The sequence below is a fragment of the Streptomyces poonensis genome (genome assembly GCF_014650915.1).
In the GTDB taxonomy this organism is placed as follows: Bacteria; Actinomycetota; Actinomycetes; order Streptomycetales; family Streptomycetaceae; genus Streptomyces; species Streptomyces poonensis.
This window is the reverse complement of record NZ_BMVW01000009.1, coordinates 114,936-172,606: the sequence shown is the minus strand read 5'-3', so window position 1 is coordinate 172,606 and position 57,671 is coordinate 114,936. Positions and strand designations below refer to the sequence as shown.

Sequence of the window (57,671 nt, the reverse complement as noted above, 5' to 3'; positions counted from 1 at the left end):
GGTGCGGTGTCAGTGTCGTGTTCAGCGGGTTCGCGGGGCAGGGGCCGCTGGTCCCCGGCCGGGGCCGACCGGCCCCGTCGGCGGGCCGGTGCGGTGGGTCCGTCGGCGGGCCCACCGCACCGGTGCTGTTCAGCGGAGCCATCCGTTGCCGCGGACGAACGGGAGCCGGGCCCACAGCCGTCCGAGGCCGAGGGTGTCGCCGGCGGAGGCGACGGCGAGGGCGATGAGCACCATGGCGTAGACGAGGTGGTAGTCGGCGAACGGGTTCGTCGACATGCTCGGGGAGCCGTCCGACAGGTGCTGCGCCGGTGGCCACTCGGCCACCCACATAAGCGCCATCATCACGGTGCCCGCGACGGCCGCGAGGCGCAGGGCCACCCCGGCGGTCAGTGCCAGTCCGACGCCGAGCAGGCCCAGCATGAACAGCCAGTCCGCCCAGGCGGCGCCGGCCCACGCGTGGAAGGTGGACTCCATCGGCCCGACTGCGACGTGGCCGAGGAAGCCCTCGGTGGGCGAGCCGCCGTCGATCCAGCCCTTGCCGGACTGGGTGCTGTAGCCGAGGCCGAAGGTCTTGTCGAGGAAGGCCCACAGGAAGACGAAGCCCATCAGCAGGCGTGCCGAGGCGAAGACGTAGGCCCGTGCGGTGTGGGTGTCGCTGTGTGCCGACACGGCGGCGGACTCGGGGGCGGCGGCGGTCCGGTTCCTGCGGAAGAACGGCAGGTGGAGGTCCGCACTGCGGTGGGAGTGCTGGTGCACGGCCATGATGGTGATCCTTCGGGGTTGGTCCGGTCGGTCCGGTTGGTTTCTGACACCTTCACTGTGGCTGCTGGGGCCGGTCCCACGCCGGGTGCCGATGGGCGCAGACGCGAAGCCGAACAGCCCCTTCGCTGAGGGACCTTCGTCCTCACCCGGGGACCGACGCCGTCCGGAGTCCCGCAGGACCGCACGGTCACTCCCCCACCCGTCCGCCCAGGAAGGGTGAGGAGGGCATCCACCAGCCGTACCGGCCCCGAGCGTGGGGCGGGAAGGCGGTCTCCCCGAGCAGTGCCACGCTCGCCGCCCGGCGCTGGAGCACGCGGTCACCGCAGCCGTGACCGCGCCGTCCGCGCACCACACCCGGCCCTGGCGCTTCCGGTCCGATCCGCCGGCCCGCACCGTGCAGGCCCGGGTCACTGTGCACCGCGGGGCCGCGATCCGATGGGAAGCGCCGTCCACCTGTCCGTGGGCTGCGCGGTCCTCGGTCCGCGGGTGGCCGTGGCCGACTTCGACCGTCAACCGGTGAAGCCGCTGCTCGTCGGTCCGGCCCTGCAGCAGGACGTACCTGATCCGCATGCGCTTGCCCAGCCGGTCGAGACGGGTGGCGAGGTTCAAGGTGAGGCGAGTTGGCGGCCGGTCAGTCTCCGGTGGATCGTGACACCGAAGGGCTTGATGTCCAGCAGCACCATGTCGGTGTCGGCAAGAAGTCCGTCCGTGGCGCGGGCGCCGAGAATGCTCGGCTGGGTGGTGACCGGGCCTCGGCCCAGCCGACCGCAGCCGATTCGGCAGCAGGGAACTGCGTCCGAGCAGGGTGGGCTCAGTCGTGCGGGACCACGGCGACAGGGCAGCCGGCGTGGTGCAGGACGGCGTGGGCGACCGGACCCGTGTGAGCACCGATCCGGTGGCCGTTCGTGCGGCGGCCCACCACGAGGAGCCCGGCGTCCTGCGCCGCGTGCACCAGGGCGACGGAGGCACGGTCCTCGGTGACCGTCTCGGTCACGGGGACGGTCGGGTACCTCTCCCGCCAGGGGCGCAGCACCGCGCCCACCACGCCTTCCGCGTGCGCCTGCGCCTGTGCCCGTGCCTGCGGGTACAGGGCCGGGCCCTCGGAGGGGACGACCGGCGGGACGGTCACCGACGGTTCGGGCGCGGACCGGGACGGCGTCCGGAAGGCATGGACCACCCGCAGACCGGTACCGCGCCGCCGGGCGGCGTCGAAGGCGAACTCGATCAGCTCGTCGCAGGGATGGCCGACGTGCAGTCCCAGAACGACCTCGCGGTAGGGCGTCCCGGGGATCTCCTCCGGGGCGACGCCGTCCGCCGCCGGCAGGTGCTCGTCGGCGGCGCTCCGCCCCGCCCGCACCAGCACCACGGGGCGGGTCGACCGGGCGACGACGCGCTGGGACACGGATCCCGTGACGAAGCCGCTCACGAAACCCAGGCCGAGGGATCCCAGGACCAGCATGTCGGCGTCGGCGGCGGTGGCGACCAGGGCGTCGGCCGTCGCGTCGCACATGAGGCGCTCGGTGATCCGCAGACCGGGATGAGCCGTGCGGACGCTGCGTACGGCCTCTCGAAGGGTCTGCGCGGCCCAATCGTGCTCGGTGCGGTCGGAGGGAACGGACGACGCGGGGTGGACGTGACGGTGCCAGGCGTGCACCACGGTCAGTCCGGTTCCCCGCCGCTGGGCCTCCTGGGCCGCCCAGTGCGCGGCGGCGAGGCTCGCGGGTGAGCCGTCGACCCCCACGGCGATGTCGTGAAGCATGACGTGTCCCTTCCGGATCCGTGTTTCCTGCGGATGTCTCCGAGCCTCCTCCCGGCGGGAACGTGGGCCCAGGGGCCGTACAGCCCGGGTGGGGTCCCTTTGGGCCCTGCGGGGCCGAGCGGGTGCAGCCCCGGCAGGGATCCGCGCTCGGCCCTCTCGGCCCTGCGGGGCCGAGCGCGGGCACCGGGGCCGACCGGCCCCCGGGGGCAGGACCGCCGGCACCTCGCGGGAAGCGGTGCCACCGTCCGACGCTGGCATCACCACCCCCATAGCTGAGGAGCGCGGCGTCATGGTGCGTTATGTGTACGACTTCACGCAGGGCGGCCGTGACCTGGCCGGCCTGCTCGGCGGCAAGGGAGCGAACCTGGCCGAGATGACCCGGCTGGGGCTGCCCGTCCCGCCGGGGTTCGTCCTCACCACCGAGGCCTGCCGGGCCTTCCTCGCCACCGGTGGCGAGCCCGCGGGCTTGTGGCGGGAGGTCTCCGACCACCTGGCGGCCCTGGAGGCCGCCGCGGGCCGGCGACTGGGGCAGCCGGACGACCCGCTGCTGGTGTCGGTGCGCTCCGGCGCCCGGTTCTCCATGCCCGGCATGATGGAGACGATCCTCGACATCGGCCTGAACGACGACTCCGTCCTGGGCCTGGCCAAGGTCTCCGGCAGCGAACGCTTCGCCTGGGACTCCTACCGGCGCCTGCTCCAGATGTTCGGCAGCACGGTCATGGGCGTCGATGCCGCTCTGTTCGAGGGGGAACTCGCGCTGCTGAAGGACGTGCGCGGCATCCCGGACGACGTGCACCTGGGCGCCGCTGACCTCGCCCGGCTGGTGGAGATCTACAAGAACCTGATCCACGACGAGACCGGCGACTGGTTCCCGCAGTGCCCCGCCGAGCAGCTGCGCCGGGCGGTCCTCGCCGTCTTCGCGTCCTGGAACGGGCAGCGGGCCCGCCTGTACCGGCGGCGCGAGCACATCCCCGACGACCTGGGCACCGCCGTCACCGTACAGCGCATGGTCTTCGGCAACCTCGGCCCCGACTCCGGCAGCGGCGTCGCCTTCACCCGCGACCCGGCCACCGGACGCCCCGGCCCGTACGGCGACTACCTGGCCGACGCCCAGGGCGAGGACGTCGTCGCCGGCGTCCGCAACACCGTGCCCCTGACCGAGCTGGAACGTCTGGACCCCGGCTCGTACGCCCTCCTGCGCGAGCACCTGCGGACCTTGGAGCGGCACTACCGGGATCTGTGCGACATCGAGTTCACCATCGAACGCGGCACGCTGTGGATCCTGCAGACCCGGGTCGGCAAGCGCACCGCCGAGGCCGCCTTCGCCATCGCCGCGCAACTGGCCGACGAGCGAGTCATCACCCCGGACGAGGGCCTCGCCCGGGTGAGCGGCGAGGAGCTGGCCCGGCTGATGTTCCCACGCTTCGACGCCTCGGCGACCGGCGCTCCGCTCGCCCATGGAGTCCCGGCCTCCCCCGGTGCCGCGGTGGGTGCGGCGGTCTTCGACTCCGCCGAGGCCGTACGGCGCGCCGCGGCCGGCGAGCGGGTCGTCCTCGTCCGCCAGGAGACCACCCCCGACGACCTGCCCGGCATGATCGCCGCCCAGGCCGTGCTCACCAGCCGCGGCGGCAAGACCAGCCACGCCGCCGTGGTGGCCCGCGGCATGGGCAAGGTGTGCGTGTGCGGTGCCGAGGAGCTCTCCGTGGACGTCCGGGCGCGGCGCTTCACCACTCCGGACGGCACCGTCGTCGAGGAAGGCACGGTCCTGTCCGTGGACGGCAGCGCGGGAGCCGTGTATCCGGGCTCCGTGCCGCTGGTGGACTCGGCGGTCATGCGCTTCCTGGAGAGCGGTGACACCGACCGCTTCCTGGAGAACGGCGACACCGACGAGAGGGCGGTGGGGGTCGTCGACGCGGTGGCCCGCGCGCTGGCCCGGGCCGACGCCGTGCGACGGCTCGAGGTGCGGGCCAACGCCGACACTCCCGAGGACGCCGCCCGCGCCCGCCGGTTCGGCGCGCAGGGCATCGGCCTGTGCCGTACCGAGCACATGTTCCTCGGCGAGCGCCGCCAGCTGGTCGAGGACATGATCCTGGCCTCTTCGGACACCGAGCGCGAACGGGCCCTGGCGGCCCTCCTGCCGCTCCAGCGGCAGGATTTCACCGCCATCCTCAAGGCGATGGACGGCCTGCCCGTCACCATCCGGCTCCTCGACCCACCGCTGCACGAGTTCCTGCCCGACCGCACCGACCTCGCGGTACGCACCGCCGCCGCCGAGGCCCGCGGCGACCTGCCGGACCCGCACGACGCCGAACTGCTGGCCGCGGTGAACCGGATGCACGAGGAGAACCCGATGCTCGGGCTGCGGGGCGTGCGCCTCGGCCTGCTGGTGCCCGGTCTGGTCGCCATGCAGGTCCGGGCGATCGGCGAGGCCGTGGTGGAGCGGACACGGGCCGGCGGCACGCCCCGGGCAGAGATCATGGTCCCGCTCGTCGGGGACGTCCGCGAACTGCTCATCGTGCGCGAGGAGGTGGAACGCGTGCTGGCCGACGTCTCCGCCGCGGCCGGCGTCCCCGTCACCTGCCCGGTGGGGACCATGATCGAGCTGCCGCGGGCGGCGCTGACGGCGGGCCGGATCGCCGAGGAGGCGCAGTTCTTCTCCTTCGGCACCAACGACCTCACCCAGACGACCTGGGGCTTCTCCCGCGACGACGTCGAGGCGGAGTTCTTCTCCGCCTACCTCGACCGGGGCGTCTTCCCCGTATCCCCGTTCGAGACGCTCGACATCGACGGCGTGGGCCGCCTGGTCCGGATCGCCGTCGCCGAGGGCCGCGCGACCCGGCCGGACCTGACGATCGGCGTATGCGGCGAACACGGCGGCGACCCCGACTCGGTGCACTTCTTCCACACCGCCGGCCTGGACTACGTCTCCTGCTCGCCGTTCCGGGTTCCGGTGGCGCGGCTGGAGGCCGGTCGGGCCGCCCTGGAGGGCACCGAGATGAGCGACAGCAGGTGAGGCGGGACCGTCGGCCCCGGGCCCGGGGGTCTGCCGGCCCTGGGGCCGGGGCGCGGTGCGCAGCAGTCTTGAGGCTGCCGGAACGATCAAAAGGAGTGGACCACATGGCTGTCGAGGACATCGCCCTCGCCGACCGGCTGCAGGACCGGCTGCGCGGCCGCACGGAACGCGCCGCGCACCGCCGGGACGTGGCCCGCAGGACGGCCACGCCGCCTCCGTGGTGCGGCGGCCCGCGGCAGTGAAGGCGCCCGGCGTCCGCACCGGACGGCGGAGGAGCGGAGCCGGTCCGATGCCCGCTCCTCGCCGTTCTTGCGAAGGAGAACCGACGAACGCAAGCCGACCCGGCCGGGCCGGGCACCAGTCCCCCGGAGCCGGTCGGCCTCCACGTACCCCGGCCCGGCAAGTTCCGCTCGCTCCAGCGGCCGCGGCCGGTGCCTCTCGACCTACTGCGCCGTCTCGACTCCTCTCTGACGATGGCCATGGCGGCGGCCCGTGCTCCGCGGCAGCGCCTCGGCGAGTCGGCCCGGGCCGGTTCCGTTCCGGGTGGCTTCGCCGCCGGGCCGTGGTCAGCCCGCCGGCGGGGCCTGCGTCCCGCACACCGGGGCGTGCCATACGAGCCGGGTGCCTCCGCCCTCACGGTCGGCGAGTTGCATGTCCCCGTTGAGCTTCCTCGCCCGTTCCGCCATGTTGGCCAGGCCACTGCGGCGGCCCTCCGCCGGAATGCCCACGCCGTTGTCCGTGACCGTGAGGCGCACCTCGTTGCCGTCGGTCTCCAGCACCACCTCGGCGTGATCGGCATGAGCATGCCGGGCGATGTTGGTCAAGGACTCGGAGAGGACGGCCACGACGTGGTCGGCGATCTCCTTGGGGACATGTGTGTCGAGCAGCCCTTCCATGCGGACGCTGGGCGAGAAGCCCAGGACCGGTACGACCTCACCGACCACGCGTACCGCCCGGGACCGCAGACCGGGGGCCGCCTCGTCGTGCCGGGCGCGGAGGCCGAAGATCGTCGACCTGATGATTTTGATGGTCTCGTCGAGGTCGTCCACCGCCCTCAGCACACGCTGTGAAGCCTCCGTGTGCTCGATGAACCGGCCCGCGCTCTGCAGCGTCATGCCGGTGGCGAACAGCCGCTGGATGGCCAGGTCGTGCAGATCCCGGGCGATCCGGTCACGGTCCTCCAGCAGGGCGATGTGCTCGGCGTCCCGGCGTCGCTCGGCCAGTTCCATGGCGACGGCGGCCTGCGCGGCGAAGACCTGCAGCGGTTGCATCTCCTTCTCGGCGAACTCGCGCCCGCCCGCTTCCCGTACCAGAAGCACCACACCGCGCGCGCCCTCGCCCGAGCCGATGGGTACGGCCACCGCCGGGCCGAGACCGGCGAAGCGCGGCGCACCGGCCGCGATCCGCTCGTCGCGTCCGATGTCCGCGCTGGTCGCCGGGGCTCCCTCGGCGAAAGCCCGGCCGATGAGACTGCCCTCCGTCGGCAGCACCAGCCCCCGGTGCGCCTCCGCTTCATCGCCGATGGCCAGCTCCACCGCGAGGGAGTCGGTGCCCGTCATCGGTATCGCCACCACGGCAAGGGCCGCTCCGGTGATCTCCCGTGCTTGTTCGGCGACCAGTCCGAGGACATCGCCCTGGGCGTCACCGGACATCAGACGGTGGGTGATCGCAGCGCTGGCCTGCAGCCAGCGCTCGCGCAGCCGGGACTCCTCGTACAGCCGGGCGTTGTCGATGGCGACGCCGGCGGCCACCGCCAGCGTGGCGAGCACCGCTTCGTCCTCCTCGTCGAACTGCAGCCCGCCACGTTTCTCGGTCAGGTACAGATTGCCGAAGACCTGGTCGCGCACCCGAATGGGGACGCCGAGGAAGGAGTTCATCGGCGGGTGGTTCGCCGGGAAGCCGTAGGAGGCGGGATGTTCCGAGAGCCTCGCGAGGCGCAGCGGTTCGGGACGGCGGATCAGCTCACCGAGGATGCCGTGTCCCTCCGGGAACGGGCCGATGCGGGCGATCTGCTCGTCACTGACACCGACCGTGTGGAAGGCCGACAGCCGCCGCCCGTCCGGGCCGATCACGCCGAGCGCGGCGTACTCGGCGTCCACGAGAGCCGCCGCGGCCTCCACGATGCTGTGCAGCGCCTGTTCCAGATCGAGCTCCCGGCCGACCGACAGCACCGCCTCCAGCAGGCTGTGCACCCGGTCCCGGGTACCGCGGGCCGCGTCCAGGCGGGCCTGCAGCTCCTCCAGCAGTTCGTCCAGCCTCAGCTGGGGCAGCCGAATGCGGGCCTGATCACCCTCAGGGCTTCCCACCGCTGATCCTCCCGATCGTCATCTGCAGCCGACTGCCGAGCCGCTCCACTCTTCCTGCCGCTGTAGCGGCCAGCACCAGAGGAGGATACGGGAACGCTGCGCCGCCATGAGAAGCTCGCGAGGCGCTGATCAGCAGGGGGCCGTCCGAGCGGCGGCGTAGTCGGTGAGGTCGAGCAGCCGGCGGGTGCACCCCCACTCGTTGTCGTATCCGGCCGAAGGCCTTCACCCGCTCGCCGTGCGCGTGCGTCAGCGGCGCGTCCGGGAGGCACGAGGCCGGGTCGCCCACGGCGTCGCGGGAGACGATCGGGGCGTCGGGAACCCGGAGGACGCCCTTGAAGACGAATCCGGTGAGCAGGCGAAGACAGGCGAGGACGTAGGCCGACACGGACGCCGTCCCGGCCCCCGCTGACGCCGTGAACCGGGCGGCAGTCGTGGACCGATGCCCACGGAAGGACGGGCGTGGAACCGCGGAGAACGGACACCGGTACCCGCGAACCGGGCGGCACTGCCCGGCAATCGGGCTCGGTGACGCTCGTCGGTGACCGTGCCTCGTGGCTGAAGGACGGTGCACGGGCCCGGGCGGCGGCCGCGTGTGCTCGTGCCCCGGGTGACGCGGGTACGTCCGAGCGGGTCGTCATCCCCGGGGCGGCCGTCAGCCGACGGCCAGGTCCGGGCGGACGAGCGTTCCGGACCGGCCGTGGACCATCTCGTACGCCGCGTCCAGCGCGCCGATCGCGGCCAGGCCGCCCGTACGCTCCACGAACCGGGCGGCCGCCTCCGCCTTGGGGCCCATCGAGCCGTCGGGATAACCGCCGCGCCGCAGGTCGGCGGGGGTGGCGTCGAGGACGGGATGCTGACCGGGGGTGCCGTAGCCGTCGTAGACGCACGGCACGTCGGTGAGGATGAGCAGGAAGTCGGCCTTGAGGTCCTCGGCGAGCAGGGCGGCGGTCAGGTCCTTGTCGACGACCGCCTCCACTCCGGTCAGCGCGCCGGTGTCCTTGTCGGCGGTGACCGGGACGCCTCCGCCGCCGGCGCAGACGACCAGGGTGCCGCTGAGGAGGAGCTCGTGGACGGTCTCCGTCTCCACGATCCTCTCGGGCGCCGGTGAGGGGACGACACGGCGCCAGCCCGTGCCGTCCTTGGCGATGTGCCAGCCGTACCGGCGGGCGAGCGCTTCGGCCGGCTTCCGGAGGTACACCTGGCCCACGAACTTGGTGGGCCGCCCGAAGGCCGGATCGTCGGCCCGGACGAGGGTGTGGGTGACCAGCGCGGCGATCCGGCGTCCGGGCAGCGCGTTGCGCAGGGTGCGGGCGAGCAGGGAGCCGATCATGCCTTCGGTCTGTGCGCCGAGCAGGTCCAGCGGATACGGGGCGGTGAGGGCGGGGTCGGCGGCGCTCTCCATGGCGAGCAGGCCGATCTGGGGGCCGTTGCCGTGGGTGACGACGACCTCGTGCTCCTGGGCGAGGGCGGCGATCGCGGTGGCGACACGGTCGATGTTGGTCTGCTGGACGTCCGCGTCGGGGCGTTCCCCGCGGTGCAGCAGGGCGTTGCCGCCGAGGGCGACGACGATGCGCATGGCTCAGTCCTCCAGGGTGGCGACGAGTACGGCCTTGATGGTGTGCAGCCGGTTCTCCGCCTGGTCGAAGACGATCGAGGCGGGCGAGGCGAAGACGTCGTCGGAGTTCGCTCAGGTAGGAGCGGCCTCGCAGGTCGATGGTCATGACGGGTCCTTCCGGCGGTGCGCTCAGGCGACCGGGTCGCGTTCGATCGGGCAGCTCATGCATCGGGGGCCGCCCCGGCCGCGGCCGAGTTCGGCGCCGGCGACGGTGACGATCTCGATGCCCTGCTTGCGCAGGTACGTGTTGGTGGTGACGTTGCGCTCGTAGCCGACGACGACGCCCGGGGAGAGCGCGAGGAAGTTGCTGCCGTCGTCCCACTGCTCGCGCTCGGCGTTGCGGATGTCCTGCGGTGCGGACAGCATCCGCACCTTGTCCAGGTCGAGCGCCTCGGCGAGGGCGGTCGCCAGGTCGGAGCCTCGACATACCCGACCCAGGCCACCACGATCGCCGCGTTCCCGGCCCAGGCGGTGATCCGGTACGACCAGGCGTTGAGGAACCCGGCGAACTCGCCGAAGGCCTCCCGCGCGTAGACGTACGGCCCGCCGCTGGCCGGTACCCGCTTCGACAGGGAACCGAAGGTCACCGCCAGCGCCAGCGCGCCCAGCGTCACGAGGACGAACGCCACGAGCGAGATCGGCCCGTACGGCGCGAGGGCGGTCGGCAGGGCGAAGACTCCGGTACCGATGATGCTGCCGATCACCAGGGCGGACGCGGCAGGCAGGCCGAGTGCCGCCGTGGGAGCCGGAGCCGGTCTTGAACCGCTCCGTGGGGTGGTGGACATGAGCGCGCTCCTTGCTGGGCTCACTGCGGATCGGTCGATCCGGGAACGATCCTTCCGCGCCACCACGACCATGGTCATCGGCCACAAGGCCCGCACCTGGCCCATTGGTCCCGACAGCAGGTGTCCAGCAGGTCGCTGCCGCCCGAGCTGGAACGGCTGGGACATCCGGCCGAGCCCGGCGAGCCGGCTACGGCCCTGGACCGGTGCCCCGGGCGTATCGCGGACCGAGGCAGGAAGGTCGGTGAAGCAGCGTGCGGAACACGTCAGGAACTTGGTGCTGGTGACCGTGTCGATCTGTATCGCGGTCGCGCTGAGGGAGGCACTGGGCTTGTGGCGGCTGTCATCGCCGGGGTGCGAGCCGGCGTCCGTGCTGGGCGAGCGGCTGACCGAGTGGACGACGCCGCCGGAGCGAGCGGTGTTGCTGCGTGGCGCCCCCCGGGCAGCTCGGGCACCCGTTCGCATAGTGATCGGTCCGGCCGCATCCGGCTTCGCCTGCGGGGTGGGCCATGGGTCCCTACCGGCGGACGGACGTTCTCCGGGTGCGGACCCGGCCGTCCCTCCGCACAACCAGGTGCACCGGCTCACCGGCCCGGTCTCCGCGAAACAACGGCGGAACAACGGCCGCGATCGGCTGTCGCCGCGACCGCGAAGGGGCTAGGGCCGATCGGCCCTAGCCTTGTGCCCCAACCTGCGGAGACGATGGGCTGATGTCCAAGAACGACGCTTTTCGCGCACTCGATCGGCAGGAGTGCCTGCGCTTGCTCGCCAAGGTGCCGGTCGGCCGCGTGGTCTACACCCGGCAGGCACTGCCCGCGGTCCTTCCTGTCAACTTCTCCCTGGACACGGATTCCGCCGTCCTGCTGCGCACCTCGCCGGACTCGGACCTCGTCCGCGCCATCGACGGTGTCGTCGTCGCCTTCGAGGCGGACGAGTTCGACGCCGCGACCCGGTCCGGCTGGAGCGTCGTCGTCACCGGCCGGGCCACCGTGGTGACCGATCCCGCCGAGCACGAGCGGCTGTCGCAGGCCGGCCCCACGTCCTGGATGCCCCTGGAGGACCCGGTGATCGTACGGATCGAGTCGGAGATGGTCACCGGACGCGAACTCAGGGGACTGCGCGGCACCCCGTGAAGTGCGGCCCGCAGCAAGCCGCCGCTATCCGGAAGCGGGTGCGGGATCCGCGGACGCGCGGGGCATGCGGCCGCCTTCCGGGCCGTACCCAAAGCGGATCAGCAGCTGCGGGCAGCACCGCCGCCTCGATCCGGCCGTCGCCGCCCGCAGGTCCGGCCACTCCATCGCCTGGTGCAGCATCGACGTGCGCACGCCGCTCCGGGTCGCCGTGAGCAGCACGCGCTCCAGTGCCTGCCCCGCCCGCAGCCAGTCCTCCCGCCGGTCGTGGGACGTCCACAGCAAGGCCAGCTGAGCGTGACGTTCGAAACGCAGGGCGGGCAGGTGGGGGGCGGGCAGCCGGCCCGTGAAGTCCCGCACCGGCATCCGCCCGGACGCATCCCGCGGGCCCAGGGCTGTGAAGGGGATGCCGTAGGAGGCGTCCGTTCCCGGAGCGGTGATCCAGGTACGCGCCTCGGCCGCACGGGCCGGGTGGACGGCGTTGCGCGCTTCTGCCGCCTGGGTCAGGCGCAGCAGGCGCCGGGTCCCGATGATGTCGGGCACGTCCAAGTGGGCGCCCTCGGCCCGGGCCGAGCCGATCATCTCGGTCACGACCGGATCCGGAACGGGGCGCCCGGTGAACGGCATCCGGCTCGTGTGGCGACGCTCGACCGCCTCGTACAAGTGACTCAGGGGCAACCGCGCGTCCGCGGCGGGCCCGGCCAGTCGCACGGTGGCCAGCAGGTCCGGATCGTCTGCGGCGGGAAGCAGCCGGACGACGGGATCCCAGCCCAGATGCTCCGCGGCGACCCGGAGGTTGAAGACGGCCGCGCCCACCGACAGGTATTGGGCGCGCAGATCGGGGTCGGCCAACGGCAGTCGCCGCCGCCGGTCGGCACGGACCTCGATCGACCGGCTGTCCGGGTCCAGGCCGAACCGCCAGGGCTGCGTGTTGTGGATCGACGGTGCCGCCACCGCCGCGGCCAGCAGGGCCTGCAGGGCTGTGGCGTCGACTTCCCTGGTCTGCATCACGGCTCCTTCGGCCGAGCTGTCTCCCGTCCCTGTCAACCCTGCGCCGCGACTCCTACCTGGAGGAGGGTTGACCGGCCCCGAGCCGAGGGCCGTACGGCCTCATTCGCGGCCTGTACGACACCGAGAAGGCAGGCCACACGCACAACCTGCGCGCGTTGTCCGCGAGGCGCCCTCCTTCTCCTGGTGGCGATACCGAATGAGCGATGACCAGCCGTGGCCATGTGGCTTCGGACCCGCTCCAGACACTCCACCCAGCTGCCCAGGGGCTACGGCCTCGCCCCGGGCGGGTCACGGCCATCACGGCTGACGGCCGGTGCCCGGACCGGGAGCACGTCGCGCCTGAGTGAAGCGATGGATCCGGAGAGCACGACCCGGTTCGAGACGTCGAGCGTTCAGCCCGTTCGGCAGTCCGGCCCCGGCCGCCCTTCGCCACGGGGCCGACCGGCCCTCACAAGACGACCCCGTTGGTCTCTGCCGCCATGGATCGCCGATCCGTCACCGTAACGGTGTGGTGATCAGATCCGTCGCGCCCGGAGGGATGCGCACATGCTGAAACAGAGTGGCCGGGTGTGGTGCTGGCGCTGGCGGCGCAACCCGCTCAAGCGGCGTTCCGACGTCGCCGAAGCCTGGATCGGCGTCGCAACAGCGGTGCTCCTGCTGCTCACGGTGCCCGCGGTGGGCGTGGCGATGGCCGGCGTCGGCGAGCGCTCCGCTCTCGACCAGGCGCAGGGCCTGCACCGCGCCGCCGCACGCCTCGTCGAGGACGCTCCCGCGCCGCCGTCCCGGTTCGCCGGGTCGGCAGACGACCATGTGCGGGCGATCGTGCGGTGGACCACGCCCGAAGGCTCACCGAGAACCGGCGAGGCCCTGGTGGCATCGGGCAGCAAGGCGGGCGCGTCCACCACGGTGTGGCTCGACGACGCGGGCCGCCTTCATCCGGCCCCGCCCACCCCCGCCCAGGCCAGGTCCCAGGGAGCCGCCCTCGGCGCGGCGGCCGGGGCGGGTGTGTGCGTGCTGGTCGTGGGTGGCTGGTGGAGCGGCCGGGTACGGCTGGAAGTGCGTCGCGGGACGCAGTGGGACCGGGCCTGGGCGGAGTTCGACGCCCACCGGGGTCACCGGCACGCGTAGGTCTCCTTCGACAGCGGGCCCGCACACGTGTCAGTCCTGGGGCCCGCCCCGATTCCGCGAATACCGCGGACTGCGTTGCGTGTGCAGATCGAGAACCATGTCGCGCTCCGGGAAGGCAGCCTGCGGCTCGTGCGTGGCGCACCACCGGCGTAGCGCGCAGTGCGGATCACGCGCCTGGACCACGTGTTCACCGTGGTGGACGACCTGCCCGGTGCCGCGGCAGACCGTTCATCGGGACGGGCCCCGCCGACGTGAGCAGCCCCGCATGGCTTCTTGTCCCTTGCCCGGGAGAGGTGTCGGGGAACTGCCGGAGAACCGGCAGGCACCGTGGGCACCGGTGTGCCGGCGCCCACGGTGCGCGAGGTTCCCGAGCGGGTCGTGTGCCCGGGCCGACGGGCAGATGCCGCTCTCGGCCCCGCCCGGTTGATCAGGCCGGTCGGAGCGGGCGGGCGACGTACTCGGTGAGGTCGAGCAGCCGGTTGGTGTAGCCCCACTCGTTGTCGTACCAGCCGAAGACCTTCACCAGTTCGCCGTGCGCCTGCGTCAGCGGTGCGTCGAGCACGCACGAGGCGGGGTCGCCGACGACGTCGCGGGAGACGATCGGCGCGTCGGACACGCGCAGGATGCCCTTCAGGGGTCCGTCGGCGGCTTCCCGGAAGGCCGCGTTGACCTGGTCCGCGGTCACCGGCCGGTCCAGGACCACACTGAGGTCGGTCAGGGAACCGTCCTCGACGGGCACGCGCACAGCGATGCCGTCCAGGGTGCCGGACAGTTCCGGCAGGACCAGGCCGACCGCGCGGGCCGCGCCGGTACTGGTGGGGATGATGTTGACGGCGGCGCTGCGGCCGCGGCGCAGGTCCTTGTGCGGGCCGTCGAGGACGACCTGGTCGTTGGTGTAGCCGTGGATAGTGGTCATCAGGCCCTTGACGATGCCGAAGTGCTCGTCGAGCACCTTCACCATGGGCGCCACGCAGTTGGTGGTGCACGAGGCGTTGGAGAGGACATGGTCGCGCTCCGGGTCGTACGTGCCTTCGTTGACGCCCATCACGATCGTGGCATCGACGCCCTTGCCCGGCACGGACAGCAGCACCTTGCGCGCGCCCGCCTCCAGGTGCAGGCCGGCCTGCTCGCGGGTGCGGAAGCGGCCGGTCGACTCGATGACCAGGTCCACGCCGAGGTCACTCCAGTCCAGCTCGGCCGGGTCACGCTCGGCGGTCACCACGATGCGGTGGCCGTCGACGGTGATCGAGGTGTCGTCGTGTTCGACTGTGCGGCCGAGGCGGCCGTAGGTCGAGTCGTACGCCAGCAGATGCGCAAGTGCCTCCGGCGAGGTGAGGTCGTTGACCGCCACGACCTCGACCGGTGTGCCGGTACCGGCCTCCGCGCGCTCCAGCACGCAGCGCAGGTAATTGCGTCCGATGCGGCCGAAGCCGTTGATGGCCACGCGTACGGTCATGTCCGTCGTCCTCCCGATCAGCGCTGCCCGGCGGTGTCCGGGTGCGCCGCCAGCCTGCTGACCGGGGAGGGGTTCCGGCTTGGGTCGCACGGGGGTGGACTGAGGGACGTTCGGCCCCCCTGCGGGCTCGGGCTGCCTGTGGAGGCTCACTGTGCTTCGTGCCGCGGCCGGTCCTGGGTCTGCGTGGCGATGACCGCGGCCTGGATGCGCCGCTCGACGCCGAGCTCGGCGAGCAGGCGGGAGATGTGGTTCTTGACGGTCTTCCCGGCGAGGTGGCGCCGCCGGCCGATCTGACGGTTGGTCATGTCCTCGCCGATCAGGGCCAGGATCTCCTGCTTCCGGGCGGTGAGCCCCGGCAGGGCGTCCGGCTCGGGCTCCGGCTCCTGGTTCTGGCGCAGGCGGGCCATCAGCACCCGCAGGTCCCGGTCGCCCACACGGTCGAACTCGCCCGTCCGTCCGGAGTCGTACCGCGCGGCGCCGCCCACGCCGGACTCGTGGTGGTCGGTCGCCGCGTGCACCGCCCGGCGCTCGGTATGCGCATCGGGCCGGTGGCCCACCACGCCGTGCTGCACCGCACCGCCGCCCAGGTCGCCGTCGTGCCTCAGGGCTGAGGGGCCGGATGCCGCTCGGGGCGAGGCCGGGTGGCCCCACCGATGGGGACGTCCAGTACCTGCCGTCGCAGGGCGGTCGGTTCGACCCTGGAATCGCACCGACCAAGAGGAGCATCAAATGAAGGCAGCAGTCGTCCGGTCCTTCGGCGAGCCGCTGGTGATCGAGGACCGCCCGGACCCGGAGCCCGGCCCCGGCCAGGTCCGCATCCGCCTGGAGGCGTCCGGGCTGTGCCACACCGACATCCACGCCGCGCACGGCGACTGGCCCGTCAAGCCCACCCCGCCCTTCGTCCCCGGCCACGAGGGCGTCGGCATCGTCGAGGCGCTCGGCGAGGGGGTCACCCACCTGGAGGTCGGACAGCGGGTGGCCGTGCCCTGGCTGGGCTGGGCCTGCGGGCGGTGCGAGCACTGCCTGTCCGGCTGGGAGACCCTGTGCGAGCAGCAGCACAACACCGGCTACAGCGTGGACGGCGGCTACGCCGAGAAGATGCTCGCCCCCGCCGACTTCGCCGCTCCGGTCCCCGACGGCATCGACCCGCGCGACGCCGCCCCGCTGACCTGCGCAGGCGTGACCACGTACAAGGCCCTGAAGGTCGCCGGAGTCCGCCCGACCCAGCTGGTGGCGATCTCCGGTGTCGGCGGCCTCGGCCACCTCGCCGTGCAGTACGCCAAGATCGCCGGCGCCACCGTCGCCGCCATCGACGTCACCGACGACAAGCTGGAACTCGCCCGCGAGCTCGGCGCGGACATCCTCATCGACGCCCGCAAGGAGAACCCGGCCGAAGTGCTCAAGCAGCACGGCGGCGCCCACGCCGCGATCGCGCTGGCCGTCGACGAGCAGGCGTTCGCCGCCGCCTACGGCGGTCTGCGGCGCGGCGGCAAGCTGGTCATGGTCGCCCTGCCCGCCGGCGGCACCATCCAAGTTCCGATCTTCGACACCGTCCTCAACGGCACCTCTGTCATCGGCTCCATCGTCGGCACCCGCCAGGACCTGGACGAGGTGTTCCAGCTGCACGCCGCCGGACGCACCCGGGTCATCTACGAGACCCGGCCGCTGGACACCGTCAACGACTCCATCGCCGACGTCCTCGACGGGCGGATCAAGGCACGCATCGTCTTCGAGATGTGACCCGCCCCGAACCTGTCCGCCGTGCGTCGTCCGCCGACCGGCCACGACGCGCGGCGGACGCAACCCAGCCCCGTGACCTTCCCTGGCGAAGCAGGACGAAAGGGCACACCATCATGGTCCGTCACGTGTACGGCTTTTCCGCGGGCGGCCGTGACATGGCCGACCTGCTCGGCGGCGAGGGCGCCGACCTGGCCGAGATGTCCCGGAGGGCCTGCCGGTGCCGCCAGGCTTCACCGTCACCGCCGAAGCCTGGCGCGCCTTTCTCGCCACCGGCGCCGAACCGGCGCCGAGCCGAACGGCCTGGCCGCGAGATCTCCGGTCATCCGACGTGCTGGGCAAAGCCGCCGGACGGCGGGTGGGCAGCCGGATGATCCGCTTCTGCTGTCCGTCCGTTCCGGGGCCCGTTTCACCTGCCCGGCATGTCTGAATACGCCTTCGCGGGCTTCGAGGCTGCCCGGGGCGCGGCGGACGACTTGAACCTGGACACGGCCGACCTGGCTGGGCCCGGCGATATCTACAGGAAGCTGATCCGCCAGGAGACCCGGGAGTACTTCCCGCAGTCCCCGGCCGAGCAGCTGCGGCGAGCGGTCCTGGCCGTCTTCGCGTCCCGGAGCGGCGAGCGCGGCCGTCTCCACCGGTGGCGCGAGCACATCCCCGACGACCTGCCCGAGGTCTCCGTGGAAGTGCGGGGGCGTCGCTTCGTCGTGGGCGGCACCGTCGTCGAGGAGGACACGGTCATCTCGGTGAACGGCGCCGAAGGGCGGGCCATTCCGGAGCGGCTCCGCTGGTCGATCCCGCTGTGATGCGGCACTTCGAGAGCGGTAAGCAGGATGAGCGCTCGGGCGGGCTGGTCGACGCCGTGGCCGCGCGTCATGCGACGCCGCGTCCGGTGCAGCCGGCCCGATACGCCCGGGGCCCTCGGGCCACCCCAGGGGGCCACTCGGCCCTGTCGGGTTCCCCCTGGTACTCAGGACACTGATCACCAGCGCGCGGACCCGATATCTGCGGTACGAGGGCTCGAGCACACCGCGACGCCTGCCGAAGGCCTGTGCACGGCGGGCCTGGACCACGGCCCCGCGCGGGACATCCGGATGCGTGACGACGGGAAGTTCACATGGACATCAACGAGGTGCTGTTGCCCGGAGTGGGGCTGCGGTACGAGTTCGTCAACCACGAGGGCGACCGGATCGGGGTCGTCGCCCAGCGCTCGGGCGACTTCGAAGTGGTGGTGTATCCCGGTGACGACCCCGACGAGGCCCACCCGGTCGTCCGGCTCACCCGCGAGGAGGCCGACACCCTCGCCGAGATCCTCGGCGCCCCGCGCATCGCGGAACGGTTCGCCGACCTGACCCGCGAGGTGCCCGGCCTGAACGCGGGTCAGGTCGAGATACGTCCCGGCAGCCCGTTCGCCGACCGCCCCCTGGGAGACACCCGGGCCCGGACCCGCACCGGCGCCTCGATCGTGGCCGTCGTCCGCGGCGAGGACGTGATCGCCTCCCCGGGACCGGGCCGGACACTGCGGGCCGGAGACATCCTGGTGGTGATCGGCACCCGCGAGGGCATCGCCGGCGTCGAGCGCATCGTCCAGGGCTGAACCGTGCACACGCCCATCGCCCTGCTGCTGGAGCTGGGCGTCATCCTGGCCGCGCTGAGCCTGCTCGGCACGGTCGCACGGCGCTTCTCCCTCTCGCCCGTGCCGCTGTACCTGGTGGCCGGACTGGCCCTGGGCGACGGCGGGCTCGCCCCGGTTCCGGCCGCCCGGGACTTCGTCGACACGGGCGCCGCCATCGGTGTGGTCCTGCTGCTCCTGGTCCTCGGCCTGGACTTCACCGTCCAGGAGTTCACCGTCAGCCTCCGCCGCCACCGTTCCTCCGCCGCCGTCGACCTCGTCCTCAACGCCACTCCCGGCGCCGTGGCCGGCTGGCTGCTCGGCCTGGACTCCGGCGGCATTCTGGCGCTCGCGGGCGCCACGTACGTCTCCTCCTCCGGCATCGTCGCCCGCCTGCTCGGCGACCTGCGCCGACTGGGCAATCGGGAGACCCCCGCGGTGCTGTCCGTCCTGGTGGTGGAGGACTTCGTGATGGCCGCCTACCTGCCGCTGCTCGCCGTCGTCGCCTCCGGAGGCACCTGGTGGCAGGCGCTGCTCGCCGTCGCGGCCGCCATGACGGCCGTCGCCGCGGCCATAGCCGTGTCCTGGCGCTGGGGCCATCATGTCGGCCGGGTCCTGTCCCACCCCGACCCCGAGCAGGTACTGCTCCGCGTTCTCGGCATCACCCTGATCGTGGCCGCCCTGGCCGAGATGATCCACGTCTCGGCCGCCGTCGGTGCCTTCCTGATCGGCCTCGCCCTGACCGGGGCCTCCGCCGACCGGGCCCGGACCGTGCTGAGCCCGTTGCGCGACCTGTTCGCCGCGGTGTTCTTCCTGGCGCTCGGCCTGTCCGTCGATCCGGCTGACCTGCTGCCGATGCTGCCCGCCGCGACGGCGCTGGCCGTGGTCACGGCCGCCACCAAGGTGGCCTCCGGATGGTATGCCGCCGGGCGCGAGGGCGCGGGCAGCCGCGGCCGGCTGCGAGCCGGAACCGCGCTCATCGCCCGCGGCGAATTCTCCGTCGTCATCATCGGGCTGGCCGCCCCCGCGCAGGGCCACCTGGCAGCCCTGGTCACCACCTACGTGATGCTGCTCGCCGTCTGCGGTCCCGTCCTCGCCCGCTTCGCGCCCACCCGGCCGGCGGCCCCCCGCCCGCCCGCACGGCGGAACAGGGCCGCGGATCTCGTACCGGACCCCGTCAGTGATGCGCTTCCGCTCCCCGCGCCGGCGCGACCGGGCGGTGGGCGCGGTCCGGCAGGACCTGACTGACCTGACCGAGCCGAGCGGCAGCCCGGCGAAGCCACCTCCGCCCCGGGCACCGGCCACCACGAGTTGAGTGGACCGGCTCGCCTCGATCGGCGCCTCCCGCGTCCCGCCATGCACCACCCTGTGCTCCAGCACCACACCCGACTACCACCCCTGGCGGTCGGCGAGCGCCTCGGTCAGCAGGCGGTCCTCCCCGGCGGGTTCGCGTACGGCGTCGACGCGTCCCGCAGTCCGGGCATCGGCGCGTTGCATGTGATCCAGGCGCACAGCGCCGCCAACGGCGCATTCCGCAGCTCGGCCTTGATGATGGCGGGGTCCGACGCCTGCTCGCCCGCGGCCGATCCACCCCCTCGTCCTTGTGGCGGCGGCGCAGGAGAGCGGCTCGCCCTGACAGTACCGAGGCCGTCGGTCCCGCACCGATCACGGTGACCGTGCCGGTGCCGCACGGTGGGCGTGGCACAGCGCTCGGAGACTCGGCCGACAGGGCGAGGGCGGGAGCCGGCGTCCTCCGCGGGAGACGGCCGACCGGAGCTCCGAGCACCGCGGCGGTGAGGCGGCCCGCCTCCCTACGGGGCAGGCCGGTGATTCCACGGTCACTGGCTGGTGCTCTGGAATGCCGATCACCGCCGTCCCCACTGCTGCCTTCCGGGGACCAACCGTGCCCCGTACCTGAAGAGGGTCAACGCCCCGGTACTGCCCGTCGCTCGCACGAAAAGCGATGTCCTATGGGCCCTCCCGTACGCCGGGGCACTGCACTGTCACTGTCGCTCTTCGGCCTTGTGCACTTCGCTCTCGCCGTAAGGGGGTCCTCGTTCAGAGGGCCCGCAGGCCGTGTGCCCGGAACTGCTCACGTACCCGCTCGGTCAGGTCCGGGCCCGGGGTGGGTGTGTCACGCAGGGGGAAGGGAATCCTCAGCGCGTCGTACTTGTGGGCGCCGAGCTTGTGGAAGGGCAGGACGTCCACTCGGTCGACGTTGCCGAGCCCGGAGAGGAAGGTGCCGAGCCCGTCGACGGCCGCGGGGTCGTCGGTCCAGCCGGGCACGAGGACGTACCGGATCCATACCGGGACGCCGAGCCGGTCCAGGCGGGTGGCGAAGTTCAGGGTCGGGGAGAGGTCGCCTCCGGTCAGTTTCCGGTAGGTGGTGACGTCGAAGGACTTGATGTCCAGCAGCACCAGGTCGGTGTCGGCGAGGAGTCCGTCGGTGGCGCGGGCGCCGAGGAAGCCGGAGGTGTCGAGGGCCGTGTGCAGACCGAGTTCCTTGCAACGGCGGAAGATGCCGGCCGTGAAGGCGGGCTGCAGCAGGGCCTCACCACCGGTGAGCGTCACTCCCCCGCCGGCGGTGGTGAGGAAGGCCCGGTACTTCTCGATCTCGGCCATCACCTCGTCGACGGTGGCCCGCTTGCCGTCGCGCATGTGCCAGGTGTCCGGATTGGCGCAGTACAGGCAGCGCAGCGGGCAGCCGCTGACGAAGAGCACGAACCGGGTCCCGGGACCGTCCACTCCCGTGGACAGGTCCCAGGAGTGGATCCGGCCCGTCACCGGCTCGAGGACGGTGCTCACAGCGATCCGTGGAAGGTGCGGCTGATCACGTCGAGCTGCTGCTCACGGGTCAGGCGGACGAAGTTGACGGCGTACCCGGAGACCCGGACGGTCAGCTCCGGATACTTCTCCGGGTGTTCCATCGCGTCCTCGAGCGTCGCCCGGTCCAGGACATTCACGTTCATGTGGAAGCCGCCGGAGGCCATGTACGCGTCGAGGATGCCGGCCAGATGGCCCGCCCGCTCGGCCGGGTCGTGCCCCAGTCCTTCGGGCGTGATCGTGGTGGTCAGGGAGATGCCGTCACGGGCCTGCTCGTACGGCAGCTTGGCCACCGAGAGCGCCGAGGCGGCGACCCCGTGCCGGTCCCGGCCGTTCATCGGGTTGGCGCCCGGTGCGAAGGGCTGTCCGGCCCGTCGGCCGTCCGGGGTGTTGCCGGTGTGCTTGCCGTAGACGACGTTGGAGGTGATGGTCAGCACCGACTGGGTGTGTTCGGCGTCCCGGTAGGTGGGGTGCTTGCGCACCTTGGCCATGAACGACTCCACCAGGCCGGCGGCGAGGGCGTCGGCGCGGTCGTCGTTGTTGCCGTACGCCGGGAACTCGCCCTCGACCTCGTAGTCCACGGCCAGCCCGGTGTCGTCGCGCAGCACCTTCACCCGCGCGTGCTTGACGGCCGAGAGACTGTCGGCCGCCACCGAGAGGCCGGCGATGCCGCACGCCATGAAGCGGTGCACGGGGTAGTCGTGCAGGGCCATCTCGATGCGCTCGTAGGCGTACTTGTCGTGCATGTAGTGGATCACGTTGAGCGCGTCGACGTACGTCTCCGCCAGCCACTCCAGCATGCGGTCGTACGCCGCCGACAGCTCCTCGTAGTCCAGGTACTCCCCGGTCAGCGCAGGCACCGCGGGTGCGATCTGCTCGCCGGTCATCTCGTCCCGGCCGCCGTTGACCGCGTACAGCAGCGCCTTGGCCAGGTTGACCCGGGCACCGAAGAACTGCATCTGCTTGCCCACCGCCATGGCGGAGACGCAGCAGGCGATCGCGGTGTCGTCGCCGGTACGCGGGCGCATGAGGTCGTCGGACTCGTACTGGATGGCGCTGGTGTCGATGGAGACCTGCGCGCAGAACCGCTTGAAGCCCTCGGGCAGCCGGGGCGACCACAGCACGGTCAGGTTCGGCTCGGGGGCCGGTCCGAGGTTGTACAGGGTCTGCAGGAAGCGGAAGGAGGTGCGGGTGACCAGCGGGCGTCCGTCCCTGCCGATACCGCCGATGGACTCCGTCACCCAGGTCGGGTCGCCGGAGAAGAGGGCGTCGTACTCGGGTGTGCGCAGGAACCGTACGATCCGCAGCTTGATGACGAAGTCGTCGACCAGCTCCTGCGCGCGGGGCTCGTCGATGCGGCCTTCGTCCAGGTCGCGCTGGAGGTAGACGTCCAGGAAGGTGGAGGTGCGGCCGAGGGACATCGCGGCGCCGTTCTGCTCCTTCACCGCCGCCAGGAAGCCGAGGTACAGCCACTGCACGGCCTCGTGCGCGGTGGTGGCGGGGCGGGTGACGTCGCAGCCGTAGGAGGCGGCCATCTGCGCCAGTTCGCCCAGTGCCCTGATCTGCTCGGCCAGTTCCTCACGATCGCGGATGACGTCCGGGGTGGAGGGCCGTGCGTCCAGCAGGGCCCGCTCGGCGCGCTTGGCCGCGATCAGCCGGTCGGTGCCGTACAGGGCGACACGCCGGTAGTCGCCGATGATCCGGCCACGGCCGTAGGCGTCCGGCAGCCCGGTGATGATTCCGGCCTTGCGGGCGGCACGCATCTGGGGGGTGTAGGCGTCGAAGACGCCGTCGTTGTGGGTCTTGCGGTAGGTGCCGAAGACGCGCGTGACGAAGGGGTCGGCCTTGTAGCCGTACGCCTTCAGCCCGTTCTCCACCATCCGCAGCCCGCCGTTGGGCATGATCGCGCGCCTGAGCGGGGCGTCGGTCTGCAGGCCGACGATCAGCTCGCGGTCGCGGTCGATGAAGCCCGGCCGGTGCGAGGTGATGGTGGAGGGGGTGCCCGGGTCGACGTCCAGGATTCCCTTACGCCGTTCCTCGGGGAACAGACGAGCGACCTTGCCCCAGACTGCCAGCGTGCGCTCGGTCGGCCCGGCCAGGAACGAGGAGTCGCCCTCGTACGGCGTGTAGTTGGCCTGGATGAAGTCGCGTACGTCGACCCGGTCCCGCCAGTGCGAACCGGCGAAGCCTCGCCATGCCTCGGTCGTCGCCCGGGGTTCAACTGCCATCGTTGCCGTCATTGCCGGTCTCTCCCTCACTCCGCGCGCAGAATCTCTGCCCTTTCGATGCTCGTGGCCCGCGATGCCCTCGGGGAGGGCCTGCCGGCGTACCCGCGGCGCGCCATCCGTCCCCGCTGTGTCGGGCCGTTGGTCCCCGTCGCGCCGAGCCTGCCGCCAGTGGCCCCGGTCTGACGAGCGCGCGACCCTCGATTGAGCCAGTGGCTACGTCCGACGAAGGACAGCCATGTCCAAGCCCTGCCAGGCCCTGCCGGGCCCCGGGTGGCGCCGGCGTTCGCGGCCGCGCCGGCGATGAGGACGACGGCGTAGATGACGTGGTAGTCGGCGAACGGGCCGGGCGACGTGCTCGGCGAGCCGTCGGACAGGTGCCGGGCCGGCGGCCACTCGGCGATCCGCCCCGGTGGCGAGCAGCCGCGGCTTGACGTGCTCCGGGTACAGCGCAGCGGCTCAGCCGCCAGGGGTTTGGCCAGGAGGTGGATCCGACCGGCGGGCAGGTGACTCGCGGCGCGCCAGTGGCGTCCGGCGTCCTCGGTCCGTCGTCCGTGAGCGGGGCCGACGCCTGCTGCGTGACGACGGACATCATGGATCCCTCCCGGATCGGGCTTCGGCCGGAGGTGCATGCGGGTCCATGCCTCCCCCGCACTCCCCCGGCAGCCGGACACCTGCCAGGGGCCGGCCGGGCCGTCCCTGGCCTCGGTGCTCGTCATCAGGTCGTCGGCACCAGAACCACAGGGCAGTGGGAGTGATGGAACAGGACCTGCGCGACCGGGCCGAGTGGTGGTCCGAGCCGGCCCGCGCGCCGACGCGCGCCGATGACCACGACGCCGGCCTCGCGGGTACCCGCCAGCAGGGCGTGGGCCGGCCCGGTGCGGACCGTGCGGACGTCGACCTCGACCGCGGGGTACTCCTCCCGCAGCCGGGCGATGCCGAACCGCGGCACGGCTTCTTCCGCCCGGTCGTCCCGGGCCTGGCGCACCTGACCGGGGCTCGTCGCGGCTACCAGCGAGGGCAGCTCGGGCCTGGTGTGCCGGTGCGTCGCGGAGTGCAGGACACGCAGCGGGGCTCCGCGCCGTGCCGCCTCCCGGAAGGCGTAGGCGGCCGCGGTCTCGTCGGCGTCGCTCTCCAGACCGAGCAGCACCTCGCGCCCCTCGTCGCAGGGGTGGTCCCCGCGGGCGACCAGCAGCGGACCGTGCACCTGCGCGGCCAGGCGCCAGCTCACCGAGCCGGCCAGCAGGCCGGAGACACCGCCGAACCCCCGAGTGCCCACGACGGTGAGGACGGCGCTCTCGCTCTCCCGCGCCAACGCCTGCACCGCGCCGCTCTCCACGGCCGCGGTCTCCACAGGCAGGCCCGGATGACGCTGGTGGATCCGTGCGGCGGCCGAGGCCAGAACCGGCCCCGCCTCGTCGCGATCAGCCACGGCACAGACGATGCGCAACGCCGTGCCGCGGCGGACCGCCTCGACCGCGGCCCGGTCCAACGCGCGTACGGCGGCCACTGAACCGTCCACTCCGACGACCACATGACGGATGGTCATTGTCGTGTTCCCTTCTCTTCGAGCGCGAGGTGTACAGCCCTCGTGCAACCGAGGGTTGTGAGGGAGCTCGCCGCCGGCCGACCGGGCCTCTGTCCCACGGCGGCTCCACAGCGGATGTTCGTCGTCCATGGCCACTCCCGGGCAGAGCCCCCACAGAGCCCGTCGAAACGCCGTACGGCCCCCGTGCTGCCGGGCCGACCGGCCCCGGTCCCGGTCCCGGTCCCGGACGGACGAGAAGAACGGGAGGGAGGGAAAGAGGAAGCTCAGGCGGTGAGGTCCACCCCGTACAGGGTGCGTCCGCCGACGAGCTCACGCCCGGTGACCAGTTCCGGCTCGATACGGACGAAGACCTCCTGCGGTGAGGGCACCCAGGAGGGCGGAACGGTGCGGGCCAGGCCTGCGTGCTCGGCGGGGTCGGTCACCACCACGGCGGCGCCGGTGACGACGACGCTCCAGCCGGAATGCCGGACCGCGTCGACGTCGTCGGCCTCGAAGGCGACCACCGCGCCGTCGATCGCGCGGACCAGTTCCGAGGCCGCGGAAGTGCGCAGCACAACCGCGCCCTCGCCGTTCACATGGAAGTTCACCGGCAGCACGGCGGGCAGGGCCTGGCGCGTGTAGACGATGCGCCCGACGGGCACCTTGGTCAGCCGCCGCAGGCACTCCTGCCGCCCGAGTTCGTGGAAACCGTCGTTGGGATACATCAGCAAGCCCGTCTTTCACCCGATTACAGCGGATCTGCGTCTTCTCCATCCTGAGCCGGACGGGGTCCGGGAGTGAGGGGCCATCGGTCCCGGCCATGCCGGAGAACGACCCGTGTCGCACCGTGCTCGACGGGCCCGCCGGTCCGGGGGCGCGGGTGCCTCCGCGGGCGCGGGTGCCCGCTGGCCCGTCGGGAGCTTCGCGCCGCCGGACAGGACCGGCATACCAAGCGGAACCGAGCAGTAGGGTTCATCGGCCCCACCCGGCCTGGCCCTTCCTGTTGTCTCAGCCCTGTCCGCCCGGAGGTGAGCGGGCCGACCACCGTGGCCGCGCACGTCGATCCGACGTTCCATGACCCGGTGATCTCCGCCTCGCTCGTGCGCTACCCACGCGCTCGGCATGTCGGGGACACCGTCCGGCGCTTCGGGCATCCAGCGCGTCGTCCGTTGACGCCATGGGCCGTCCGAGACGTCTTCGGGCGGGTCAGGCCAGGGGCTGGGGCCACGGCACGGTACCGCTCCCCGGGCCGGGGAACCGTCCGGTCCAATGCGTTCCGGCGGCATCTCAGCCCACAGCCAGATCGGGGCGGACCAGGGTCCCCGACCTCCCGTGGACGATCTCGTACGCCGCGTCCAGCGCGCCGATCGCGGCCAGTCCGCCGGTGCGTTCGACGAACCGGGCGGCGGCCTCCGCCTTGGGGCCCATGGAGTCGGCGGGGAAGCCTGCGCGGCGCAGGTCGTCGGGAGCGGCGTCGAGGACGGGATGCCGGTCGGGAGTGCCGTAGCCGGTGTAGACGCACGGGACGTCGGTGAGGATGAGCAGGAAGTCGGCCTTGAGTTCCTCGGCGAGCAGGGCGGCGGTGAGGTCCTTGTCGACGACCGCGTCCACTCCGCGCAGCGCTCCGGTGTCGCTGTCGGCCGTGACGGGCACACCTCCGCCGCCGGCACAGATGACCAGCGTTCCGCAGGTGAGCAGGTCGTGAATGGTCTCGGTCTCGACGATTCCCACGGGCGTGGGTGAGGCGACGACCTGGCGCCACCCGGTGGCGTCCTTGGCGATGTGCCATCCGTGCCTTCGCGCGAGGGTGCGGGCGACGTCCCCGGGGTACACCGGGCCGACGCGCTTCGCGGGTCGTGCGAAGGCCGGGTCGTCGGCCCGGACGAGGGTGTGGGTGACGAGTGCGGCGATCTTGTGGCCGGGCAGCGTGTCGTGCAGGGCCCGGACCAGCAGCGAGCCGATCAGGCCCTCGGTCTGGGCGCCCAGCAGGTCCAGCGGATAGGGGGCGGTGAGGACGGGGTCGGCCGCGCTCTCCCTGGCGAGCAGGCCGATCTGCGGCTCGTTGCCGTGGGTGACGACGATCTCGTGTTCGAGAGCGAGAGCGGCGACGGCGGTGGTCACCCGGTCGATGTTCGCCTGCTGCACGGCGGCCTCGGGGCGCTCGCCCCGGTGCAGCAGGGCGTTGCCGCCGAGAGCGATGACGATACGCATGGTTCGGGTCCTCCAGGGGTCACGTGTACGGCCTCGATGGTGTGCAGCTGGTTCGTGCTCCACCCGGTCGGAGCCGGAGGAGGCTGGTGAGGGAGCACGTACCGCCGCTCCTCGGTCCGTTGCAGGCAGTGCGTGTCCGACGTCCGGGCTGCCGGTGGCGGCCGGTGCCCTGCCGTCGGCCTGGCCTGGCCTGGCATGTCGGCCAAAGGCTTCCCCGGCTCACTGATGTGCAGGGATCCGATCAGGACGGCGGGGCGTCGCCGTCGCCCTCACGACGGTCGGCTGGCGACGGATGCGGCGCCGCCGCGCCCGCAGCACCAGCGCGTCGAGCGTGGCGCTGAGCACAAAGCCGGCCGTGGTCGACATCCCCAAAAGGACGGCGGTCGGCCTCCGGAACTCCGGAGTCAGTGACGTACCCACCCTGCACACTCCGTTCCGCTTCCGTCCGGTCGGCTCTCGTCCCCATCGAACCTCCGGGCCCGTCCGGGCACAGGGTGCCGAAGGCCCCGGACGCGGTGCCGGGCGGACCGGTCATGGGGCCGGACGGCCCATCGCCCGCCACCGGACACGGCAGCACGCTGGACGTGGCAGGTCCGTAAGCCCTGACTGGAGGCACGCCATGTACGCTCCCGCCACGGCCACCATGCTGCAGGCACTCCCGGCCGAGCACCAGCAGCGGCTGATGCGCTTCGCCCAGGAGGTGTCCTTCCCGCAGGGCGCCCGCATCTTCGAGGAGGGCGGCCGCGCCGACCGGTTCTGGATCATCCGCACCGGCGCCGTCGACCTCGACATGCGTGTGCCCGGCCGCCGCGCCACCGTCATCGACACCCTCCGGCACAACGAACTCGTCGGCTGGTCCTGGCTGTTCGCCCCGCACACCTGGCACCTGGGTGCCGAGGCGGCCAGCCCGGTGCGCGCCTGGGAGTTCGACGCCACCGCGATCCGCTCGCTGTGCCAGGAGGACCCCGTGTTCGGCGCGAGCGTCGCCCTGTGGGTGGGCGGTGTCCTCGCCCACCGCCTGCGCTCGACCCGCACCCGGCTGCTGGACCTGTACGCCCCCTACGGCAGCGGCAGCCTCCTGTGACCGCCCACGACTCGCAGTACGACAGCCACCCGGGAGGGACGATGCACGGCAGCCCGCACGTCGTCGGTGACGTGATGACCCACACCGTCGCCGCCATCGGCCGCGATGCCACCTTCAAGGAGATCGTGCGGATGATGCACGACTGGAAGGTCAGCGCCCTGCCCGTCCTGGAGGGCGAGGGCCGCGTCGTCGGGGTCGTCTCCGAGGCCGACCTGCTCCCCAAGGAGGAGTTCCGCGACAGCGACCCCGACCGGCACACCCAGCTCCGGCGCCTGCCCGATCTCGCCAGGGCCGGTGCGGTGACCGCCGGGGAACTGATGACGTCTCCCGCCCTCACCGTCCAGGCCGACGCGACGCTCGCACAGGCCGCGCGGGCCATGGCACGCGCCAAGGTCAAGCGACTGCCGGTCGTCGATGACCTGGGCATGCTGCAGGGAATCGTGAGCCGCGCCGATCTGCTGAAGGTGTTCCTGCGCGACGACGAGGACATCGCCGAGGAGGTCCGTCGGGAGGTGGTGTCGTACCTCTTCCCCGCGCCGGCATCGGCCGTACGCGTGGCGGTGCGGGAGGGAGTCGTGAAGCTCGGCGGCCGCATGCGGGACACCTCCCTGGTCCCGGTGGCCGCACGGCTGGTCCGGGCCGTCGAGGGGGTCGTGGACGTGGAGTTCGACCTCTCCGGGCACGCCCATTCCTCCGAGCCGGCCACGGTTCCGTCGGCGCACGGCGGGGACACCTCGCCGTTGTGACCCGCCCCGCACTCCGCCGGTGAGATCTCGACAGTGGCAAGGTGCTCGCTGCGGCAGCGTGCGGGGTTCCACGGTGCCGGGGTGCACCTCGCTCCTGGTGGCTTCTCCTCGAGGGTCTCGGATCGTCAGTCGTGCGCGACGACGGCGACGGGGGCCGTGGCGTGGTGCAGCACGGCGTGCGTGACGGGGCCGATGTGGGCTCCGAGCGGGCTGCGGCGGATGCGGCGGCCGACGACGACCAGGGACGCCTCGCGGGAGGCGTCGACCAGGTGGACGGCGGCACTGCCGGAACGGGACTCTTCCATGACCTCGACGGCCGGGTACTTCTGCTTCCAACGGTGCAGCACCTCGGCCAGTGAGGCGGCTTCCTCCTTGCCCAGCAGGGCGTTGAGCTCGGGGTCGGCAGGCAGGCCGTAGGCGAAGTACGGCGGCAGGTTCCAGGCGTGGACGACCCGTAGGGGTGCGACACGGCGGGCGGCCGCCTCGAAGGCGAAGGTGAGCACCGTCTCGTCGGGGTGGTCGGTGTCGAGCCCGAGGACGACGGGCCCGCCGACGGCCTGCTCCGTGGCACGCACCAGAACCACAGGCCGCTCGGTGCGCGCCACGACGGCCTGGCCCACGGAGCCGACGAGGAATCCTCCGCGGCCGCTCAGTCCCCGGGAGCCCAGGACCAGCAGCGCGGCGTCCTTCGCCGCCTGAGTCAGCACCTCGGAGGGCCGGCCGGAGACCTGCTCCACCGACACGTCCAGTCCGGTGTGACGCAGCTTGAGGTCCTCGACCACCTCGCGCGGCATGCTCCCCCGGCCGGAGACCAGGGGGACCCCCGTCTCGCCTCGCTCGCTCCACCGCTGCTGCGTCTCGGCACCGAGGAACCGCGCCAGGGCCACGGGCTCGGGAACCGGCTCCACGACGTGAACGAGTGTGAGCGGCAGGAAGCGCCGCTTCGCCTCGCGGGCCGCCCACTCCGCCGCGGCACGGCTCTCGGCCGAGCCATCGACACCTACGACAACACTGCGGATCATGGTTTTCTGTCTCCTCGTCCGGGATTCGCGGGATTCGATGCCAGCGTGACGGAGCGGGGGACCGGTGACGCAGGGGCCGCAAGTCCCCGACCGGGGCCAGTGGGCCCTGCGGGCGGCGGCACGGAGTGGGCCAATGGCCCCCTTCGCAAGACCCGTTGGGCCAGTGGATTCTTGAGGCCACCCGTCAGAAGGAGGCTCATGTCCCGCAGTTCGGGCGACCGTGCTCCGCGAGGGAGCGGGCGGCGCCGTCCGACACCCGGGCTCCGCACGCTCCTCGGCTACCGGCGGTCGTGGCTGAAGGGCGACGTACTGGCCGGAGTGACGGTGGCCGCGTACCTCGTGCCCCAGGTGATGGCCTACGCGGGCGTGGCCGGGCTGCCGCCGGTCGCCGGGCTGTGGGCCATCCTGCCCGCGCTCGCCCTGTACGCCGTGCTCGGGTCCTCCCGCCTGCTCTCGGTGGGCCCGGAGTCGACGACCGCGCTCATCACGGCGACGGTGGTCGCTCCCCTCGCCGCCGGAGATCCGGCCCGGTACGCGGCGCTGGCGGCCACGCTCGCGATCACGGTGGGACTGCTGTGCGTGGTGGCCTGGGCCACGCGGCTCGGCTTCCTCGCGGATCTGCTGTCCCAGCCGGTGCTGATCGGCTACCTGACGGGCGTGGCGCTCATCATGATGGTGGACCAGCTGCCCAAGCTGACCGGCGTCGACACCACGGGTTCCGCGTTCTTCCCGCAGCTGTGGTCCTTCGTCCGGAACCTGCCGGACACCCATCCGGCCACGGTCGTCTTCGCCGCCGTCACTCTGACGCTCCTCTTCGCCGTCGCCCGGTACGTCCGCGCCGTCCCCGGCCCCCTGCTGGTGGTGGTACTGGGTACCGCGGCCGTGGCAGCGTTCGGGCTCGACGACCGGCACGGCATCGAGGTGATCGGTGACGTCCCCGCCGGCCTGCCCGGGCTCGCCGTGCCGGACCTGACCGAGCTGCCGCACCTGGTACTGCCCGCGCTGGGCGTCCTCCTCGTCGGCTACACCGACTTCATCCTCACCGCGCGGGCCTTCGCCGGCCGGGACCGGGGCGCGGACACGCTGGACGCCGACCGCGAGTTCCTCGCCCTGGGTGCCGTCAACCTCGGGGCGGGCGTGCTGCACGGCTTCCCGGTCAGCAGCAGCGCCGGCCGCACCGCGCTCGCCTCCTCGGCAGGCGCCCGCAGCCAGGCGTACTCGCTCGTCGCCGGCGCGGCCGTCCTGGCCGTGCTGCTCTTCCTCGGGCCGCTGCTGTCGCACACTCCGAAGGTCGTGCTGGGCGCCCTCGTCGTCCATGCGGCCCTCCGCATGATCGACCTGGTGGGCTTCCGGCGGCTGGCATCGTTCCGGCGCAGGGAGCTGCTGCTGGCACTCGGCTGCCTCGCCGGGGTCCTGGCCCTGGACATCCTGTACGGGGTACTGGTCGCCGTCGGCCTGTCCGTGGCCGAACTGCTGGCCAGGGTCGCCCGCCCGCACGACGCCGTCCAGGGCCTGGTCCCCGGCGTCGCCGGCATGCACGACATCGACGACTACCCCGAGGCCCGCACCATTCCCGGCCTGCTGGTCTACCGCTACGACTCCCCGCTGTTCTTCGCCAACGCGGAGGACTTCCGCCGCCGGGCCCTGACCGCGGTCGACGAACAGACCGGCCCGGTCCGTTGGTTCGTCCTCAACACCGAGGCCAACGTCGAGGTCGACATCACCGCCCTGGACGCCGTCGACGCGCTCCGCCGCGAACTCACCGACCGCGGCATCGTCTTCGCCCTCGCCCGCGTCAAGCAGGACCTGCTGGACGACCTGACGGCGTACGGTCTCGCGGACACCGTCGGCACCGAGCGGATCTTCCCCACCCTGCCGACGGCCATAGCCGCGTACCGGAAGTGGTGCCGCGACCAGTAGGCCGCCCGGCGACCCGTACTCAGCCACACGCTGCTCGTGAAGTGCCCGCGCACGCCGTCGTTGCCGGACGTATCGTCCGTATCGGATGCATTGGACCGCGGCAGCGGACAGGGCCGGCGGGAGGATGTCCTTGCACCATCCGGCCCCGGCCCCGGCGGGACCCGTGGGGCCGCCGTGCCCGAATCGACGGGGCCGTTCGGCCCCTCTTCGCCCAGCGCCGCCGAAACGCGGTCCGGTGCCTGCTACACAGAAGACGGCCGCCCTTCGGGCCGCGGCGCCTGTCCCACCTCACCCCACCTCGCCCGGGAGTCTTCATGCTGTCCGCAGAATCCGCCGCCGTGGTACGTGCCACCCTGCCCGCCGTGGCCGGAGCGCTCGACGAGATCACCACCCGCTTCTACGGCGCGATGTTCCGCGACCGGCCGGAACTGCTCGACGGGATGTTCAACCGCGGCAACCAGGCCAGCGGAGCCCAGCGCCGAGCCCTGGCCGGGTCGATCGCCGGGTTCGCGACCGCGCTGCTCGACGACCCGGACACCCGCCCGGACGCACTGCTGGACCGCATCGCGCACAAACACGCTGCCGTCGGGGTCACCGACGATCAGTACACGATCGTGCACAAGTACCTGTTCGCGGCGATAGCCGAGGTGCTGGGCGACGCGGTGACACCGGAAGTGGCGGCCGCGTGGGACGAGGTGTACTGGCTGATGGCCGGCGCCCTGATCGGCCGGGAGGCCCGCCTCTACCAGGACGCGGGCGTCGAGCCCGGACACATCTGGCGGCAGTGGACGGTCGTCGGGCGCCGCAGCGAAACCGACGACGTGGTGTCCTTCCTGCTCCGCCCGGCCGATGGCGGACCGGCACCGCGGGCGCGGGCGGGCCAGTACGTGAGCGTACGGGTGCGGATGGCCGACGGGGTGCACCAACTGCGCCAGTACAGCCTGTCGTCCGACCCGGGCGGGGATGTGCGGCGCATCACCGTCAAGCGGGTCGCGGGCACGTCCGGCGCGCCGGACGGCGAGGTGTCCAACCTACTGCACGACCAGGTCCGCGAAGGGGACGAACTGACGCTCTCCGCACCCTTCGGCGATGTCTTCCTCGATGACCGGGCCGACGCGACCACCCCGGTCGTCCTCGTCTCCGCGGGCATCGGCGGCACCCCCATGACGGGCATGCTGGCCCATCTGGCCGCCCTCGGTTCGCCCCGGCCGGTGCTGGTCCTGCACGCCGACCGCTCCCCCGCCGACCACGCCCTGCGGACCGAGACACGTGAGCTCGTCGGGCAGCTGCCGGGTGCCCGCGCGGTCTTCTGGTACGAGCAGCCCGGCGCGGAGGAACCCGACGCGCGGGAGGGCCGGATGAACCTCGACGGAATCGAAGTGCCCGACGACGCCACGGTGTTCCTGTGCGGCCCGCTGCCGTTCATGCGCGACGTCCGCGGACAGCTGCTGCGTGCCGGAGTCCCGGCACGGCGTATCCGCTACGAGGTCTTCGGACCCGACCTGTGGCTGCCCAGCCCGGCGGCCTGAGCGACCGTGCCCCGCCAGGAAGGCCTGAGCAGCCTTGCCCTCGCGTGGTGGGGAAGCACCATGACCAGCGACAAGGATGAGGCCACGCCCCCAGCGCGACTGCGTTACGACGCTCCGGTGGACAAGGACACTTTCGACCACGCCCGCACGGAGATCCACGCCGGCATGAGCCGGCCGGGGCTGTCCGCCGGCACCGGCGAGGAGGCCACCGGACCGGCAGTCGTCGACAAACTGGTGGACCGGCTGCGCCGCCGGACCGACGGGGCCGCCCATGCCCGGGACGACGGCCACCGGACGACGGCGCCGCCGTGGCGTGGCGGCCGGCGGTCCGCGTAGGGGTCCACGATGAGCACGGCCCGGTCGGTGACGGTCCACCGGCCGGGCCGTCGTCCGTCCCCGCCCGCCCCCGCGGCAGCCCTGTTCACGGGGCCGTCCGGACCAGGCGGGTGACCAACGGCCCACTGACGGCGCCCCCGGCACTGGAAACAGTGGGATGTGCGGTTTCCCGATCGACGGGCGAGAACGAGGAGTTGTGATGGCGAAGGCTTATCTGGTGGGCAGCGGCATCGCGGCGCTCGCCGCGGCCACGTTCCTGATCCGCGACGGCGGGTTCGACGGAGCGGACATCCACCTCTTCGAGGAGCAGCGGAACATCGGCGGCAGCCTGGACGCGGGCGGCACGGCCGACGCCGGCTACACCATGCACGGCGGGCGGATGTTCGAGGCCGAGTACCGCTGCACGTACGATCTGCTGTCCGGCATCCCCTCGCTCGACGACCCCTCGGTGTCCGTGAAGCAGGAGATCCTCGCCGGTCACGAGGACTTCGCCTGGGACGACGCCGCACGCCTCGTCGACGGCGACGGAAAGATCGTCGACGTGCGCTCCCTGGGGTTCTCCGAGCGCGACCGTCTGGACCTGGTCCGCTGCCTGGTGACCCCCGAGGGACACCTGGACGACAAGCGGATCACCGACTGCTTCACCGAGCACTTCTTCACCACGAACTTCTGGTTCCTGTGGTGCACCACGTTCGCCTTCCAGCCCTGGCACAGCGCCATCGAGTTCCGCCGTCACCTCCGGCGCTTCATCCACCTCTTCCCCGAGTTCTCCGCCCTGTCCGCCATCCGGCACACCCGCTACAACCAGTACGACTCACTGGTGCGGCCCGTGAGCTCCTGGCTCCGCGCTCGGGGCGTCACCGTCCACACCCGCTGTCACGTCACCGACCTCGGGTTCGCGCCCGGGTACCGGTCCACCACGGTCAAGCGCATCTACCTGACCCGGGAGGGCCGTGCCGAACAGATCGACGTGGCCCCCGACGACCTGGTCCTGGTCACCAATGGCTCCATGACCGACTCGACCAGCCTCGGCTCCCACTTCGCCGCTCCGCCACCCCCTCCCCGGAACTCGGACGCCTGGCTGCTCTGGCACCGGCTGTCCAGGGGACGCGACGACTTCGGCAACCCGGACGCCTTCGACAAGCACGTCGAGGAGTCCTGCTGGGAGTCGTTCACCGTCACCACCAAGGAGCCCGCCTTCCTGGACGCGCTCGCGGAGTTCAGCGGGCGGGAGACCGGCCGGGGCGGGCCGATGACGTTCACCGGCTCCAACTGGTTGCTCACCATCGTCGCCGACCGCCAACCCGTCTACCGCGACCAGCCCGAGGACGTCTCCGTCTGGTGGGGCTACGGCCTGTTCCCCGACCGCCCCGGCAACCACACCCCCAAGCCGATGACGATGTGCTCCGGCCGGGAGATCCTCGAAGAGGTCCTGCACCACCTGCCCCTCGACGATGCGGTGGCGGAGCGTGTGCTGGAGACCTCTGTCGTCGTGCCCTGTCTGATGCCGTACATCACCAGCCAGTTCCTGGTCCGCCACCGCGACGACCGCCCGAAGGTGGTGCCCGGGGACTCGGTCAACCTCGCCTTCATCGGCCAGTTCGCCGAGGTACCGGACGACGTCGTCTTCACCGTCGAGTACTCCGTACGCACGGCCTGGACAGCCGTGGCCCAGCTCCTCGGCCTCGACAGGAAACCGCCCGCGGTCTACAAGGGCCACCACGATCCCCATGTACTTGCCGCCGCTCTTGAAACCATGCACCGCCGGTGACCCGGAGCGCGATCAGGGAAGACGGTGAAGTCCTGCCAGGTAGACGGTGGCGCTCTTCTCGCAGCGGGTGCGGCACCGCGTCCCGCTTCAGGCGGTTGAGGGGGTAGCCACCCCGCCGCGTCACGCTGTCCCTGCGGCGAGTCCGCGCAGGATCCGCACGCCGGTGCTCCGGAATTCGTCGTGATCAGGACGACTTCCTGATCGTCCTCGGGCACGCACAGGACGTCGCGGTTCATCCGCGGTCTGCCCGCCACCGGGTGGCCGAGGGGCGTGACGCGGTGCCCGGGAGCATGGGCCGTACGCGTCTCTCAGGTCTGCCGAAACTCCTCGCCGCCGGACCGCATCTCGCCCGGCAGCGCGGCGAGCTGCGTGTCGCACGGGTAGCGGCTCGCGGCTGGCACGGCCCCGCCACCTCGATGCACCCCGCGCCCGAACTGAGCGCGTTGAGCCTTTTCGGCGCGGCCGCACGGCGCTTCGCCCTCTCCCCGTGCCGCTGTACATGGTGGCCGGACTGGCCGTCGGCGACGGCGGCCTCGCCAGCGCAGCGCCTCCTGGGCCGCCCAGTGCACGGCCGCGAGACGGGCGGGGATCCGTCCACTCCCGCGGCGACGCTGCGAAGCATGGCGCGTCCCTCCCGCACGATGGCGGCTTGCCTCGGCCCCGCCCCTCTCCCGGCCGGAAGCCGGTGCTAAGGGGCCGCACGGACCCGAAGCGGGTCCCTTCGGCCTCACAGGTGGAGCGACACCAGACGGCCGGGACCCTCGGCCCCGGACCGGGGTCGGGCGGCCCTGGGACCGGGGCGCGCAGCGCAGCAGTCTTGAAGCTGCCGCAACGATCACAAGGAGTTGAGCACATGACTGCCGAGGACTTTGCCACCCGTGACCTCACCGCCGCCGTACGGGTACGGGCCGAGGGCGACGTGGACGAGGAGTCCCTCGCCTATCTCCGGGAGAAGGTCGTCGCCGTGCTCGACCGTCCCGGGCTCCCGCCCGTCAGCGGCGAGGTGCGCGTCACCAGGGCCACGGCCCACCACGTCGCCCTGCCCTGGTCCGCCGGCGCCGAGATCCAGGTCGGCACCGACCTGGTGCTCGTCCACGCCCGCGAGGCGAGCGCCCATGAACTCGCCGACCGTCTGCAGGACCGGCTGCGCAGCCGCACGGTGCGCGCCGCGCACCGCCGGGACGCGATCCGCAGGACGGCCGCGCCGCCCCCGTGGCGCGGCGGTCCGCAGCGCTAGAAGGACCGGGGGCGGCCTGCCCCCGCGCCCGACGTGGTGGGGAGGGGATCCGGCTGGATGCCCCTCCCGCCCGCGTCGTGCTGATGAAGGAGAACTCACCGTGACATCCCACACTGTCGGTGAAGTGATGACCAGGGAGGTCGTCCAGGCCCGCCGAACGACACCGTTCAAGGAAGTCGTCCGGCTCCTGGATCACCACCGGATCAGCGGACTGCCCGTGGTGGACGACGACGACAAGGTGCTCGGCGTCGTCTCCGGGACCGACCTGGTGCGCGCCCAGGCGAACCGGGCGGGCCACAGCCCGGACCGTGCCGTGACAGCGGCGGACCTGATGTCGAGTCCCGCGGTCACCGTGCACCCGGAGCAGAGCGTCCCGGACGCGGCCCGGCTGATGGAGCGCCGTGGCGTGGAGCGGCTGCCCGTGGTCGACGAGGAGGACCGCCTCATCGGCATCGCCACCCGCCGCGACCTCCTCCGGGTCTTCCTCCGTGCGGACGACGACATCCGCCGCCAGGTGACCGAGGATGTCCTCGCCGGTGCCCTGGGGCTGCCGCCCGGCGCCGTCCGCGTCTCCGTCCGCGACGGGGTCGTCGCCCTCGACGGCCGCGTCGAACTGCGCAGCCAGGTCCCGGAGGCCGTGCACGTGGTGTGGCGGCTGGAGGGCGTCGTCGGCGTGGTGAACGGCCTGGCCTTCCGCGTCGACGACTGCGCCCCGCCCGCGGCGTCCGGTCGCACCGAGGCTGTGCCACCCACCCAGCAGGTGGACACGCGGGAACTCGCCGCGGTCCGGGCCGACCGGCCCTGCCGGCCCGGGTCGAACGGTCCCGGAAGGGGTCCTTCGGCGCCCGCGGCGGCGCCCGGTTCCGCGTGACAGTGAGATCAGGGAGCGGCGCCACCCCCGCGGTGGCGTCCTCCTTCTCAGCGCCGCCGTCCGTTCACGGCGGCCTCTGACAACGGAGGCGCACCACCATGACCCGACAGGACTCGCGGACCACGGCGACGACCGGCACCGAGGCCCCGTCCGACACCGCGGTCGCCGTGGACCGGCTGGTGACGGCCGCCCTGAAGGCGCTCGCCGACTACGAGACGCTCACCCAGGAACAGGTCGACCACATCGTCAAGAAGGCGTCGGTCGCCGCCCTGGACCAGCACACCGCGCTGGCCCGGCTGGCGGTGGAGGAGACCGGGCGCGGCCTGTTCGAGGACAAGGCGGCCAAGAACATGTTCGCCTGCGAGCACGTCACGCACAGCATGGGTCCCATGAAGACCGTCGGGGTCGTCGCCCGCGACGACATCGAAAACATGATCGAGATCGCGGAGCCGGTCGGCGTGGTGTGCGCCATCACCCCTGTCACCAACCCCACCTCGACCACGATCTTCAAGGCGCTGATGGCATTGAAGACCCGCAACCCGGTCGTGTTCGCCTTCCACCCCTCCGCCCAGCGATGCAGCGCCGAGGCCGCCCGCGTCGTGCGCGACGCCGCCGTGGCCGCGGGCGCGCCCGAGCACTGCGTCCAGTGGATCGAGACCCCCTCGGTGGAGGCGACCGGCACCCTCATGCGGCACCCCGGCGTCTCCCTCATCCTCGCCACCGGCGGCAACGCCATGGTCAAGGCCGCCTACTCGGCCGGCAAGCCCGCCCTGGGCGTCGGCGCCGGCAACGTCCCCGCCTACGTGCACAAGAGCGCCAAGCTGCGCCGGGCCGTCAACGACCTGGTGCTGTCCAAGTCCTTCGACCACGGCATGATCTGCGCCTCCGAGCAGGCCGTCATCCTGGACGACGCGATCTACGACGCGGCCCTGGCCGAGTTCCGCACCCTCCACGTCCACCTGGCCACCCCCGAGGAGAAGGCGAAGCTGGAGGCGTTCCTCTTCCCCGCCACCGGCGGCGCGGGCGCCGGCTGCGAGCCCAAGGTCAACGCGGCGGCCGTGGGGCAGAGTCCGGCGTGGATCGCCGAGCAGGCCGGCTTCACCGTGCCCGCCGACACCTCGCTCATCCTCGTCGAGGCCGAACGGGTCGGCCCCGACGAGCCGCTCACCCGCGAGAAGCTCTGCCCCGTCCTGGCCGTCCTGCGCGCCGGGGACGAGCAGCAGGGCTTCGCCCTGGCCGCGGACATGGTCGCCTTCCACGGCCAGGGCCACAGCGCCGTCATCCACACCGAGGACCCGGAGCTCGCGGAGGCCTACGGCAGGCACATGAAGACCGTACGGGTCATCGTCAACGCCCCTTCCTCGCAGGGCGCGATCGGCGGCATCTACAACAGCCTGCTGCCCTCGCTGACCCTCGGCTGCGGCTCCTGGGGCAGCACGTCGGTGTCGAACAACGTCTCCGCCGCCCAGCTGCTGAACGTCAAGCGGGTCTCCACCCGCCACAACAACCTGCAGTGGTTCAAGGTCCCGCCGAAGATCTACTTCGAGCCGCAGGCCATCCGCTACCTGACCTCCATGCCGGACGTCCACCGCGTCACCGTCGTCACCGACGCCACCATGACCCGCCTGGGTTACGTCGACCGCGTCACCCGGGTCCTGCAGCGCCGGCCGGAACCGGTGACCGTCCAGATCATCGACAACGTCGAACCCGAGCCGAGCATCGACTCCGTGCGACAGGGCGCCCGCCTCATGGGCGACTTCCGCCCGGACACGATCATCGCGCTCGGCGGCGGCTCCCCGATGGACGCGGCCAAGGTGATGTGGCTGCTGTACGAGCAGCAGGCCGCCGGACACGACATCGACTTCGCGGACATGCGGCAGAAGTTCTCCGACATCCGCAAGCGCGCCTTCCGCTTCCCGACCCTGGGCAAGCTGGCCCGCCTTGTCTGCATCCCCACCACGTCCGGCACCGGCGCCGAGGTCACCCCGTTCGCGGTCATCTCCGACCCCGCCACCGGCAAGAAGTACCCGCTGGCCGACTACGCGCTCACCCCAAGCGTGGCCATCGTCGACCCGCTGCTGACCACCGCGCTGCCCCCGGCGCTGGCCGCCGACAGCGGCTTCGACGCCCTCACCCACGCCATCGAGGCGTACGTCTCCGTCTACGCCAACGACTTCACCGACGGCCTCGCCCTGCACGCGATCCGCCTGGTCTTCGACCACCTCGAAGCGGCGGTGAACGACCGCGACCGTTCGCCCGAGGCACGGGAGAAGATGCACAACGCCGGCACCATCGCCGGCATGGCCTTCGGCAACGCCTTCCTCGGCATCGTCCACGCCATGTCCCACACCCTCGGCGCCACCTTCCACATCGCCCACGGCCGCACCAACGCCGTCCTGCTCCCCCACGTCATCCGCTACAACGGCACCGTTCCCGGCAAGCTCACCGGCTGGCCCAAGTACGAGGACTACCGCGCTCCGGAACGCTTCCAGGACATCGCCCGCACTCTGGGCCTGCCCGCCGCCACCCCGGCCGAGGGCGTGGAATCCCTCGCCTGGGCCGTCGAGCAGCTGCGCGACGCCGTGGGCATCGAGCCGACGTTCGGCGCGCTCGGGGTCGACGAGCGGACCTTCCTGGATGCCCTGCCCCAGCAGGCTCTCAACGCCTACGAGGACCAGTGCGCGCCCGCCAACCCCCGTATGCCGATGCTGGACGACATGCAGGAAATCATGCGCGCGGCCTACTACGGCTGAGCGCAGTCGGCCGACGGACACCGAAGCCGGCCGGGCAGGGGCTACGGAGCCCCTGCCCGGCCGGCGTGCAGGCACCACGGCCCGTTCACGGGCACACGGGCGACACAAGAGCCGGCCGCGCAGGGCGCCGGATCTCCTGCGCCCGCCCGTACCGGAGAACTCGCGGCTCCGGCCCCACCAGAGGTACACCCAGTGCCCGGACTTCGGCGACGGGCACCGACGAGCTGCTCCCTCGACGGTACGGCGGCGTGTTCTCAGCGTCCGGTGGTGTCTGCCCGGCGTTCGGCGGCCCGTCCTTCCATGTCGGCCCCGGCCTCCTATCTCTGACCCACGGTGCAAAGTAGCGGGGCGCTCATGCGCTGGTCGGTCTGTTGGGAACAGTAGGTCACGCCAGGCAGGTCGCTGCCGTCTGGCGTTTTGTACTGCTCGGGCGGTCAGGCGTCGCGGTCGACTTCGGGGTGCGTGAACCGCACGGGCTTGCCCAACGACCGGGCGTAGGCGATTTCGGCTCGGGTGCTGTCTCCGATGTAGTCGCCGACTACGAGCACCTCATCAGCGAGCCGGATCTTCGCTCGGTGCAGATCGTCGAGTCGAACCTTCAGCGCCTCGGCCTCGACAGGATCGGACCAGAATTCGTGCGGCGACTTCATGTCGCAACCCGGCTTGACGACAATCTTTCCGGCTTTGGTCTCCCGCAGATCGGCCTCGGTCATCTCGGTCATGAAACGGGTGGAGCCGCAGATCACGACGATACGCGGGAGGCTCAGCCGCTTCTTCGCGTCGGCGAGTTCCTCCTCGGGGTTCTGGGTCACTTGCTGGCCTCCAGCTGGTGGGGAACACCTGCGGCCCGTAGGTCGCGCAGGTCGGGGATGTGGTTGTAGAGGGTGCCCGGGGAGACGCCGAGGAGCTTGGCGATCGAGGTGATGGAGCGGCCGGGGTCGGGCAGCAGGTCCCGGGCGGCCCTGATGACTTCCTCGGTGGCGACGGTGGGGCGTCCGCCGACCCGGCCGCGGACGCGGGCGGCGGCCAGGCCCTCACGGGTGCCCTGCACGATGAGTTCGCGGATGAACTCCGCCAGGGCGGCGAAGACGTGGAAGATGAGTCGGCCGCCGGGGGTGGTCGTGTCGAGGTTCTCGTGCAGCGAGGTGAAGCCGATGCCGCGCTCGCGCAGTTCGGCGACCATGTTGATGAGGTCTTGGAGGCTGCGGCCGTAGCGGTCCAGGCTCGGGACGACGAGGGTGTCGCCGGCGTCGAGGAAGGCGTGGCACGCCTTCAGCTCCGGGCGCAGGTCGGTCTTGCCGGACTTCTTGTCCGCGAAGATCTTTCGGCACCCGGCGGCGGTGAGCGCATCGATCTGCCGTTCGAGCTTTTGGCCGCCGGTCGACACCCGCGCATACCCGATCTTGATTTCGGTACGGACGAGCGGTTCGGCGACGAGGAGTTCGGGACGGCCGGACGTCTCCGGAAGGTCACTCATGGCCCCGGATCATGTCAGAAAACGGCGGTCCAGAGTTCTTGAATGCCCCGGGTTTTGAAGGGTTTTTTGAAGATCACCGGGCCTCTTTCGGGGGCCAAGAACCCCGCTATCGGCCTTCCGGCGACCCGTGCCCCATGGGGTACTTCTCCCGGATCAGGGCCGCTAGTTCGTCACGAACCACGACCAAGTCGTGCATCGTCCCGAGTGCCTCCTGCGCCCACACACGCAGTGACTCGCGATCAACCGACTGGGCGGTCAGGGCCTCGCTCAACGCTACACGGTTGGCTACAACCCAGGCTCGACGCCGATCCGTCGCATTCTCAAATTCGGACAGGAGGTCTGGGCAGTACACACGCATCATGTTGCGGAGATTGCGCCGTGCGGCTTGTTGCCTCTGCCCAGGAGTCAACCTCTTGACGAAGGAGACCTTCGGAGCCAGCTGTTGGCTGACTTGTTGCGACATGCCCTCAACGACCCCGTAAGCGATATTGCTCGTGCCGCCGATCATGGTGACTGAGCCACCGAAATTGAACGGGCCCTTCCACCGTACTCGTCTCGGCGGACTGCTCATGCCGTTGAGCTTGTGCTGGATTAACGTTGCGCTCTCAGCGGCAGCGCCGACCCAAGCGTCGACAATCGCGTGCAATTCCAAGAGACTGGCGTGGAGAGCAGGCCATTGGGGCGAGGTCGTCGCCTGCCCCTTGACGCCCTGCACGATCGCGCCACCAGCGCGCGCGACGATGGTCGCTTCTGGGCCTGTGAGCATCCCTACTACCTCCTTGGTGCGGGCAGGCTCAGCATCCTGCCGCGCAGTGCCGACGACGGCTAGAGGAGCACACCTCCGGTGCACTCCAACTGGGTCGCTACCAGGTGCGCGAGGTGCTCTACGATCGCCACGCGGGCGCGTGTCACATAGGCGCGCGTCAGGTCGAGCGCCCGCCATGCCGCCTCGTTCATCCGGGGTCGGTGAGGTTCTGGAATTCCTTCATCGTGTCTCTGCGCTCGTTTGGGCGGAGGTGTTGGCCGGGGTGCGGGGGCGGGGCACGGCGGCCAACGCAAGGTCGAGCCGCTTGCTCATGTCCAGGCGGAAGGTGCCGTATGGGTTGATATTCGACCAGAACAGCGCGGTCAGACCGCGCCGGTCCTCGGCGCTCAGCTTCTTCGCCCACTTCGGCTCGGCCAGGACCTGCTGGAGCAGCAGCGTGTTGACGTGCACGAGCGTGGACTGGAGCAGGTGCAGCGCGAGCATGGACGTCTCGGCGTGCTCCTTGTCCGGTCAGCTTGGTGATCTCCGTCAGGAGCGATTCCAGGCCCACCGCACCCGGGTCCCGCTTCAGCGAGGCCAGCAGTGCGGTTCCTTCCTCGTTGCCGTCCGCCACCAGGCCCAGCAGGCGGAGGGCGCACGTCCCACCCAGGCGGGCGACGGTTTGCGCGCAGAAGACGCGGTCAGCCCGTGCCCGCGCAGCGGCCACGATCCGCTCGATGCGGCCCGGGGGCTCGACGCGGTCGCTGCGGCACTGCACGAGCAGGGCCTCTCGCAGTTGGTCCTCCACCAGCTCCACCGGGCAGACCTCATCGGCGAGCCAGGCGGTCAGGCGTTCCTCATCAGCGCGGGTCGCCGGGCGGAATCCGAGGGCTTCGCGGATCTGCGTACGGTGGCCCTTCGCGGAGCGGGACGACAGGTCGTCCTTCGCCAAGTCCTCGGCCGGCACCCTGACCACGTCGGCCACGTAGTCGACCGCGGCCGGTGGGAACTCCTCCACGAACTTGGGGAACCGGCCCTCCAGCTCGAAGAACTTGAGCATCAGCACAAATCCGAGCCTGGTCGGGCCGGACTTGTTCGCGACCAGGTCCCAGTCGCCGCCCACCGGCGTCCAGAACGCCACCACGTCCTCGGGCGACCACTCCCGGCGCATGAACGTTCCCACCCCTCCGTCGACTACTCGTTCGGCCTACTGATCTCTTCTGGCTGTTGTCGGGTGATCGGTCAATCCGAGGCCGATGCCGGTGAGGCAGCCGTCGATCAGGTCGGGGCGGTACTGGATGTGCCGCAGGCCGCGGCGGAGGGTGCGTTCGAGGTGGTCGTCGTCGGCGAAGGCGACGTTGGCCAGCGGGCCGCGCCGCAGCAGCGACCAGACCCCTTCTACCGGGTTGAGATCCGGTGCGTAGGAGGGCAGGTGGACGATGGTGAGCCAGTCGTGCTCGTCCGCGTACCGGCGCATTCCGGCGGTCCGGTGGGTGTTGAGGTTGTCCCAGATGAGGACGATGGGGGCCTTGCGCTGAATGTGGGCGCGGACGATGAGGTCGCGATAGTCGGTCCAGGCGAAGCTGTTGCGTCCGGTGCCGCGGTGCTTCCGGTGGCGGCGGGGCCGGTAGATCAGCCGGGACGGCTCGCCCGGCCGGTAGCAGCACAGGGCGGCGATGGAGCAGCGGCGCCAGGACCGGCCGCGCACCCGCACCACCGGCGTGTGCCCGCGCCGGCCCCGGGTGCGGGCCCGCGGCGGGGTCATGCCGAACCCCGCCTCGTCCTCGAAGACGAGGAAGGCCCCGAGCGCCGCCGCGGTCATTCCGCCCGCGGCCACACGTCCTTCTTCCACAGCTCGACGGCGTGCTCGTCGCGTTCCATGGCCCGGCGGGCGGGCGACTGCCAGGACCAGCCGTGCCGGTGCAGCAGCCGCCACACCGCCGCCGGCGAAACGTCCAGGTCGAACCGCCACAGGATCAGTGCCCGGATCCGGGCCAATGTCCAGCGCTGGTCCTCCCAGCCGTGCTCGGCCGGGCCTCTGGCCAGCTCCTGCTCGAGCTCGGCGAACCGGTCGTCGGACAGCTTGGGCAGCTTCGGCGGTCCGGCCGAGGCCAGGGCGGCACGGCCGCCCTCGCGCCAGGCCCGCCGCCAGCGCTCCACCGACCGCTCGCTCACCCTCAGTTCCTTCGCGATCACGGCATTTCTCTCGCCCCGCGCGAACCGCTCACCGGCCTCGAACCGAATCCGTTCCCGGAACTGCCGCCGCTCGGCGGTCAGCCCGCCGCCCTGCGCGTACCGCATACCACCGGCCTACCGCAGGGATCCCCACCCGTCACCCTCTCCGACAACGCCCCGAGGAGATCAGTAGGACGGGCTCAGTGCGTGGAGTGCGTCACATCGACCTCGGTTCGATCACCTGACCAGAGGGTGTGGAATGTGCCCTCCCTGTCCGTACGGCGATAGGTGTGGGCTCCGAAGAAGTCTCGCTGACCCTGGACGAGTGCGGCGGGAAGACGCTCCGCCGCAAGCGAGTCGTAGTAGCTGAGCGCGGAGCTGAAGCCGGGGACGGGGACGCCGGAGAGGGCGGCGGTGGCGACGATACGGCGCCAGGCATCCTCACCTTGGGTGACAGCCTGCGCGAAGTACGGCGCTTCCAGCAGCGTGGTGATGTCCGGGTTGTCGGTGTAGGCCTCAGCGATACGGTCGAGGAAGCGGGCACGAATGATGCAACCGCCGCGCCAGATCTTGGCGATGCGGTCCTTGTGGATGTCCCAGCCGTACTTCTCAGCACCGGCGAGGACGGCGTCGAAACCCTGGGCGTACGCGACGACTTTCGAGGCGTAGAGGGCCTTGGCCACGTCATCGGCGAAGCCAGCATCGGCCTTCTGTGGCTGCGGGCGGGAGGCAGCCGACCGCCGTACGGCGGCGCGCTGCGCCGGCTTGGCCGAGACGGCACGGGCGAACACGGCTTCCGCGATGCCGCCCACCGGGACACCGAGGTCGAGGGCGTTCTGCACGGTCCACACACCGGTGCCCTTCGAACCGGCCTGGTCGAGCACGATGTCGACGAAGGGCTTACCGGTGGCGGAGTCGACCTGCCGCAGAATCTCGGCAGTGATCTCGATCAGATACGACTCCAGGGAGCCCTTGTTCCACTCGGCGAAGACGTCCGCGATGGCGTGCGGCTCCAAGCCGCCCACGGTCCGCAGCAGATCGTACGCCTCGCCGATCAGCTGCATGTCGGCGTACTCGATGCCGTTGTGGATCATCTTGATGAAATGTCCGGCTCCGTCGGTGCCCACGTGCGTGACACAGGGTTCGCCTTTCGCGACCGCGGCGATCGAGGCGAGGATCGGTCCGAGGGTCTCGTACGATTCCGCCGATCCACCGGGCATGATCGACGGGCCGTTGAGCGCGCCTTCCTCACCACCGGAAATGCCGACGCCGACGAAATGAACGCCCGTCGGGGCGATCCGCTTCTCCCGCGCAATGGTGTCCTGGAAATTGGCGTTACCGCCGTCCACGATGATGTCGCCGGGTTCGAAACGCTCGGCGAGCTGGTCGATCACCGCGTCCGTGCCCGCCCCTGCCTTGACCATGATGATCGCGGTGCGCGGCCGGGCCAGTGACGCGACAAAGTCGTCGATCGTCCCGGCGGCGACGAATCCGGCCTCAGGATGAGCGGCGACGAGTTCCTCGGTGCGGGCGTGGGTGCGGTTGTATACGGCGACGGTGTTTCCCTCGCGGGAAGCGAGGTTGCGCGCGAGGTTCGATCCCATCACCGCCAGTCCGACGACGCCGATGTTGGCTGTTTCGTTGGTGCTCATGTCTGCCTCTTCCGGTTGTCGAGTGTCAGAACAGAACCGAGGAGCATCTTTCCCGAGCCGAAGGCGCCCAGCGCTTCGAAGTCTGGAAAATGTGGGCGAAGACCGGTCCGACGGCCAGGAATCTATCGGCAAGCGCCGCCGCGATCACCTTGTCGACCTCGTCGTTGCAGCGAAGCGCGCCGGCAAGGTGGAGTTTCCTGGCGATGGCATGCGCGATCGGCACGGGCTGGTCACCACTATCAGATGGCCCACCGGGCCGCCTCCGGCGTCGCCTCTGACGTCGAACACGAGGCCCCGGTGATTACCCGAGGACTTGATCACCACGTCCGCGCCACCGGTGGTCAGGAAGTCGTCCGCGTCGAGGGTGCGTATCGCTTTTCGTCGACTGCATTCTCCGCCTCATGGACCTTCGCCTGCGGATCGACCGGCGCGTTCTCTGCGGCGATGACCCGTGCGGCCACCACGACGGCGAGGGCACCGGCGGGACCACTTCGACGATGCGGAGGCGCCTACCGACAAAGGTCGCCCGCCTGCGAGACGGCGTGCCAGGCGACGGTTGCTGGCTCCGGCAGGGCCACGCCGCGCAGGTGCCCGAGGCACCAGCAGCGCATCTGACACTCCGTCATGGAAGTCAGCATTAAGTCAGCATCAGCACCGTCAGGGCCCGCCTGCGACCGCCACGAACCGTCAAGATCAAGCATGGCGTTAACCGCAGCTGACCAGCCAAAATGTAGGTCACAAGCACATCTGTTAGCCTTCCCCGAAAGTACCCGGGAAGATGGTGCACAACGGCATCGAATACGCCGACATGCAGCCGATCGGCGAGGCGTACCAGCTGCTGCGCGACGTCGCGGGCTACTCCCCCGCACAGATCGCGGAGATCTTCCGCACCTGGAACACCGGCCGCCTCGACTCCTACCTGATCGAGATCACGGCGGAGGTCCTCGCCCACGTGGACGCGGCGACCGGCGGGCCGTTCGTGGACGTGGTGCAGGACCGGGCCGAGCAGAAGGGCACGGGCCGCTGGACGGTGCAGATCGCGCTCGACCTGGGCGCGCCGGTGTCCGGCATCGCGGAGGCGGTGTTCGCTCGCTCCCTGTCGGGGCACGCGGCACTGCGCGAGGCGTCGCGCTCCCTCGCCGGCCCGAAGCCCACCGCGCTGGGCCAGGCGGAGGCGGCCGCGTTCGCGGACCGGGTGGAGCAGGCGCTGTACGCGTCGAAGATCGTGTCGTACACGCAGGGCTTCCACGAGATCGCCGCGGGCAGCGAGGAGTACGGCTGGGACATCGACCTGGGCGCGGTCGCCTCCATCTGGCGCGGCGGCTGCATCATCCGGGCGGCGTTCCTTGACCGTATCCGCGCCGCGTACGACGCCCGCCCGGACCTGCCGAGCCTGCTGTCCGACGAGACGTTCGCCCAGGAGATCGCGGCGGCCCAGGACGACTGGCGCGAGGTGCTGGCCACGGCCACCCGCCAGGGCGTGCCGACTCCCGGCTTCTCGGCGGCCCTCACCTACTACGACGCCCTGCGCGCCGAGCGGCTTCCCGCGGCCCTGATCCAGGGCCAGCGCGACTTCTTCGGAGCGCACACCTACCGGCGCGTCGACCGCGAGGGCTCGTTCCACACGCTCTGGGGCGGGGACCGGTCGGAGGTCGATGCCTGACCGGGCCGGCCGACCGGTCGATGCCTGACCGGGCCGGCCGGCCGGTGGCGTGGCGGTACCTGACCAGCTGCGGCCGGCCATGGGGCGCGGAACCGGACCGGCTGCCCGGCAGCCGGTCCGCGGCGCGCGGCTCACCCCGCTGCGGCCGATCGCGCGTCGCGACCCCCACCCCGCTGCGACCGGAAGTGACCGGCCCGACGGTGGCCGGACAATCCGAATGGTGGCCCCGGACGTGCCGGTGGCCGGACCTGCCGGTGGCCCGCCTGCGGCATCTTCCGCACCCGGGCCACCGCTCGTCGCCGCTCCGCGCCCTGCGCCGTGCGCCCTGCGCGCGTTCCGGCCCCACTCGGGACGGTGCGCCCGCTCAGGTCAGCGGCCCCGGCTGCGGGCCCGGCGGAACGGGGCCCGGCGGAATCGGATCCGGGCTCGGACCGGGCGGCACCGGGTCGGGGTCCGGGCCCGGCGGCACCGGATCCGGGTCGGGGGCGGGCGGGACCGGGTCCGGGCTCGGGCCCGGTGGGACAGGATCCGGGCTGGGGCCCGGCGGAGTCGGGTTCGGCGGCACGGGGTCCGGGCCCGGAGCGGGGTCCGGGCGTCCGGGGGGCGGGCCCGGCTTGGGGCCCGGCGTGGGCCCTGGTGTCGGTCCCGGCGGTACGGGGTCGGGGTACGGGTTGGTCATCGGTCCTCCAGCCATGCGGTACGTCGGCTCTGGACTTTTCCCCCGGTTACCCGTGCGCCGCGCCCGCACTCACCCCGTCGCGCGACAAGTGGGCGACCAGCCGGTCCTGTGCCGCGCACGCAGCGTCGGCCGCAGCCGTCAGCCGTCGCCCCCCGGCGAGCTCAGACCGAGGCCGTGACGGCCTGCGGGCTGCGCTCCTGGTCCGTGCCCGGCACCGGCTCGGAGGGGTCCGCACCCAGCGCCACGATGCGGTTGTCGGCGTCCACGTGCACGACTCGCGGCTTCAGCGCCCGCGCCTCGGCGTCGGATACCTGGGCGTAACTGATGATGATCACCAGGTCTCCGGGGTGGACGAGATGCGCGGCGGCCCCGTTGATACCGATGACCCCCGACCCCCGCTCGCCCTCGATGACGTACGTCTCCAGCCGGGCGCCGTTGTCGATGTCGACGATGTGCACGAGCTCACCGGGCAGCAGGTCGGCCGCGTCGAGGAGATCGGCGTCGATGGTCACCGATCCCACATAGTGCAGGTCGGCCTGGGTGACGGTGGCGCGGTGGATCTTGGACTTGAACATTGTACGCAGCATGGATGCACTCCTGCAAGTAGGCTCCCTGCCTGCGTTTTTGCAGGTCAAGGGCTGTTTCCATACCTTACAACCAGTCGCATGTTCGAGCAGCTTTCCCCGGGTTTTTCAGGACTCATGCTGACCGAATGCTGACTTTTCTGACGGTGCGTCAGACGTCGGTGAAGGGTGCTCCGGGGCGGACGCACCTCCTCGCGCCGCCCCTCACGGACGGGTCGCGGTCAGCGTACGCAACGGACCCCGAAGACCGTCATGACGCTCGCCACAGCGGGCCCGGCCACCTCGACCGTCCAAGCGAACAAGATTCCTAGTCTGGTCCGGCGGCGCGCAACATAACCGCTGATCACCGGTTACCCGAACCGGCGCTCCTTTTCGATCATTGTTTCGCCCTCGCGGTGTTGCTTGGCAGTGCCACGCGACGGGCTTCACCCAACCCACGAGTAATCGATGTCGGGCCGACTTCCCCATTGGGCTTCCGGCCGACGTCAAGGAGCGCTCCGACCTTGAAACCGCACCCGGACGAGAGTGCTCACCGGCGAGACCGCCGCCGCGCTCGGCGGCGTCATCGTGTTCACCACCGTCGCCGGCCTCGCCACCTGGACCCGGACACTGGCCGCCGACGCCGACCTCGGGCTCGCCGCCGCGCTGGCCGGGGCCTGGAACGTGCTGCCCATCGTGCTCCTTTGCCTGGGCGCAGGTGTACTCGCCCTGGGCTGGTCACCAGGCGCGGTAGCCGCCATCGGATCGCTTCCAGCCGCAGGCGGTTTCCTGCTGAAAGTCATCGCCGAAAGGTCCGGATTGCCTACATGGCTGGGCCAGCTGTCCCCGTTCGCGCACCTGGCCGCCGTACCCGCCGATCCCGTCAACTGGCCCGCCGCCTTCCTGATGATGGCCCTCGCCACGCTCACCGCAGCCGCAGGTACCGTCGGCTACCGGCTACGGGACTTGCGCAACTGAACCGTTCCGGGTTCGGTGGAGGGGCCGGTCTGTACCGAACCCGGAACGGTTCAGTGACGCAGGGATACCTTGCCCCTCCCGCCAAAATCCTTAGCAGCAGCCCGAGCCCGAAAACGCCAGTGGGGCTTCCCGCCCACAAGAACGAAAAGCCCCACTTGTCTGCTTGCGCCGGTCAACCGGCCATGGCCGCCACGACCAGCGCAACAGCCGCACCGCACAGCAGCACCACAAGCGGCCATGCCAGCCGGCCGCGCCCGGTACGCCTGCGCCACAGCACCAGCCACAGCGCAGACGCCGCCACGAACACGACCGTCACACCGCTCAGCTCGCCCTCCCGCCACGCCACCCGCACGGCGCCAGGGTTAGCACCCCATACAAGGAGCGCAACGAGGACGCCCATGGTCAGCGCACACACCGCTTCCAGCAGCCTGCTCATACGGCGCCCTTCTTCTCCGGCGTGTCCGTCAGGTCAGTGCGCGGGCGGAACGGACGGCATGACCTCGACGGTCTCCCTCTTGCGGCCTTCTGCGTCCGTGCTGGTGGATCGTTTCTTCCCGGCCCGGGGACCGGTCACGGACGCCTGGGGCGGATCGGACTGCGCGATCTCGACGCGCGTCTTGACCATGAGGGTCTTGCCGTTTGCGTCCTTGACCTCCTTGCCGTCCGCCCCGATCAGCGGCAGCTCTTCGGGTATCTTGGACTCGTCCACCGTGCCGTCGGGGTTGACCCACTCCGGGGTGGGCGGCGCCGACGGCACCGCGGCCTTCTCGGCCTGCCCGCTGTCGGCGGGGCGGGGCGCCTCATCGGCGGAGGCGTGCGCCGTCAGGGCGCCCAGCGGCAGCACCCCGGCCACCGCTCCCGCAGCAAGGGATACACGGGTCTTCTTCATGCGTGGTGTCTCCAGTCCTTGCAGGCTACGGCTCGATGAAGTGCTGTCCGGACCAGATGGGAACGTTGCCTCCGCACCAGGTGCCGCCGTAGTAGACGGTGGACCCGGCCTTGGTGGCGTAGTAGCCGCCGCAGGGAGGCGCGACCCAGAAGTCGTAGGCGAGTGTCATCCTGGAGGTCTCGGTGGTGTTGGCGTAGCCGCTCCAGGTGCCGTCGGGGTATTGGGTGCCCATGAGCTGTCGGCACACTCCCCACTTGGCGCCGTTCCAGTAGAAGTACTGCCATCCGGTCTTGAGGTTGCCCGGAGCCGGTTCCAGACCAGGATGCACGCCTGGGAGAAGGGAATGCCGGAGGAGGCCAGCCCGTAGGACTTGGCCAGCCGCCTCCGCTGCCGTGGGAGACCTCCGCGTAGGTGTACAGGCACTTGGAGGAATCGGTGTTGGATCACACCTCGTCGGACTGGTACACGACGTGCGTCTGGGTGGCGGTGGCGGTGGCGGACACCAGCATCAAGGATGCGCCGAAGGTGCTCAGGGCACCGAGCGGCCGGGTTAACCGGCGTCTTGCCCGTGACGCCGGATGTCGGGTGAGTTTCACAGGGCTCTCCTTTTCTCTTGTTCGTGCACGGCTGATGCGGGCCGGTGGTGCGGCCCCGCACACGTGTCTGACCTTATGGCATGTCCGCGCCCGATTGAAATGTTCGTTTGATTCCGGGGGCGTGGAGGGGGAGACCGAGCGTGCTATCCAGTCGGCGCGCAGTGCCAGCTTGAAGTCCGCCAGGTCAGGGTGGATGAGGGCGACGTCGTGGATGAGTTCGGAGAAGGAGGCGCGAAACATGGCTTCGCCATTGCGGGGGGGTGATGATGGGGCCGTGGTCGGGTTCGTTCAGTGGACCCACCAAGGCGACTCCAACCGGCCCGGTCGCAGATATCTCGTTGAGATCAGGCGTCGTGGGGTGGCTCCGGAGGTCGGTTTGATCCGGCCCCACCGGGAGATGTGCAAGCTGAAGTTGCGGGCGGGTGTGCGTGAGCATCGGGATACTCGTGCCGGTCGCTGGCAGGTGACTGTCCTGAAGATCGTCCGTCATCGGGCGACTTCGCGGTTCGTGAGGACCAGCAAGGCCCTGAACAGGGCGGTCACCCAGGCGGGGTCGATGCGCACCTTGCCAAGGACGCGCCAGTTCTCGAGGTGGGCAAAGCCGTGCTCGAGGGGTGCCCGGACGGCCGCCGGTGCCGTGTTGGACAGCTTCTGGCCTCGCGTCAGGGGCCGGTTCCGGGCGGCCTTGTAGCCGGTGATCACCGCCGGGTCGGCGTCGGGGCCGCCATTGTCGAGGCCGACGAATCCCTGGTCGGAGATGACTCCAAGCCCGGTTTCCCGCAGTTTCTGGGTGAGCTTGTCGCGCTGGCAAGCGGTGATCTCCGAGGTGCGCCCGGGGCGGGCTGCTGAAATCCACAGCAGCTGGCCCCGGTCGTCGGTGAGGGCGATCACGAGCAGGCCGTGGCATTTGTTCTTACCGGAGTAGTTCTTCCGGTTATCCTCCCGGTTCTGCGCCGAGTACACATCACCGACGATGCCGCCGCCCATTCGTGCGATCTTCTTCAGGGTTCGTCAGACAAGCAATCAACTGGCATGACCCGGGACGTAGGGATGCTGACCAGCACAGATGACCTGAGTCACCGAACCGGAACCAACACTGGCCCAATGTCGCTACTGGCCGTTCGGATCTTCCTAAGATGCCATCACCAGTGGAATGCCCGCCCCGGGCTGTTTCCGGAACGGGCATTCTCAGTGGAGGCGCTCTCACACCTCGACGGGGCCGGTCACCGGCTGGTGAACTTCACAGCGGCTCCCGCGATCAGGATCGCCAGTCCCAGCAGGAGCACGGGAAGGCCAGGGCCTGGAAGGACATACATCAGCGCGCCGATCACGGTGGCCACAGCGCCGACCGACATCAGTGCAACGCCGGCGGAGGACTTGGACACAGATCTCCTAAGTTGGTGTGTTCTGAATGGGTACTGGTGGCTGCCCGGTCCGGTGGGCCGGGCAGCCGGGGACAATAGCCCCAGTAGATTCTCGACTTGTAGACGTAGGTTCTGCGGTAGGTCGTTGTCCACCACGAGGTCTCACTGAACCTGAAGTTGGTGGACGTCTTACGGTAAGTGATCTTGTCCTGGTACTGGGTCGTGTAGACCGAGACCCACTCGGCGAGGACCTTCTCACGGCTCCAGGACAGTAGGGTGCAGCGGACACCACGCTGGGTGCGCCAGCCGGAGCGTCGGTCTGGCCCCACTTGGCCACATCGGCCGCGCCCATGGCCACCGGGGCCGTGGTGCCGGTCAGCGGCACGTTGTAGACGACGGCCGTGGTGGCCGTGCCGGTCGCCTGGTCCTTGCTGCCGGCCGCGAGCGTGGCGCGCTGGACCGACAGGAGCATGCCGTCGGAGGCTCCGGCCACCGAGGTGACCTTGCCGTAGTCGAACTTCCACGGCAGCTGCCCCGGCGGCGTCAGGGAGGTGACGCGTCCGGCCGAGTCATAGGTGTACTCGGTCTTCAGGGCCGGGCTGATGCGCGGGTCCCAGGTCTGCCGCAGCCGGCCCTGGTCGTCGTAGGCGTAGCGGGCGACCGTACGGGCGGTGGCGCTGGTGGCGCCGGGCTCCGTGGCCCACAGCTTCAGCTCGGACACCTGTCCGGCGATGTCGCCGAGGGCACTGCTGGTGGCGGTCGTCGAGGGCGCGTAGACGAAGTCCAGGACCTTGCAGCCACGTGTGGACGGGGTGGCCTCGCACGTGGTGGCGGTGGCGGCGCTGGTGGCTCCGATGATCCTCTTGGGCCGGCTCAGCTTCTTGCCGTCGACGGTGACCGCTTCGGAGACGACCAGGCTCTCATCGCCCTCGATGCCGGACTGGACCGAGCTGGACAGCTGCCAGGTGGTCGCGTCGGCGGCGGCCTTCTTGAACGTGGTGACCGCGCCGTCGTCCTCCTTCAACGTGAAGGAACCACCGGAGAACGTACCGGTGAGCGTGAGCTCTTCGAAGCCCGGCTCGGAGACCCAGCCGGTCTTGTCCTTGTTGGCGGTGAAGTAGACGGACGAGCCGTCGGCGGAGACCAGGTCGACCGAGGTGCCGGACGTCTGCTCGATGTGCGAGTAGCCCGAGTCCACCTCGGGGGCGACGGTTCCCGACACCCACTCCTTGCCGAAGATCGGGGCCTGACCCTCCTGCTTCGCGCCCTTGTCGGGCACCCGCGAGGACGCCGTACGGTTGACCGCCAGACCGAGAACCTCGGTGTCCGACGCGCTGATCGAGTAGTCGCCGTTCAGCAGGTTCACCGAACCGGGCCCCACCTGGGAACCGGCCGCGCCGTCCGCGTTGCGGTCGATCACCACGGCCAGAGGCTGGGTGCTGCCGGAGGCGGAATCGGGGCCGGTGAAGTCGGCCTTGATCTCGACGGCACCGTCGGGGTCGACGGTGGTGGTGGCGTTCCAGGTGAGGACCGCGTTCTTGCCGCCTGTCAGCGGCACCGGCCACGCGGTGAGCGGCTGCCCGTCCTTCAGGACATCCCCGGCCGGTATCTTCGCCCACGGGTCGGCTTCGGAGCGACGCCAGAGGAACGACACAGAGTCGTACTTGTCGGCGTCTGCCTCGGCGGCCAAGGGGAGCCGACGCGCGGTGCTCTGGCCCTCGCCGGGCTGGAGGAAGCCGCCGGGCCCGGCGTGGAAGATGTACTCGATTGCCTCGGACTTGTTGTCCGCCTTGTCGACGGCGCGGACCTGCAGGGTGTGGGTGCCGTCCTTGGGCGGGGTGATGCTGAGGACCTTGTTGGCACTGGCTCCTCCGGTGGCCGCCTTGGTCCAGGTCACACCGTCGAGCGACCACTCCAGCCAATTGTGGTCGGCGGCGGGCGGGGTGACGGTGAAGGACCCGGGCTGGCCCGCGCCCTTGACCCAGGCGTTCGCCGGGTAGTCCGTGGAGACGATCTTCGTCGGGGCGGCGGGGGCCTTGGTGTCGACGGTGAAGGTCTTCCAGGCCGACCAGCCGTTGTTGTAGTGCGTGCCGTCGTACGGTGACGTGCGGAACTTGTACGTCTTGCCGTCCGTCAGCACGCCGGAGGGGACGGTCACCGAGGCCGCCTGCCCGGAGGGCACGTACTTCGACACCAGGACGTTGCCGACCTGGGTGTTGGTGGCGTTGTCGTAGATCTGGAAGGTGCCGTTGACCTTGTCGCCGTCGGCGTCGACGAAGGTGTCACGCAGCGTGGGCGTGGTGGTGTTGACCACATAGGCGCCGCTGTAGGAGATGTACGGCGGGCCGGCCTCCTGCTTGGTTCCGGTGCGCGGCCGGTAGTTGTAGTTCACCACCAGCTTGGGCGGGTTGGAGGCGGCATTCGGGGAGTTGACACGCTCCCACTGCGCCACTACCGACTCGCCGGAGGCCTGGATGCCCATGTGGCCGCGGGTGGCCTTGGCCGAGGCCCACTCCTGCACCAGGGTCGTCACGTCGGCGTTGATCCAGCCGTCCGGCTGGGTGGAACACCCGCTGTTGCCGCGGGTCTCGGTGGAGGTCGCCTTCTTCGCCGTCATCGTCGGACGGTTGGTCCACCGTGACGAGGTGGAAGCCGCACCGGAGGACCACACCTCCCAGGGGTGGAGCTTGCAGTCGGTGTTGCCCGAGTGGAAGTTCCACAGGGAGAGCTTGGCGTCGAGCACCAGCGCGTCTTGGACCGGCGTGGTGTTCCAGGTGATGAAGGACTGTGCGGTGCGTGGGGTGCCGTCGGCGTTGGTGGTACCCGGGTTGCCGAAGTCCAGCTCGTCGTCGTTGGACCAGTCGACGGTCTCGCCCTGCTGGACGTAGGTGTCGAAGACGTTGGAGAGCGAGGACGTGGACGAGTCGACGGTGACCGGGTACTGGGTGTCGGGGTCGGCGAGGAACTCCGCGTCCGGGGTGACCACCAGGTCGACGTTGGAGCCCTTCTGGACGACCTTGAGGCCGACCTTCGCCTTGCGGGTGTGCTCGCCGGACCGTTTGTCGACGGTGGCGTCCCACAGCACCGGAGCGGGCATCACGGCCCGCTTCTTGTTCTTCTTGTCGGTGAACACCACGCTGCCGTCGGCCAGTTGCCTCGCTTTCAGCCCCTTGGCCTTCAGCGGCAGTGTGTAGGAGTAGTCGGTGCTCTCGGGCCGCTTCTTGATGTCGACGTACTGCTCGAAGCCCGGTACGGGTGGCCTATACGACCACGTCCGCGCCCGGCACCGCGTTGACGTACTCCGCGCGCGTCCCGTCCAGCTTCGGCTTGGGCAGCCCGCCCTTCCACTGGAGGGTGATCAGTTGGTCGCCGTCACCCAGCGTCACGTGGTCGGTGGCCTTGGCGGTCACGCGCGGCCTTCAGAGAAGCAGCGGGCTTCCCGGTCTTGCCGGCCAGCCGCAGTCCGCGCGGGTGCGCCCTGGACTCGACCGCCCCTCCGCCCTCCTGGACCAGGTCCAGGTCGACGTGGCGCCACTGCCCCGTGGCTTCGTCCCGGAACCGGACGGGCCCGGCGGTCAGTTCGGTGGTGAGTGAACCGTCCTTGTTCGCCCAGGTGGTGGAGGTCTCCGTACGCTCGGAGAGCGCCTCCACCCGCTTTCCTGACAGTCGTGCGGCGACTCGCGCGGACGGGATGTCCGCAGCCTGTGTGGCCGCCGCCCCCTTGGGCTCCGTGGGGCTTTGGGCGACTGGAGCAGCGGCAACATACGCGCTGTCCAGCAACGTGACGGCCAGGGCCAGGGCCAGGGCCAGGCTTCCCGCTGTCCAGCGAGTGCTTCCCTCGGGCCAGGGACGTCTGCGTCTTCGGACGCAGCCTCGTGAATCATCGTAGTTTTCCGGTCACTTCACTTGCCATCACAGGTGTGATGTCGCCGTGAAAGTACCTTGAGTAAAAAGGCAGTAATCAGCGGCAAGTGATCGCAAAGTGAAAGCTGTCCGTCCAGTCAGCGACAGAGATATGCGTCACATCGCGGTGGCGTACAGCCGCGCAACTCGCGCCGGTGCGCACATTCATGACGATCCGGGTGGACTGTCCCTGGGCCTGCTGCTGGGCGGCGTACTCGTCTGCGGCCAGGAGCCGCGGGGGCCGCCGGCCGGGAAGTGCTCCAGGACGATGCGCGTGCGCGGGTCGGACATCAGGACGCTTCCTGGTCGGTGAAGATCGTCAGTGGCGCGCCGGGCGGTCAGCCCGGCCAGGTCGGCGCGCACCCGGGTGTCCTTGTTGCGGAGGACGGCCGCCGGGTGGGCCTCGGCCCACGCGAGCAGCTGTCTTACCTACTCCATCGGGGTAACGGCAGCCGTCTCGGTGGTGGCCGGGGTGGTGCCAGCGGTCTCGTCCGCGTCGAGCTGGCGCTCCTCGGCGCCCACGGCACGGCCATGCTGCGGCGATGTTCGGCGGCCCGTTCCTGTTCTCCTTCCCGCGGGAGGACCGTTTGTGAACACCACCGGAATCTGCGGGCCGTTGT

At 71.1% G+C, this 57,671-nt stretch carries 42 protein-coding genes and 9 pseudogenes; 19 read left to right on the top strand and 32 right to left on the bottom strand.

Features of this window, described 5'->3' with window-relative positions; genetic code table 11:
• Window positions 1-129: 129 nt before the first annotated feature.
• Together IE242_RS22490 and IE242_RS22485 are read right to left on the bottom strand one after the other, a co-directional pair.
• Complete coding sequence (locus tag IE242_RS22490; RefSeq protein WP_189862035.1) at window positions 130-762, bottom strand: DoxX family membrane protein; 633 nt, start codon at window positions 760-762, stop codon at window positions 130-132.
• Between the two features lie 811 nt (window positions 763-1,573).
• The gene (locus IE242_RS22485; RefSeq protein WP_189862033.1) at window positions 1,574-2,521 is read right to left on the bottom strand and encodes a universal stress protein; all 948 of its coding nucleotides are present in this window, start codon (window positions 2,519-2,521) and stop codon (window positions 1,574-1,576) included.
• A 289-nt stretch (window positions 2,522-2,810) separates the two neighbouring features.
• Here IE242_RS22485 and ppdK point away from each other — a divergent pair, with 289 nt between their 5' ends.
• Together ppdK and IE242_RS22475 are read left to right on the top strand one after the other, a co-directional pair.
• Complete coding sequence (gene ppdK / locus IE242_RS22480; protein ID WP_189862032.1) at window positions 2,811-5,534, top strand: pyruvate, phosphate dikinase; 2,724 nt, start codon at window positions 2,811-2,813, stop codon at window positions 5,532-5,534.
• 104 nt (window positions 5,535-5,638) lie between these two features.
• Complete coding sequence (locus tag IE242_RS22475) at window positions 5,639-5,776, top strand: hypothetical protein (protein ID WP_189862030.1); 138 nt, start codon at window positions 5,639-5,641, stop codon at window positions 5,774-5,776.
• A 324-nt stretch (window positions 5,777-6,100) separates the two neighbouring features.
• Here IE242_RS22475 and IE242_RS22470 read toward each other — a convergent pair whose 3' ends face one another.
• From IE242_RS22470 to IE242_RS22450, 6 genes and pseudogenes are all read right to left on the bottom strand, one after another.
• Entirely contained in the window at window positions 6,101-7,840 is a 1,740-nt protein-coding gene (locus IE242_RS22470) for a sensor histidine kinase (RefSeq protein ID WP_189862028.1), read from the bottom strand.
• Between the two features lie 129 nt (window positions 7,841-7,969).
• Window positions 7,970-8,174, bottom strand: a pseudogene (locus tag IE242_RS37885) (type I glyceraldehyde-3-phosphate dehydrogenase); the annotation flags it as partial.
• Between the two features lie 318 nt (window positions 8,175-8,492).
• Window positions 8,493-9,416 carry a carbamate kinase gene (locus IE242_RS22465; protein ID WP_189862026.1) on the bottom strand — a complete coding sequence of 308 codons (924 nt, stop codon included), beginning with the start codon at window positions 9,414-9,416 and terminating at the stop codon, window positions 8,493-8,495.
• Between the two features lie 3 nt (window positions 9,417-9,419).
• Window positions 9,420-9,521: pseudogene (locus IE242_RS22460) on the bottom strand (ornithine carbamoyltransferase, subunit I); the annotation flags it as partial.
• A gap of 63 nt (window positions 9,522-9,584) precedes the next feature.
• A pseudogene (locus IE242_RS22455) lies at window positions 9,585-9,869 on the bottom strand (arginine deiminase family protein); the annotation flags it as partial.
• A gap of 5 nt (window positions 9,870-9,874) precedes the next feature.
• A pseudogene (locus IE242_RS22450) lies at window positions 9,875-10,159 on the bottom strand (amino acid permease); the annotation flags it as partial.
• A gap of 788 nt (window positions 10,160-10,947) precedes the next feature.
• On the opposite strand from IE242_RS22450, the gene IE242_RS22440 reads away from it, so the two are divergent.
• The gene (locus IE242_RS22440) at window positions 10,948-11,370 is read left to right on the top strand and encodes a pyridoxamine 5'-phosphate oxidase family protein (RefSeq protein ID WP_189862024.1); all 423 of its coding nucleotides are present in this window, start codon (window positions 10,948-10,950) and stop codon (window positions 11,368-11,370) included.
• A 24-nt stretch (window positions 11,371-11,394) separates the two neighbouring features.
• Here IE242_RS22440 and IE242_RS22435 read toward each other — a convergent pair whose 3' ends face one another.
• A complete protein-coding gene (locus IE242_RS22435) occupies window positions 11,395-12,375 on the bottom strand; it encodes an Acg family FMN-binding oxidoreductase (RefSeq protein WP_189862022.1) in 981 nt (326 codons plus the stop codon).
• Window positions 12,376-12,924: 549 nt separating this feature from the next.
• Here IE242_RS22435 and IE242_RS22430 point away from each other — a divergent pair.
• On the top strand, window positions 12,925-13,506 hold the full coding sequence (locus IE242_RS22430) for an Rv1733c family protein (RefSeq protein ID WP_189862020.1): 582 nt from the start codon (window positions 12,925-12,927) through the stop codon (window positions 13,504-13,506).
• A gap of 427 nt (window positions 13,507-13,933) precedes the next feature.
• On the opposite strand, the gene gap is transcribed toward IE242_RS22430, so the two are convergent.
• Together gap and IE242_RS22420 are read right to left on the bottom strand one after the other, a co-directional pair.
• Window positions 13,934-14,962, bottom strand: coding sequence for a type I glyceraldehyde-3-phosphate dehydrogenase (gap, locus tag IE242_RS22425; protein WP_189862018.1), 1,029 nt, complete (start codon window positions 14,960-14,962; stop codon window positions 13,934-13,936).
• A 146-nt stretch (window positions 14,963-15,108) separates the two neighbouring features.
• Window positions 15,109-15,372, bottom strand: a pseudogene (locus IE242_RS22420) (helix-turn-helix domain-containing protein); the annotation flags it as partial.
• 319 nt (window positions 15,373-15,691) lie between these two features.
• Here IE242_RS22420 and adhP point away from each other — a divergent pair.
• The 4 genes and pseudogenes from adhP to IE242_RS22395 all read left to right on the top strand — a co-directional run bounded on the left by adhP (window position 15,692) and on the right by IE242_RS22395 (window position 19,559).
• Window positions 15,692-16,702, top strand: coding sequence for an alcohol dehydrogenase AdhP (gene adhP, locus IE242_RS22410; RefSeq protein ID WP_189862010.1), 1,011 nt, complete (start codon window positions 15,692-15,694; stop codon window positions 16,700-16,702).
• 113 nt (window positions 16,703-16,815) lie between these two features.
• Window positions 16,816-17,367 (top strand): annotated as a pseudogene (locus IE242_RS37880) (PEP/pyruvate-binding domain-containing protein); the annotation flags it as partial.
• 449 nt (window positions 17,368-17,816) lie between these two features.
• On the top strand, window positions 17,817-18,296 hold the full coding sequence (locus IE242_RS22400; RefSeq protein WP_189862005.1) for a cation:proton antiporter regulatory subunit: 480 nt from the start codon (window positions 17,817-17,819) through the stop codon (window positions 18,294-18,296).
• Between the two features lie 3 nt (window positions 18,297-18,299).
• The gene (locus IE242_RS22395; RefSeq protein WP_189862003.1) at window positions 18,300-19,559 is read left to right on the top strand and encodes a cation:proton antiporter; all 1,260 of its coding nucleotides are present in this window, start codon (window positions 18,300-18,302) and stop codon (window positions 19,557-19,559) included.
• Between the two features lie 810 nt (window positions 19,560-20,369).
• Here the strand turns inward: IE242_RS22395 and pflA are convergent.
• The 6 genes and pseudogenes from pflA to IE242_RS22370 form a co-directional block, all read right to left on the bottom strand.
• Window positions 20,370-21,116 carry a pyruvate formate-lyase-activating protein gene (pflA, locus tag IE242_RS22390; RefSeq protein ID WP_189862001.1) on the bottom strand — a complete coding sequence of 249 codons (747 nt, stop codon included), beginning with the start codon at window positions 21,114-21,116 and terminating at the stop codon, window positions 20,370-20,372.
• Window positions 21,113-23,374 carry a formate C-acetyltransferase gene (gene pflB / locus IE242_RS22385; RefSeq protein WP_189861999.1) on the bottom strand — a complete coding sequence of 754 codons (2,262 nt, stop codon included), beginning with the start codon at window positions 23,372-23,374 and terminating at the stop codon, window positions 21,113-21,115. The genes pflA and pflB overlap by 4 nt, the downstream gene beginning before the upstream one ends.
• A gap of 191 nt (window positions 23,375-23,565) precedes the next feature.
• Window positions 23,566-23,763 (bottom strand): annotated as a pseudogene (locus tag IE242_RS39245) (hypothetical protein); the annotation flags it as partial.
• Between the two features lie 314 nt (window positions 23,764-24,077).
• The gene (locus IE242_RS22380) at window positions 24,078-24,908 is read right to left on the bottom strand and encodes a universal stress protein (protein ID WP_189861997.1); all 831 of its coding nucleotides are present in this window, start codon (window positions 24,906-24,908) and stop codon (window positions 24,078-24,080) included.
• 263 nt (window positions 24,909-25,171) lie between these two features.
• Entirely contained in the window at window positions 25,172-25,612 is a 441-nt protein-coding gene (locus IE242_RS22375; RefSeq protein WP_189862188.1) for a pyridoxamine 5'-phosphate oxidase family protein, read from the bottom strand.
• 562 nt (window positions 25,613-26,174) lie between these two features.
• Window positions 26,175-27,098, bottom strand: a complete 924-nt coding sequence (locus IE242_RS22370; RefSeq protein ID WP_189861995.1) for a carbamate kinase — start codon at window positions 27,096-27,098, stop codon at window positions 26,175-26,177.
• Window positions 27,099-27,717: 619 nt separating this feature from the next.
• Between IE242_RS22370 and IE242_RS22365 the strand changes: the two genes are divergently transcribed.
• Both IE242_RS22365 and IE242_RS22360 read left to right on the top strand, forming a co-directional pair.
• The gene (locus IE242_RS22365) at window positions 27,718-28,182 is read left to right on the top strand and encodes a cyclic nucleotide-binding domain-containing protein (RefSeq protein WP_189861993.1); all 465 of its coding nucleotides are present in this window, start codon (window positions 27,718-27,720) and stop codon (window positions 28,180-28,182) included.
• Between the two features lie 41 nt (window positions 28,183-28,223).
• Window positions 28,224-28,928 carry a CBS domain-containing protein gene (locus IE242_RS22360; RefSeq protein WP_189862187.1) on the top strand — a complete coding sequence of 235 codons (705 nt, stop codon included), beginning with the start codon at window positions 28,224-28,226 and terminating at the stop codon, window positions 28,926-28,928.
• Window positions 28,929-29,053: 125 nt separating this feature from the next.
• Here the strand turns inward: IE242_RS22360 and IE242_RS22355 are convergent, their stop codons facing one another.
• Complete coding sequence (locus tag IE242_RS22355; protein WP_189861991.1) at window positions 29,054-29,950, bottom strand: universal stress protein; 897 nt, start codon at window positions 29,948-29,950, stop codon at window positions 29,054-29,056.
• Between the two features lie 198 nt (window positions 29,951-30,148).
• Here IE242_RS22355 and IE242_RS22350 point away from each other — a divergent pair, with 198 nt between their 5' ends.
• The 7 genes from IE242_RS22350 to adhE all read left to right on the top strand — a co-directional run bounded on the left by IE242_RS22350 (window position 30,149) and on the right by adhE (window position 40,367).
• Entirely contained in the window at window positions 30,149-31,870 is a 1,722-nt protein-coding gene (locus IE242_RS22350; protein ID WP_189861989.1) for a SulP family inorganic anion transporter, read from the top strand.
• Window positions 31,871-32,184: 314 nt separating this feature from the next.
• Entirely contained in the window at window positions 32,185-33,399 is a 1,215-nt protein-coding gene (locus IE242_RS22345) for a globin domain-containing protein (protein WP_189861987.1), read from the top strand.
• A gap of 60 nt (window positions 33,400-33,459) precedes the next feature.
• Window positions 33,460-33,735: a hypothetical protein gene (locus IE242_RS22340; protein WP_189861985.1), complete on the top strand. Its 276-nt coding sequence runs from the start codon at window positions 33,460-33,462 to the stop codon at window positions 33,733-33,735.
• 199 nt (window positions 33,736-33,934) lie between these two features.
• Window positions 33,935-35,506, top strand: coding sequence for an oleate hydratase (locus IE242_RS22335; protein ID WP_189861983.1), 1,572 nt, complete (start codon window positions 33,935-33,937; stop codon window positions 35,504-35,506).
• Between the two features lie 853 nt (window positions 35,507-36,359).
• Entirely contained in the window at window positions 36,360-36,743 is a 384-nt protein-coding gene (locus IE242_RS22330; RefSeq protein WP_189861981.1) for a hypothetical protein, read from the top strand.
• A 100-nt stretch (window positions 36,744-36,843) separates the two neighbouring features.
• The gene (locus IE242_RS22325) at window positions 36,844-37,614 is read left to right on the top strand and encodes a CBS domain-containing protein (RefSeq protein WP_308436772.1); all 771 of its coding nucleotides are present in this window, start codon (window positions 36,844-36,846) and stop codon (window positions 37,612-37,614) included.
• A gap of 98 nt (window positions 37,615-37,712) precedes the next feature.
• A complete protein-coding gene (gene adhE / locus IE242_RS22320; RefSeq protein ID WP_189861979.1) occupies window positions 37,713-40,367 on the top strand; it encodes a bifunctional acetaldehyde-CoA/alcohol dehydrogenase in 2,655 nt (884 codons plus the stop codon).
• A gap of 434 nt (window positions 40,368-40,801) precedes the next feature.
• Here the strand turns inward: adhE and IE242_RS22315 are convergent, their stop codons facing one another.
• The 6 genes from IE242_RS22315 to gnd (IE242_RS22280) all read right to left on the bottom strand — a co-directional run bounded on the left by IE242_RS22315 (window position 40,802) and on the right by gnd (IE242_RS22280) (window position 46,416).
• Complete coding sequence (locus tag IE242_RS22315) at window positions 40,802-41,179, bottom strand: hypothetical protein (RefSeq protein ID WP_189861978.1); 378 nt, start codon at window positions 41,177-41,179, stop codon at window positions 40,802-40,804.
• Window positions 41,176-41,844, bottom strand: a complete 669-nt coding sequence (locus tag IE242_RS22310; RefSeq protein WP_189861976.1) for a recombinase family protein — start codon at window positions 41,842-41,844, stop codon at window positions 41,176-41,178. The genes IE242_RS22315 and IE242_RS22310 overlap by 4 nt, the downstream gene beginning before the upstream one ends.
• 106 nt (window positions 41,845-41,950) lie before the next feature.
• Window positions 41,951-42,610: a hypothetical protein gene (locus tag IE242_RS22305; protein ID WP_189861974.1), complete on the bottom strand. Its 660-nt coding sequence runs from the start codon at window positions 42,608-42,610 to the stop codon at window positions 41,951-41,953.
• A 187-nt stretch (window positions 42,611-42,797) separates the two neighbouring features.
• Window positions 42,798-43,772 (bottom strand): DUF4158 domain-containing protein, encoded by a 975-nt coding sequence (locus IE242_RS39470; protein ID WP_444545842.1) that lies wholly within the window; start codon window positions 43,770-43,772, stop codon window positions 42,798-42,800.
• A 24-nt stretch (window positions 43,773-43,796) separates the two neighbouring features.
• A protein-coding gene (locus IE242_RS39465; RefSeq protein ID WP_444545841.1) for an IS630 family transposase occupies window positions 43,797-44,890 on the bottom strand; the annotation gives its coding sequence in 2 pieces (ribosomal slippage) (window positions 43,797-44,443 and window positions 44,443-44,890; 1,095 coding nt in all).
• Between the two features lie 74 nt (window positions 44,891-44,964).
• The gene (gene gnd, locus IE242_RS22280) at window positions 44,965-46,416 is read right to left on the bottom strand and encodes an NADP-dependent phosphogluconate dehydrogenase (RefSeq protein WP_189862179.1); all 1,452 of its coding nucleotides are present in this window, start codon (window positions 46,414-46,416) and stop codon (window positions 44,965-44,967) included.
• Between the two features lie 775 nt (window positions 46,417-47,191).
• Between gnd (IE242_RS22280) and gnd (IE242_RS22275) the strand changes: the two are divergent.
• A pseudogene (gene gnd / locus IE242_RS22275) lies at window positions 47,192-48,079 on the top strand (NADP-dependent phosphogluconate dehydrogenase); the annotation flags it as partial.
• 840 nt (window positions 48,080-48,919) lie between these two features.
• Here the strand turns inward: gnd (IE242_RS22275) and panD are convergent.
• Complete coding sequence (gene panD / locus IE242_RS22270; protein WP_189861970.1) at window positions 48,920-49,345, bottom strand: aspartate 1-decarboxylase; 426 nt, start codon at window positions 49,343-49,345, stop codon at window positions 48,920-48,922.
• A 522-nt stretch (window positions 49,346-49,867) separates the two neighbouring features.
• Between panD and IE242_RS22265 the strand changes: the two genes are divergently transcribed.
• A complete protein-coding gene (locus IE242_RS22265) occupies window positions 49,868-50,299 on the top strand; it encodes an efflux permease Rv1217c-related protein (RefSeq protein WP_189861967.1) in 432 nt (143 codons plus the stop codon).
• Window positions 50,300-50,471: 172 nt separating this feature from the next.
• Here IE242_RS22265 and IE242_RS22260 read toward each other — a convergent pair whose 3' ends face one another.
• The 7 genes and pseudogenes from IE242_RS22260 to IE242_RS39550 form a co-directional block, all read right to left on the bottom strand.
• Window positions 50,472-50,735: a hypothetical protein gene (locus tag IE242_RS22260; RefSeq protein ID WP_189861966.1), complete on the bottom strand. Its 264-nt coding sequence runs from the start codon at window positions 50,733-50,735 to the stop codon at window positions 50,472-50,474.
• 33 nt (window positions 50,736-50,768) lie between these two features.
• A complete protein-coding gene (locus tag IE242_RS22255; RefSeq protein ID WP_189861965.1) occupies window positions 50,769-51,188 on the bottom strand; it encodes a hypothetical protein in 420 nt (139 codons plus the stop codon).
• Window positions 51,189-51,213: 25 nt separating this feature from the next.
• A complete protein-coding gene (locus IE242_RS22250; RefSeq protein ID WP_189861963.1) occupies window positions 51,214-51,516 on the bottom strand; it encodes a hypothetical protein in 303 nt (100 codons plus the stop codon).
• 754 nt (window positions 51,517-52,270) lie between these two features.
• Complete coding sequence (locus IE242_RS22245) at window positions 52,271-52,771, bottom strand: transposase family protein (protein ID WP_229859277.1); 501 nt, start codon at window positions 52,769-52,771, stop codon at window positions 52,271-52,273.
• A 236-nt stretch (window positions 52,772-53,007) separates the two neighbouring features.
• Entirely contained in the window at window positions 53,008-53,169 is a 162-nt protein-coding gene (locus tag IE242_RS22240) for a hypothetical protein (RefSeq protein ID WP_189861961.1), read from the bottom strand.
• A 259-nt stretch (window positions 53,170-53,428) separates the two neighbouring features.
• Window positions 53,429-56,940: pseudogene (locus IE242_RS22235) on the bottom strand (DNRLRE domain-containing protein); the annotation flags it as partial.
• 276 nt (window positions 56,941-57,216) lie between these two features.
• Window positions 57,217-57,342, bottom strand: a complete 126-nt coding sequence (locus IE242_RS39550; protein ID WP_506417251.1) for a DUF8839 family protein — start codon at window positions 57,340-57,342, stop codon at window positions 57,217-57,219.
• Window positions 57,343-57,671: the final 329 nt, after the last annotated feature.

Bases quoted from the DNA above. Each gene is read 5' to 3' on its own strand.
- IE242_RS22490 (WP_189862035.1), bottom strand. From the start codon at position 762: ATGGCCGTGCACCAGCACTCCCACCGCAGTGCGGACCTCCACCTGCCG.
- IE242_RS22485 (WP_189862033.1), bottom strand. From the start codon at position 2,521: ATGCTTCACGACATCGCCGTGGGGGTCGACGGCTCACCCGCGAGCCTC.
- ppdK (WP_189862032.1), top strand. From the start codon at position 2,811: ATGGTGCGTTATGTGTACGACTTCACGCAGGGCGGCCGTGACCTGGCC.
- IE242_RS22475 (WP_189862030.1), top strand. From the start codon at position 5,639: ATGGCTGTCGAGGACATCGCCCTCGCCGACCGGCTGCAGGACCGGCTG.
- IE242_RS22465 (WP_189862026.1), bottom strand. From the start codon at position 9,416: ATGCGCATCGTCGTCGCCCTCGGCGGCAACGCCCTGCTGCACCGCGGG.
- IE242_RS22440 (WP_189862024.1), top strand. From the start codon at position 10,948: ATGTCCAAGAACGACGCTTTTCGCGCACTCGATCGGCAGGAGTGCCTG.
- IE242_RS22435 (WP_189862022.1), bottom strand. From the start codon at position 12,375: ATGCAGACCAGGGAAGTCGACGCCACAGCCCTGCAGGCCCTGCTGGCC.
- IE242_RS22430 (WP_189862020.1), top strand. From the start codon at position 12,925: ATGCTGAAACAGAGTGGCCGGGTGTGGTGCTGGCGCTGGCGGCGCAAC.
- gap (WP_189862018.1), bottom strand. From the start codon at position 14,962: ATGACCGTACGCGTGGCCATCAACGGCTTCGGCCGCATCGGACGCAAT.
- adhP (WP_189862010.1), top strand. From the start codon at position 15,692: ATGAAGGCAGCAGTCGTCCGGTCCTTCGGCGAGCCGCTGGTGATCGAG.
- IE242_RS22400 (WP_189862005.1), top strand. From the start codon at position 17,817: ATGGACATCAACGAGGTGCTGTTGCCCGGAGTGGGGCTGCGGTACGAG.
- pflB (WP_189861999.1), bottom strand. From the start codon at position 23,374: ATGACGGCAACGATGGCAGTTGAACCCCGGGCGACGACCGAGGCATGG.
- IE242_RS22380 (WP_189861997.1), bottom strand. From the start codon at position 24,908: ATGACCATCCGTCATGTGGTCGTCGGAGTGGACGGTTCAGTGGCCGCC.
- IE242_RS22375 (WP_189862188.1), bottom strand. From the start codon at position 25,612: ATGTATCCCAACGACGGTTTCCACGAACTCGGGCGGCAGGAGTGCCTG.
- IE242_RS22370 (WP_189861995.1), bottom strand. From the start codon at position 27,098: ATGCGTATCGTCATCGCTCTCGGCGGCAACGCCCTGCTGCACCGGGGC.
- IE242_RS22365 (WP_189861993.1), top strand. From the start codon at position 27,718: ATGTACGCTCCCGCCACGGCCACCATGCTGCAGGCACTCCCGGCCGAG.
- IE242_RS22360 (WP_189862187.1), top strand. From the start codon at position 28,224: ATGCACGGCAGCCCGCACGTCGTCGGTGACGTGATGACCCACACCGTC.
- IE242_RS22355 (WP_189861991.1), bottom strand. From the start codon at position 29,950: ATGATCCGCAGTGTTGTCGTAGGTGTCGATGGCTCGGCCGAGAGCCGT.
- IE242_RS22350 (WP_189861989.1), top strand. From the start codon at position 30,149: ATGTCCCGCAGTTCGGGCGACCGTGCTCCGCGAGGGAGCGGGCGGCGC.
- IE242_RS22345 (WP_189861987.1), top strand. From the start codon at position 32,185: ATGCTGTCCGCAGAATCCGCCGCCGTGGTACGTGCCACCCTGCCCGCC.
- IE242_RS22340 (WP_189861985.1), top strand. From the start codon at position 33,460: ATGACCAGCGACAAGGATGAGGCCACGCCCCCAGCGCGACTGCGTTAC.
- IE242_RS22335 (WP_189861983.1), top strand. From the start codon at position 33,935: ATGGCGAAGGCTTATCTGGTGGGCAGCGGCATCGCGGCGCTCGCCGCG.
- IE242_RS22330 (WP_189861981.1), top strand. From the start codon at position 36,360: ATGACTGCCGAGGACTTTGCCACCCGTGACCTCACCGCCGCCGTACGG.
- adhE (WP_189861979.1), top strand. From the start codon at position 37,713: ATGACCCGACAGGACTCGCGGACCACGGCGACGACCGGCACCGAGGCC.
- IE242_RS22310 (WP_189861976.1), bottom strand. From the start codon at position 41,844: ATGAGTGACCTTCCGGAGACGTCCGGCCGTCCCGAACTCCTCGTCGCC.
- IE242_RS22305 (WP_189861974.1), bottom strand. From the start codon at position 42,610: ATGCTCACAGGCCCAGAAGCGACCATCGTCGCGCGCGCTGGTGGCGCG.
- gnd (WP_189862179.1), bottom strand. From the start codon at position 46,416: ATGAGCACCAACGAAACAGCCAACATCGGCGTCGTCGGACTGGCGGTG.
- panD (WP_189861970.1), bottom strand. From the start codon at position 49,345: ATGCTGCGTACAATGTTCAAGTCCAAGATCCACCGCGCCACCGTCACC.
- IE242_RS22260 (WP_189861966.1), bottom strand. From the start codon at position 50,735: ATGAGCAGGCTGCTGGAAGCGGTGTGTGCGCTGACCATGGGCGTCCTC.
- IE242_RS22255 (WP_189861965.1), bottom strand. From the start codon at position 51,188: ATGAAGAAGACCCGTGTATCCCTTGCTGCGGGAGCGGTGGCCGGGGTG.
- IE242_RS22245 (WP_229859277.1), bottom strand. From the start codon at position 52,771: ATGGGCGGCGGCATCGTCGGTGATGTGTACTCGGCGCAGAACCGGGAG.
- IE242_RS39550 (WP_506417251.1), bottom strand. From the start codon at position 57,342: ATGTCCGACCCGCGCACGCGCATCGTCCTGGAGCACTTCCCGGCCGGC.